This window comes from Nitrospira sp. SG-bin1, from assembly GCA_002083365.1.
Classification (GTDB): domain Bacteria; phylum Nitrospirota; class Nitrospiria; order Nitrospirales; family Nitrospiraceae; genus Nitrospira_D.
In genome coordinates this window covers 1-57671 of record LVWS01000037.1, presented here as the reverse complement: position 1 = coordinate 57671, position 57671 = coordinate 1, and the positions used below count along the sequence as shown (strand labels likewise).

Annotated in this window: 48 protein-coding genes and 3 pseudogenes; 23 read left to right on the top strand and 28 right to left on the bottom strand. The window is 56.8% G+C overall.

The window, feature by feature from the left end; all coding sequences use genetic code 11:
- Positions 1-136: 136 nt before the first annotated feature.
- From A4E19_00255 to A4E19_00245, 3 genes are read left to right on the top strand one after another with little or no spacing between them, the layout of a single operon-like run.
- Positions 137-793, top strand: coding sequence for a DNA repair protein (locus tag A4E19_00255; GenBank protein ID OQW31799.1), 657 nt, complete (start codon positions 137-139; stop codon positions 791-793).
- Positions 794-820: 27 nt separating this feature from the next.
- Positions 821-1693, top strand: a complete 873-nt coding sequence (locus tag A4E19_00250) for a flagellar biosynthesis protein FlgM (GenBank protein OQW31788.1) — start codon at positions 821-823, stop codon at positions 1691-1693.
- Entirely contained in the window at positions 1690-2136 is a 447-nt protein-coding gene (locus A4E19_00245) for a hypothetical protein (protein ID OQW31787.1), read from the top strand. The genes A4E19_00250 and A4E19_00245 overlap by 4 nt, the downstream gene beginning before the upstream one ends.
- A 45-nt stretch (positions 2137-2181) precedes the next feature.
- On the opposite strand, the gene A4E19_00240 is transcribed toward A4E19_00245, so the two are convergent.
- The 4 genes and pseudogenes from A4E19_00240 to rnhA form a co-directional block, all read right to left on the bottom strand.
- Positions 2182-2556, bottom strand: a complete 375-nt coding sequence (locus A4E19_00240; GenBank protein ID OQW31786.1) for a hypothetical protein — start codon at positions 2554-2556, stop codon at positions 2182-2184.
- A gap of 47 nt (positions 2557-2603) precedes the next feature.
- Positions 2604-3503: a hypothetical protein gene (locus A4E19_00235; protein ID OQW31785.1), complete on the bottom strand. Its 900-nt coding sequence runs from the start codon at positions 3501-3503 to the stop codon at positions 2604-2606.
- A gap of 97 nt (positions 3504-3600) precedes the next feature.
- Positions 3601-4374: a molybdenum ABC transporter ATP-binding protein gene (locus tag A4E19_00230; GenBank protein ID OQW31798.1), complete on the bottom strand. Its 774-nt coding sequence runs from the start codon at positions 4372-4374 to the stop codon at positions 3601-3603.
- Between the two features lie 84 nt (positions 4375-4458).
- Positions 4459-4884 (bottom strand): annotated as a pseudogene (rnhA, locus tag A4E19_00225) (ribonuclease HI).
- 217 nt (positions 4885-5101) lie between these two features.
- On the opposite strand from rnhA, the gene A4E19_00220 reads away from it, so the two are divergent.
- Positions 5102-5425, top strand: coding sequence for a hypothetical protein (locus A4E19_00220; protein ID OQW31784.1), 324 nt, complete (start codon positions 5102-5104; stop codon positions 5423-5425).
- A 186-nt stretch (positions 5426-5611) separates the two neighbouring features.
- Here the strand turns inward: A4E19_00220 and A4E19_00215 are convergent, their stop codons facing one another.
- From A4E19_00215 to A4E19_00185, 7 genes and pseudogenes are all read right to left on the bottom strand, one after another.
- Positions 5612-7081 (bottom strand): hypothetical protein, encoded by a 1470-nt coding sequence (locus A4E19_00215; protein ID OQW31783.1) that lies wholly within the window; start codon positions 7079-7081, stop codon positions 5612-5614.
- 56 nt (positions 7082-7137) lie between these two features.
- The gene (locus A4E19_00210; GenBank protein ID OQW31782.1) at positions 7138-8256 is read right to left on the bottom strand and encodes a chorismate synthase; all 1119 of its coding nucleotides are present in this window, start codon (positions 8254-8256) and stop codon (positions 7138-7140) included.
- A 14-nt stretch (positions 8257-8270) separates the two neighbouring features.
- The gene (locus A4E19_00205; protein OQW31781.1) at positions 8271-10034 is read right to left on the bottom strand and encodes an aspartate--tRNA ligase; all 1764 of its coding nucleotides are present in this window, start codon (positions 10032-10034) and stop codon (positions 8271-8273) included.
- 152 nt (positions 10035-10186) lie between these two features.
- Positions 10187-10876, bottom strand: a pseudogene (locus A4E19_00200) (pseudouridine synthase).
- 137 nt (positions 10877-11013) lie between these two features.
- The gene (guaA, locus tag A4E19_00195; GenBank protein ID OQW31780.1) at positions 11014-12570 is read right to left on the bottom strand and encodes a glutamine-hydrolyzing GMP synthase; all 1557 of its coding nucleotides are present in this window, start codon (positions 12568-12570) and stop codon (positions 11014-11016) included.
- A 103-nt stretch (positions 12571-12673) separates the two neighbouring features.
- Complete coding sequence (locus A4E19_00190; protein OQW31779.1) at positions 12674-14140, bottom strand: IMP dehydrogenase; 1467 nt, start codon at positions 14138-14140, stop codon at positions 12674-12676.
- Between the two features lie 10 nt (positions 14141-14150).
- Positions 14151-17117, bottom strand: a complete 2967-nt coding sequence (locus tag A4E19_00185) for a hypothetical protein (protein ID OQW31778.1) — start codon at positions 17115-17117, stop codon at positions 14151-14153.
- A 296-nt stretch (positions 17118-17413) separates the two neighbouring features.
- On the opposite strand from A4E19_00185, the gene A4E19_00180 reads away from it, so the two are divergent.
- Together A4E19_00180 and A4E19_00175 are read left to right on the top strand one after the other, a co-directional pair.
- On the top strand, positions 17414-17623 hold the full coding sequence (locus tag A4E19_00180) for a hypothetical protein (protein OQW31777.1): 210 nt from the start codon (positions 17414-17416) through the stop codon (positions 17621-17623).
- A 370-nt stretch (positions 17624-17993) separates the two neighbouring features.
- Entirely contained in the window at positions 17994-18524 is a 531-nt protein-coding gene (locus tag A4E19_00175) for a cytochrome C (GenBank protein OQW31776.1), read from the top strand.
- Positions 18525-18628: 104 nt separating this feature from the next.
- Here the strand turns inward: A4E19_00175 and A4E19_00170 are convergent, their stop codons facing one another.
- The 9 genes from A4E19_00170 to A4E19_00130 all read right to left on the bottom strand — a co-directional run bounded on the left by A4E19_00170 (position 18629) and on the right by A4E19_00130 (position 30416).
- A complete protein-coding gene (locus tag A4E19_00170) occupies positions 18629-19732 on the bottom strand; it encodes a glycosyl transferase family 1 (GenBank protein OQW31775.1) in 1104 nt (367 codons plus the stop codon).
- Between the two features lie 526 nt (positions 19733-20258).
- Entirely contained in the window at positions 20259-22007 is a 1749-nt protein-coding gene (locus A4E19_00165; protein ID OQW31774.1) for a hypothetical protein, read from the bottom strand.
- 1914 nt (positions 22008-23921) lie between these two features.
- Entirely contained in the window at positions 23922-24917 is a 996-nt protein-coding gene (locus A4E19_00160; GenBank protein ID OQW31773.1) for a hypothetical protein, read from the bottom strand.
- A complete protein-coding gene (locus A4E19_00155) occupies positions 24914-25702 on the bottom strand; it encodes a hypothetical protein (protein OQW31772.1) in 789 nt (262 codons plus the stop codon). Before A4E19_00155 ends, A4E19_00160 begins: the two co-directional genes overlap by 4 nt.
- Positions 25699-26214 (bottom strand): hypothetical protein, encoded by a 516-nt coding sequence (locus A4E19_00150; GenBank protein OQW31771.1) that lies wholly within the window; start codon positions 26212-26214, stop codon positions 25699-25701. The genes A4E19_00155 and A4E19_00150 overlap by 4 nt, the downstream gene beginning before the upstream one ends.
- Before the next feature lie 10 nt (positions 26215-26224).
- Positions 26225-26935: a hypothetical protein gene (locus tag A4E19_00145; GenBank protein ID OQW31770.1), complete on the bottom strand. Its 711-nt coding sequence runs from the start codon at positions 26933-26935 to the stop codon at positions 26225-26227.
- A 29-nt stretch (positions 26936-26964) separates the two neighbouring features.
- Positions 26965-27597 carry a hypothetical protein gene (locus A4E19_00140; protein OQW31769.1) on the bottom strand — a complete coding sequence of 211 codons (633 nt, stop codon included), beginning with the start codon at positions 27595-27597 and terminating at the stop codon, positions 26965-26967.
- 183 nt (positions 27598-27780) lie between these two features.
- A complete protein-coding gene (locus A4E19_00135; protein ID OQW31768.1) occupies positions 27781-29004 on the bottom strand; it encodes a hypothetical protein in 1224 nt (407 codons plus the stop codon).
- Positions 29005-29054: 50 nt separating this feature from the next.
- The gene (locus A4E19_00130) at positions 29055-30416 is read right to left on the bottom strand and encodes a gamma-glutamyl phosphate reductase (GenBank protein ID OQW31797.1); all 1362 of its coding nucleotides are present in this window, start codon (positions 30414-30416) and stop codon (positions 29055-29057) included.
- Positions 30417-30639: 223 nt separating this feature from the next.
- Here A4E19_00130 and A4E19_00125 point away from each other — a divergent pair, with 223 nt between their 5' ends.
- Positions 30640-31479, top strand: coding sequence for a hypothetical protein (locus A4E19_00125; protein OQW31767.1), 840 nt, complete (start codon positions 30640-30642; stop codon positions 31477-31479).
- A 31-nt stretch (positions 31480-31510) separates the two neighbouring features.
- Here A4E19_00125 and A4E19_00120 read toward each other — a convergent pair whose 3' ends face one another.
- A complete protein-coding gene (locus A4E19_00120) occupies positions 31511-32833 on the bottom strand; it encodes a hypothetical protein (protein OQW31766.1) in 1323 nt (440 codons plus the stop codon).
- Positions 32834-32924: 91 nt separating this feature from the next.
- On the opposite strand from A4E19_00120, the gene A4E19_00115 reads away from it, so the two are divergent.
- The 4 genes from A4E19_00115 to A4E19_00100 all read left to right on the top strand — a co-directional run bounded on the left by A4E19_00115 (position 32925) and on the right by A4E19_00100 (position 37575).
- Positions 32925-33956 carry a threonine aldolase gene (locus A4E19_00115; protein ID OQW31765.1) on the top strand — a complete coding sequence of 344 codons (1032 nt, stop codon included), beginning with the start codon at positions 32925-32927 and terminating at the stop codon, positions 33954-33956.
- Positions 33957-34132: 176 nt separating this feature from the next.
- Complete coding sequence (locus A4E19_00110) at positions 34133-34918, top strand: hypothetical protein (protein OQW31764.1); 786 nt, start codon at positions 34133-34135, stop codon at positions 34916-34918.
- A 137-nt stretch (positions 34919-35055) separates the two neighbouring features.
- On the top strand, positions 35056-35949 hold the full coding sequence (locus tag A4E19_00105) for a 6-phosphogluconate dehydrogenase (protein OQW31763.1): 894 nt from the start codon (positions 35056-35058) through the stop codon (positions 35947-35949).
- An 87-nt stretch (positions 35950-36036) separates the two neighbouring features.
- On the top strand, positions 36037-37575 hold the full coding sequence (locus A4E19_00100; protein ID OQW31796.1) for a glucose-6-phosphate dehydrogenase: 1539 nt from the start codon (positions 36037-36039) through the stop codon (positions 37573-37575).
- A 535-nt stretch (positions 37576-38110) separates the two neighbouring features.
- On the opposite strand, the gene A4E19_00095 is transcribed toward A4E19_00100, so the two are convergent.
- Together A4E19_00095 and A4E19_00090 are read right to left on the bottom strand one after the other, a co-directional pair.
- Entirely contained in the window at positions 38111-38434 is a 324-nt protein-coding gene (locus A4E19_00095) for a hypothetical protein (GenBank protein ID OQW31762.1), read from the bottom strand.
- Positions 38435-38439: 5 nt separating this feature from the next.
- On the bottom strand, positions 38440-39078 hold the full coding sequence (locus tag A4E19_00090) for a hypothetical protein (protein ID OQW31761.1): 639 nt from the start codon (positions 39076-39078) through the stop codon (positions 38440-38442).
- Positions 39079-39210: 132 nt separating this feature from the next.
- Here A4E19_00090 and A4E19_00085 point away from each other — a divergent pair, with 132 nt between their 5' ends.
- The 5 genes from A4E19_00085 to A4E19_00065 all read left to right on the top strand — a co-directional run bounded on the left by A4E19_00085 (position 39211) and on the right by A4E19_00065 (position 45926).
- Entirely contained in the window at positions 39211-41019 is a 1809-nt protein-coding gene (locus A4E19_00085; GenBank protein OQW31760.1) for a hypothetical protein, read from the top strand.
- Positions 41016-42572: a hypothetical protein gene (locus A4E19_00080; protein OQW31759.1), complete on the top strand. Its 1557-nt coding sequence runs from the start codon at positions 41016-41018 to the stop codon at positions 42570-42572. The genes A4E19_00085 and A4E19_00080 overlap by 4 nt, the downstream gene beginning before the upstream one ends.
- Before the next feature lie 85 nt (positions 42573-42657).
- Positions 42658-43596 carry a hypothetical protein gene (locus tag A4E19_00075; protein ID OQW31758.1) on the top strand — a complete coding sequence of 313 codons (939 nt, stop codon included), beginning with the start codon at positions 42658-42660 and terminating at the stop codon, positions 43594-43596.
- A complete protein-coding gene (locus tag A4E19_00070; protein OQW31757.1) occupies positions 43593-44441 on the top strand; it encodes a hypothetical protein in 849 nt (282 codons plus the stop codon). The genes A4E19_00075 and A4E19_00070 overlap by 4 nt, the downstream gene beginning before the upstream one ends.
- Before the next feature lie 87 nt (positions 44442-44528).
- The gene (locus A4E19_00065) at positions 44529-45926 is read left to right on the top strand and encodes a hypothetical protein (protein OQW31756.1); all 1398 of its coding nucleotides are present in this window, start codon (positions 44529-44531) and stop codon (positions 45924-45926) included.
- 123 nt (positions 45927-46049) lie between these two features.
- Here the strand turns inward: A4E19_00065 and A4E19_00060 are convergent, their stop codons facing one another.
- From A4E19_00060 to A4E19_00050, 3 genes are all read right to left on the bottom strand, one after another.
- Positions 46050-46697 (bottom strand): hypothetical protein, encoded by a 648-nt coding sequence (locus tag A4E19_00060; GenBank protein ID OQW31755.1) that lies wholly within the window; start codon positions 46695-46697, stop codon positions 46050-46052.
- 93 nt (positions 46698-46790) lie between these two features.
- Entirely contained in the window at positions 46791-47804 is a 1014-nt protein-coding gene (locus A4E19_00055) for a hypothetical protein (GenBank protein OQW31754.1), read from the bottom strand.
- Between the two features lie 117 nt (positions 47805-47921).
- Positions 47922-48335 carry a secondary thiamine-phosphate synthase enzyme gene (locus A4E19_00050; protein OQW31795.1) on the bottom strand — a complete coding sequence of 138 codons (414 nt, stop codon included), beginning with the start codon at positions 48333-48335 and terminating at the stop codon, positions 47922-47924.
- 118 nt (positions 48336-48453) lie between these two features.
- Here A4E19_00050 and A4E19_00045 point away from each other — a divergent pair, with 118 nt between their 5' ends.
- From A4E19_00045 to A4E19_00020, 6 genes are all read left to right on the top strand, one after another.
- Complete coding sequence (locus A4E19_00045) at positions 48454-50184, top strand: hypothetical protein (GenBank protein ID OQW31753.1); 1731 nt, start codon at positions 48454-48456, stop codon at positions 50182-50184.
- Between the two features lie 117 nt (positions 50185-50301).
- Positions 50302-51060, top strand: coding sequence for a hypothetical protein (locus tag A4E19_00040; GenBank protein OQW31752.1), 759 nt, complete (start codon positions 50302-50304; stop codon positions 51058-51060).
- A 128-nt stretch (positions 51061-51188) separates the two neighbouring features.
- Positions 51189-51872, top strand: coding sequence for a hypothetical protein (locus A4E19_00035; GenBank protein ID OQW31751.1), 684 nt, complete (start codon positions 51189-51191; stop codon positions 51870-51872).
- Positions 51873-51876: 4 nt separating this feature from the next.
- Positions 51877-52818, top strand: a complete 942-nt coding sequence (locus A4E19_00030; protein OQW31750.1) for a hypothetical protein — start codon at positions 51877-51879, stop codon at positions 52816-52818.
- Complete coding sequence (locus A4E19_00025) at positions 52815-53675, top strand: squalene synthase HpnD (GenBank protein ID OQW31749.1); 861 nt, start codon at positions 52815-52817, stop codon at positions 53673-53675. The genes A4E19_00030 and A4E19_00025 overlap by 4 nt, the downstream gene beginning before the upstream one ends.
- Positions 53651-54988 (top strand): hypothetical protein, encoded by a 1338-nt coding sequence (locus A4E19_00020; protein OQW31748.1) that lies wholly within the window; start codon positions 53651-53653, stop codon positions 54986-54988. The genes A4E19_00025 and A4E19_00020 overlap by 25 nt, the downstream gene beginning before the upstream one ends.
- A 220-nt stretch (positions 54989-55208) precedes the next feature.
- On the opposite strand, the gene A4E19_00015 is transcribed toward A4E19_00020, so the two are convergent.
- Complete coding sequence (locus tag A4E19_00015; GenBank protein ID OQW31747.1) at positions 55209-55514, bottom strand: hypothetical protein; 306 nt, start codon at positions 55512-55514, stop codon at positions 55209-55211.
- Positions 55515-56234, bottom strand: a complete 720-nt coding sequence (locus tag A4E19_00010; protein OQW31746.1) for a hypothetical protein — start codon at positions 56232-56234, stop codon at positions 55515-55517. It abuts the gene before it with no gap.
- Here A4E19_00010 and A4E19_00005 point away from each other — a divergent pair.
- A pseudogene (locus A4E19_00005) lies at positions 56233-56799 on the top strand (uracil-DNA glycosylase). The gene A4E19_00010 and the pseudogene A4E19_00005 sit on opposite strands and share 2 nt — an antisense overlap.
- Positions 56800-57671: the final 872 nt, after the last annotated feature.

Below are 57671 nucleotides of genomic sequence, written 5' to 3'. Positions count from 1 at the left end.
TTTCTATACCGTCGTTCGTACGCGTGACGAACTGAGGGGCTTTCACCCTCTCCAGGCATCGGTTATGATGCGACATCTCAGGGTGGTGTTTCAGAGGTACCGTCTCTCCACCATACATCCGGTCCAAGAGGTGATCATGTTGAGAGTCCTGCTGACAGTCATGCTGCTGGTCATGCCATTCGGTCTTGTCTCCTGTGATAAAGCCTACTTGGCCACCATGGAGAAAATGGGCTATGCCAAACGCGACATCTTGAGCACCCGCGTCAAATCGGCGCGGGACGCACAGGAAGACGCGAAGAAAGACATTCAGAGCACGCTGGAACAATTCGGCAAGGTCGTCTCCTATGAAGGCGGAGACCTCGAGGCCACCTATAAGAAGTTGAACGGTGAGCTGGAAACCAGCGAGGACAGTGCCGCAGCGGTTCGAAAGAAAATTGCCGACGTCGAAAGCGTGGCCGACGCGCTCTTTTCGGAGTGGGAAGAAGAACTCGGTCAATATTCGAGCGCCGACCTGCGCCGGAAGAGCCAAGCCAAACTCACTCAGACCAAAAGCCGCTACCGCGATATGCTCGCGGCCATGAAACGGGCCGAACAGCGGATTGAACCGGTTCTCAAACCGTTACGCGATCAGGTGCTGTACCTGAAACACAACTTGAACGCGCGGGCGCTCGCCGCCATCAAAGGTGAACTCTTGAAAGTCGACGCACAGGTCGATCAGTTGGTGAAGGACATGAACCGATCCATCGCCGAGGCCGACAAATTCATTCAGTCGATGGAAAAGGAATCGGACTGATCGTGAAGAGCATAAGGGAGCGCGGCTATGCGTATCGAAGACCAACGCGAAAGCGACAACGTTGAAGATCGTCGCGGCATGGGTCCGGCCCGCATCGGAAGGAGAGGCGGCCTCGGTATCGGTACCATCGTGCTGGCACTCGCCGTCAGTTACTTCACGGGCGTCAATCCCGTAACCGTCCTGAATCTCCTCACCGGTGTCCAAAGCATGACCGATACAATGGCTCCGTCGGCCCCATCGGAGCCAGGTTCGGTCGGCGCCCCGAAAGACCAACTCGGCAGGTTCGCCTCCATCGTCTTGGCGGACACTGAAACCACCTGGCGCAATCTCCTCGGTCCGCGGTACCAGGATCCACGGATGGTTCTCTTTTCCGGGGCCGTGCAGTCGGCATGCGGCACCACATCGTCGGCCGTGGGTCCATTCTATTGTCCCGGCGACCATCGGGTCTATTTGGATCTTGCCTTCTTCGATGAAATGGCGCATCGTCTTGGTGCGGCGGGAGACTTCGCACAGGCCTACGTCATCGCTCACGAAGTCGGCCATCACGTGCAAAATCTCCTCGGCGTCGCGGAAAAGGTGCACCGCCTCCAACGACAAGTGTCCGAGGCGGAAGGAAACGCGCTCTCAGTCCGGATGGAACTCCAAGCCGATTGCTACGCCGGCGTCTGGGGTCACCATGCCAAGCATGAGCGAAACTTGATCGAGCCCGGCGATTTCGAGGAAGGCTTGCGCGCGGCGGCCGCCATCGGAGATGATCGCTTGCAGAAGATGTCGCGTGGTCAAGTTCAACCGGAAAGCTGGACCCACGGATCTTCCGAACAGCGGATGACGTGGCTCAAACGTGGCTTCGAGTCCGGTGATCCGTCTGCCTGCAACACGTTCGACACCAATCGACTATGACCAACGTACCCCCTCGACCTCAGACCGGATTTTTGGCAAAGACGCTGGGCACGCTCGCGTCCGATCCGCCTTGGGCCGCCAAATCGTTTCTCGCCGCCAGCGCGACCACCGTCGCCGGAATCGGCGCCTGGCTCACCGATATGATGTCGCCGGCGCTGGCCCGCGGGGGAGCCAGCTTCCTCGGGGGGTTCTTGCTCGGATGGGCGGTCCGGAAAACCGTGAAGCTCGCCGTGTTGGTCGCCGCCTCATTGCTGGTGATTATCGCCGTCCTCAAGACCACCGGTTGGATCCATCTAGATATGACCTTGATTCAGGCGGATGTCACTCGCACGCTCGATTGGGCGCGAGGCAAAGCACAGGGCTTCAAAGATGTGCTGACGGGATACCTGCCGGCGGCCGGCGCCGCCGGCGCCGGAGCATTTTTTGGATTTCGGAAGAAGTAAGTGAATTCCTGATACTCAATCCCGAATCGTCAGAAGACCCCGCACTCAGTGTTTCCTCACCGATCTCACATCCAATGTTCCCAAATAGTGCCCCTCGATTGTGATGCGATCCCCGTCTTGAAGCATGACGGGATTCACTCCACTTCCACAGAGTGTTGCATAACTGGCCTGAATCGTTCCGGTGCCGTCATCAACCATGAAATGCTGGATGCACTTCTCGAGCTTCGTATTGTGACCGATAAAGTGATTCATGTGGTAGTTCCGCACCGTGCCTTCCACCTGCACGACTTTCATCCTGTACACTTCCGGATAAGTGAACAACGAATTGATTGTGACAGGCTCGGCCGGCCAAGCGGTGGACACAAACAAGACGAAAGTCAACATCAGCACCCCTGCCAACTTCATCATCATTTCCGTCATGGTGGGCTCTTTCCTTGAATCGTGATTCTGCACCAGGAACCTCCTGGCTAATTGTGAGGAACTTGACGCAAGACTTGACCAGTCGCGGCGCTGTACGCCTCCGCGAGTGTATGCACTTGAATCACCTGAATGGCTCGCTCGGCTCCGGTGAAATTGAGGTGGCTGTTGTCCGATCCATCCGGCACGATCATGGTGGTTTTTCGAAGGTCCCGACAGGCATTCATCTTGTCCACGAGCCTCCCCACGGCTTGAATCTCCGCGTCCGGCTCGATCGTCCCGGACATGCAGACATCCCGGCGGATCGGATCGCCGAGCAAGGCTGCGGCGATGCCCACCGCAAACATCCCTCCCGCGCTGGGCCCATTCAGTCGAGACGGAACCAGGATGCGCACCGTCAGATATCCAGGATCGTATCCTACCGCCCCCGTAGCCACTGCGACTGCGGTATGAAATGAGTGCAGGGCCGTGGGCAACAGGTTCGAATCGCCAAGGATTTCAGGTCCCTTTCCGTCGGCTTTGTACCCGACTATGAGGTGCGCCACAAATCCGGTCCAGGAACCGGTAATAGAGCCGACCTTGTCTTGGCCAACGCTCAAGAGAGGGATCGGCTGAGAAACCTCGGAAAAGGGCGGTGGTTTCCTCCTTTGGAGCTCCAGCGGACGGTCAGCAGGCGCAATGCCAGGGACCGGTGGCGCAAGAATCGCCGCTTGTGGAGCATGCGGCACCGGGAGAACTTCCAACGGCGAATACGTTCTGGCTTCGCCCAGCGGTCTGCAGCCTGGGCCGCTCCGATCCGTGTACAGGTCCGATTGCCCTGGTCGAGTACAAACCCACGTTTCAGCCCACGCCGAGTTGACAAAGACCTGCGCTATCAAGCACGAGGCTAGTCCGAAACGGAGCGAGGTGAGGGTCCGCCGCCTCTTGGATGTCGAGAGATCCTGATCCATGTTAGGCTCGGAAGAAATAGCAGCAGCTGAAGCCTATCGCTCGAAACGAGGTTCGTCAAAAAAGCGGAGGTTTTGGCCAGATGAAAGAAAACGAAGCCTATCCTGGCAGGGCCTGATACCACCCGTTGGCCTGCACGAGGGAAATCTTACTACCAAAAAGGCTGCTGACCTGCTCGCTGGTCAGCACGGTTGACTTGGGGCCATCCTCAACCATCTTCCCTTCTTTAAGGAAGATCACTCGATCGATCTCCGGTGGGATTTCATGCAGGTGGTGCGTCACCAGCAGCACGGTCTTGCCTTTGCTGATCTGCGTACGCACGAGATCGAGGTATTGAAAGCAGGCTTTGAGGTCGAGACCGCTTGTGGGTTCGTCCAGCACCAGTACCGGCGGATCATGCACGAGCGCTCGCCCAAGGAGAAATCGCCGCTGCTCACCGGTCGACAGATGGCCGAACCGGCGACGAGCCAACGAGGCAATGCCGAGTTCCTGCATCACCTCATGTGCGCGAACAATCTGGGTCTTACTGAACTCTTGATACGCATAGGTGTCGTTGCTCGCATAGAAGCCGGAAAGAATTACGTTCAGCCCCTCGGCACAGATCAAATAGTCCCGTTGAAGATCATGCGACACGATGCCGATCCGCTTCCGCACCTCCCAGACGTTCCATTGGTCTTCACCGAAAAGAGCCAATCGTGTTTCATCTTTCGGCATCGCATGGACTTCACCCGATAACAACTGAAGGAGCGTCGATTTCCCCGCTCCATTGGGGCCGAGAATCACCGCATGTTCCCCAGCATGCAACGCGAAGGAGAAATCCGAGAAGAGGCAGGTATCGCCTCGATAAACGGTGGCATGCTGAATGTCGAGGATCGCAGGAGCGCTGACTGATCGCTGCGTCTCCGTGGGTCGGGCAACCGGTGCGGAAACCGGCGCACTGACTTTCTTCGTGACAGTGCGAGATTGCTCAAGACCGGCTCGAGCAAGCGCATCCGCTCGTTCATTCTCCGGATGCCCGTTGTGCCCTCTGACCCAGTACCACTCCAGTGTATGCTTGGCCGCCAACGCATCGAGTCGCCGCCACAAGTCTTCATTCTTCACCGCGTCTTTCCCAGCCGTCTTCCACCCACGCTGTTTCCAACTGTGGATCCACTCACTGATGCCTTTCTGGACATATTGCGAATCGGTATGGACCCGTGCCTGCATCGGCTGCGTAAATGACTGCAACGCTTCGATGACGGCGAGCAGTTCCATCCGGTTGTTCGTCGTCGAGGGCTCGCCGCCACAAAGCTCCGTTTCAGTGTTTCCCTCTCGCACCAAGACTCCCCACCCGCCGGGTCCGGGGTTCCCGCTGCAAGCGCCATCGGTGTAGATATCGATCATTCGACCATTCGTCCAGTAACCGGCGTCAGGATTGTACTACGACACGTTCCATTTCGACCATCTCTGCCGTGGCAAGCCCCTTCGCCGCGTGACTCGGTGAGACAACTTCAGTACAATAGGCCGGCAAGCGAACCGATCTTTCTGGAGCAGGCCGCATCTGCGTACCATCTTCCTTATCGGCACAGGCGGTTTCATCGGCTCGATCCTTCGTTACCTCATGAGCGGCTATGTTCAACAACTCAGCAAGAACATCCAATTTCCCTTCGGCACCTTGGCGGTCAATATTGTCGGTTGCGCGCTGATCGGCTTTCTTGCCGAGCTCGCCGATCATCGAGGCGTGGTTTCAGCAGAAACCCGAGCCTTTCTCATGGTGGGAATACTCGGTGGATTCACCACGTTCTCGGCATTCGGCAACGACACGATGAACCTGCTGCGGGATGGGGAACTAGGATTGGCCTTCGGGAATGTTGTCGGCCATATCCTGCTGAGCCTCGCGGCCGTGTGGCTCGGATACTTCACCGCCTATCTGCTCTGGAAATGATCGATGCGCGTTGAACAGGGTTGCCGGCTGACGATCTATGTCGGGGAAGCAGATAAACACGACAGGCGGCCGCTCTATGAATGGATTGTCGCGCAGGCTCACGAGCGGCAACTGGCCGGAGCAACCGTTTCCCGCGGACTCATGGGATTCGGACCTCACACCCGTGTGATCCACACAGTGGTTTGTTTATGTTACATATTCGAGTCGGCCGCTCGCGTTGGATTCAAGCCGATAGATATCCCATTCGGCCAACCTGCTGCCATTCACCCGGTCTTCTTCAAGACGATAGGCCATCACGACTCGCTTGCCGTCACTGCGTAGATTGATAGCCCCATACACCGTGATGTTGCGCTTCTTCAGCTCGTCTACCTGGGCGTCGTAGAGCGGCAACAGTTCACGAACTTTCTCGATGCTCGGCGCCTTCGCAAGCTGCTGGCGCAGAACGGCGATTTTCTTAAGGACGGCGGTGCTTTCCCGTTCGCGGCCGCTACGGGAGAGTTCCGTACTAAAAATGAGCGGACGCGGCGGCCTTCCATACAGGCCGATGGTGCCGAGCGTGTCGCTGCGCGGGTGAGCATGGGATTCCTCATCGCCACTGGAGATGACGACTGCCGCGGGCAGAACGGTCTTGAGAAACGTCTCCGTGAAATCGGCACTGCCGTGGTGGCAACACTTGGCGACGTCGCACCCGAAGACTGTTCGCCCCGCTGCCACAAGGGCGGCTTCCTCTCTCGCACCGCCGGCGTACTGGTTGAGCAAGAACATCTCCGCCGGGCTGTTGAGGTCGCCTCCAAAAAGCAGCCGCAGGTGGCCGTATTCGAGCCGAAGCACAACCGAGTGTCCGTTCTTGGTCTTCCCGACATCCCACGATGTTGAGCCAAGTGTCTTCGGGAACCAGCGCAGCCTGGCCCTGCCGGATTTTGGTTCGAGCACCGGACCGAGGATTTTGAGCCTGACGTGCTTGTCGGCGCCGTAGCCGGGCACATAATCATCAGCCGTGGCAAGAGCACGAATGTCGTCCACCCGTCCGCTCGTGAACGCGGTGTGGAGCAGTTTCGGATAGAGTTTCTTACCGCGATTCGCGGCATGGCTCAAGAGTCGATCGAGTTCTTCCTCGGTGCGAATGATCTCGGTGAGATATTTCACTCCACCGTCGGTTTCGGACGGGCCAAGGGTGTCGTCGGCATTCCGCTCCACAATTCCATTGTGATAGAGAGATCGGAAAAAGACGTTCGGCTCCTCGAAGATGTCCTGAAAGCCGCCATAGTGGTCCTGGTCCGGGTGCGTGATGATGGCGGCGTCGAAGGTCCATTTGTTTTTGAACCCGGCATAGCGCCAACGGAGGAACCGCAGCATATTGTCGGAGATGCCCGCGTCGATAAGGACATGCTTGTCATCGGGCGTAATCATCAGACAACCGTCACCCTGTCCGACATCGAGAAAGATGATCTCCAGACAGCGGGCGGTTTGGAGGTCGGCCTGCTTCATCCAGCCTTTGGTGCCACGGACGGAAACGGGCACCCATTCGCCGTCCCGATCGCCGGTCAACTGCACCCAATCGCCCCAGAGGAGTTCACGAATGTTGGACTTGCCGCCTTTGGTCTTGAACACCGGCGCCGTAGGATAACCGGCAAACATGAACTGGGGAGTGGGCATGGTATGCGGCCTCCTACGATGAGGAGCGGGCGCAGCTGAAAGAGTGGTCGCTCAACCTATTCCGACGTTGCTGACCGCTTGATGGAACCGGCGATCTTGGGTGTCACGGTTTTTACGTCGGCGTTTTGCGCCCGATGCAAGAGCGCATGGTCCATGAGGACGAGCGCCAACATGGCTTCGGCGATCGGCGTGGCGCGGATGCCGACGCAAGGATCGTGACGGCCGTTGGTTTCAACCATGACCGGCTCGCCTTGCTTATCGATCGACTTGCGCGGGATACGGATGCTCGACGTGGGCTTGATGCCGATGGTGACGATGATATCCTGTCCGGTGGAAATACCGCCGAGAATGCCGCCGGCGTTATTGGAGAGAAATCCCTCTGGTGTCAGTTCGTCGCCATGTTCGGAGCCACGCTGAGTGACTGAGGCAAACCCCGATCCGATTTCGACCGCCTTCACCGCATTGATGCTCATCATGGCCGCAGCCAGGTCCGAATCTAACTTCGCATAGACCGGCGCACCCCATCCCACCGGCACGTGTTCGGCAACCGCCGTGATTTTGGCGCCGACCGAATCGCCGGCCTTCCGCAGCTCATCCATGAACGATTCCAGCTTGGGAACGATATCCGGATCGGCGGAGAAAAATGGATTCTGCCCTACCGCCTCCCATGTCTTGAACGGCAACTCATGGGGGCCTAGTTGGCTCACATAGCCACGAATCACGATGCCATATTTCTCCCGGAGCCACTTCCTGGCAATGGCCGCGGCGGCGACACGAACCGCCGTTTCCCGTGCCGATGCCCGACCGCCTCCTCGATGATCACGAATCCCATATTTCTGCCAGTAGGTATAGTCCGCATGCCCGGGACGGAAGGTGTCAAGTAGATTGCCATAGTCACGGCTTCGCGCATCTTCATTGCGAATCAACAGCGCGATGGGAGTACCGGTCGTCTGTCCCTCGAAGACCCCGGAAAGGATTTCAACGGTATCCGACTCCTGCCGCTGCGTCACATGGCGGGACGTGCCCGGCTTCCGCCGGTCGAGATCGTGCTGGATATCTTCCGTGGAGAGCGTGAGCCCAGGCGGACATCCATCGACCACGCAACCGATCGCCGGCCCATGGCTCTCGCCGAACGAGGTGACGGTGAAGATGCGGCCAACGGTGTTGCCTGCCATAAGAACAGGAACTCCTACTCCACCAAGTCCAGCTTGATGCGCAGTTCCTTGAGTTGCTCGGCACTGACGGCGGAGGGTGCTTCAGTCAGCGGACATTGCGCCTTCTGGGTCTTCGGGAAGGCGATGACGTCGCGGATCGAATCGGCGTTGCCCAGCAGCATCACCAGACGATCCAGCCCAAAGGCGATCCCACCGTGAGGCGGAGCCCCATACTCCAGCGCCTCGAGCAGAAATCCGAACTTCACGACGGCTTCGTCCTTGCCGATGCCGAGAAGGTCGAACACTTTGCTTTGCACATCGCGCCGATGGATACGAATGCTGCCGCCGCCGATCTCGCTCCCGTTCAACACCATGTCGTAGGCCTTCGCTCTTACTTTCAGCGGATCAGAGTCGAACAACCCCACATCCTCATCGAGCGGCGCCGTGAAGGGATGGTGCATGGCCACGTACCGCTTCTGCTCCTGGTCGTAGTCCAACATGGGAAAATCGATCACCCACAAGGGACGCCATGCGGAGGTGTCGATCAACTTCAACTCTTCACCCAACAGGAGCCTGATCCGTCCCATCACATCGTGGACGACGGTCGGCTTATCAGCGCCGAACAGGACGAGATCGTTGGGTTTCGCTTCCGGCAACGCCGCCGCAAAAGCGTTCGCATCCAAGAACTTCGCAATCACCGATTCAAGTTGTCCGTCCGTCGTGATCTTGAGCCACGCAAGGCCCTTCGCACCGAAACTCTTCGCCGTCTCTCCCAGCGCATCGATCCTGGTTCGCGACAGCGCCGCTCCGCCTTTCACGATCAGCGCCTTGACGATGCCCCCCTTCGTCGCCGCATCCTTGAACACTTTAAACTCGCTCGCCGCGCCGAAGGCCGTGACGTCATGGAGCGGCATCTCGAACCGGAGGTCCGGCTTATCCGAGCCATAGCGCCCCATCGCTTCTGCATAGGTCATCCTCGGGAAAGGCGTCGCCAGCTGCACCCCGCCGACTTTCTGGAAGATGGTGACGATCATCCGCTCCATCAGGCCCATGATCTGCTCGCGATCGACGAACGACATTTCAAGGTCGATCTGGGTGAACTCAGGCTGCCGATCGTTGCGGAGGTCTTCGTCGCGGAAACACCGCGCGATTTGGTAGTAGCGATCCACGCCGCTGACCATGAGCACCTGCTTGAACAGTTGCGGCGACTGCGGCAACGCAAAGAACTGTCCGGCGTTGACGCGGCTCGGCACCAAATAATCTCGGGCGCCTTCCGGTGTGCTCTTCGTCAGAATGGGCGTCTCCACCTCCAAGAAACCCTCTGCATTCACGAATTCCCTGGTGGCCTGCATAATACCGTGCCGCAGGCTCAACAGCCGCTGCATCCTGGGACGGCGTAGATCGAGAAAGCGGTACTTCAAGCGGATCGCTTCCGTCACTTCCGCATCGTCTTCGATCAAGAATGGCGGCGTCTTCGCCTCGTTGAGAATTTCCACGTCGTCGACGAAGACCTCGATCTCTCCGGTGGAGAGATTGGGGTTCTTCGATTCATCCGGCCGCGCCATGACTTGGCCGGTGACCGATACCACGCACTCGCTGCGGAGCGAATGAGCGGCCTGGTGAACTTTGAGATTTCGTTCCGCATTGAATACGACCTGGGTGATACCCATTCGGTCGCGAAGGTCGATGAAGATGACCGTGCCATGGTCGCGCCGACGCTGAACCCAGCCGTTCAGAACGACGGTCCGACCAATCTCTTTCTTACTCAACTCTCCACAGCGGTGGGTTCGGATGTTCATGCAACCTTCGCTTTCTTCCTTGAATACCTTTTCTTTTGCTCGGGCTTGGCCCAGCCCTCTCTTCTGGCCGGCCGCTTCGACCCCGGCACGGGCACCTCACCCCGTTCAACCGACGTCATCCGCTCATCGACCAACTCCCGTAACCCGTTGGCTTCCCGATCCGTCAAGAACCGAAACTCCCCCGGCTCCAAATTTCCCAGCGAGAGCGGGCCCATCCGAATTCGCAGAAGTTTGAGGACCGGATGGCCCACTGCTTCCAACATGCGTTTGACTTGATGTGTGCGTCCCTCGCGAATCGTGATCTCCAACCAGGAGTTCGCCTCGACCTTTCGCACCTTCTTCACCTGGGCCGGACTCGTCATTCCATCCTCGAGTCTCACTCCCCGCTCCAGGCGGGCGATCTCCTCATCGTTCAACACGCCCTTCACCTTGATCAAATAGGTCTTCGGCACATGATAGCGCGGATGCAAGAGAGCCTGGGCAAGCTCGCCGTTATTCGTCAGCAACATCAACCCTTCGCTGTCGAAATCCAACCGACCGACCGGAAACACGCGAACGGAGACACCCCGCAAGAAGTCCTTCACGGTCGTCCGTCCACCCGGATCATCCAACGTGGACATGACGTTCTTGGGTTTGTTCAATATCAAGTACACAAATGGCTGCGCCGAGGTCAGATGTTTCCCGTCGACTTTGACATGGTCTCTATCGGGATCTACCTTCGTCCCGAGTTCGGTGACGACCTTGCCGTTGACCGACACGCGGCCCGCCGCAATCAGCATCTCCGCCTTTCGGCGGGATGACAGCCCCGTGCTGGCAATGAGCTTTTGCAATCTTATTTCCATACAACTATTGATGGGTGACCCGTGTGGGTCCTACTGCGCGCATGCACCGAGCACCGACATTTATCTACAAATCAGATTGGGTCTTGTGTGCGCGGTACGCGAGCACAGGAGCCACCTGGTCGCACGTCAACCCTTCCCTATTCCCACTCTATCGTGCTCGGGGGTTTCGAGCTGATATCGTACACCACCCGGTTGACGCCTTTGACTTCATTGATGATGCGATTCGACATGCGACCCAACACGTCGTTTGGGATCTTGGCCCAGTCGGCCGTCATGCCGTCCACGCTCGTGACGGCTCGGATTGCAATCACGTGCTCATAAGTCCGTTGGTCGCCCATGACTCCGACGGTTCGAATGGGCAACAGGACGGCAAAGGCCTGCCAAATCTTCCGATAGAGCCCAGCCGTTCGGATTTCCTGATCGACGATCGCTTCCGCCGCCCGCAGAATCGCCAATCGTTCCGGCGTCACGGCACCGAGCACGCGGATCGCCAAGCCGGGACCCGGAAAGGGCTGCCGCCAGACGATCTCGTCCGGCAAACCCAGCTCGGTGCCCAACACTCGCACTTCGTCCTTGAAAAGCTCTCGCAGCGGCTCGATCAGTTTGAGCTTCATACGGGCCGGCAACCCACCGACGTTATGATGCGTCTTGATCGTGGCCGAGGGTCCTTTGAAACTGACGCTTTCAATTACGTCGGGATAGAGTGTCCCTTGAACAAGGTACTTGATGCCTTTCAACTTCTTGGATTCCGCTTCAAAATGCTTGATGAATTGCCGGCCGATGATCTTGCGCTTTCGCTCCGGGTCCGTCACGTTCTTCAAACCGGCGAGAAATTGTTTCGTCCCGTCCAGTATGCGCAGGTTCAGATGGAGCTGCGAGGCGAAGGTCTTTTGTACTTGGTCCCGCTCACCGGCCCGCAAGACGCCGTTATCGACGAAGATGCAGGTAAGCTGGTCACCGATCGCCCGATGCGTCAGCGCCGCCGCGACCGACGAATCCACCCCTCCGCTCAACGCGCAGATGACTCGTTCCTTGCCGACCTGGTCCCGAATCTGGCCGACCGCCGTCTCGACATAAGACTGCATGGTCCACGTCGGCTTGCAGCCGCAAATTTCGTAGACGAAGTTACGCAGGATCCTCGTGCCTTCCGGCGTATGAGCCACTTCGGGATGGAACTGCAGGCAATAGATCCGGCGTTTGTGATCGTCCCGCTTCATCGCGGCGACCGGCGAATTGCTCGTGTGAGCGATGGATCGAAATCCCGGCGGCATCCGTTCGATGCGGTCCCCATGGGACATCCAGACGGCCGTCTTCTTGTCGGCTCCGATTCCTTTGAAGAGGTCGGACGCATCGTCGATCGTGAGATCGGCCCGGCCATACTCACGATGGGTCGATTTCGCGACGGTTCCGCCGGAGAGATGCGTGACCAACTGCATGCCGTAACAAATACCGAGGATCGGAATGTGTTGATCAAAGAGCTCGTTTGAAACGACCGGAGCCTTCTTCTCGTAGACGCTGGAAGGACCGCCGGACAGCACAATGCCTTGCGGCCGATACGCGAGAATCGTCGCCAACGGGACCGTGCAGGGAAGAATTTGCGAGTAGACCTGCGCTTCGCGAATGCGGCGAGCGATCAGCTGGGTGTACTGCGACCCGAAGTCGAGGACCAGAATTCTATTGTGCCAAAGTTCCATGGAGGTCAACCGTCAAGCGTCATGCGTACAATGAAGAACTACTGTTGGAAGGGCTCAAGCCGTTAGACCGCTTGACGATTCACGAATGACAAACGACGTGCGTTCACTCCCAATCCATCCGATAATTCGGCGCCTCTTTGGTAATGATCACGTCATGCACATGGCTCTCACGGAGACCGGCCACGGATTGCCTGATGAACGTGGCATTCCGTTGCAATTCAATGATGGTTTTACAGCCGCAGTAGCCCATGCCCGATCGTACACCGCCGACCAACTGATACACCACGGCGGCCAACGGACCTTTATAGGGAACACGGCCTTCGATCCCTTCGGGAACCAGCTTTTGGGCCGGGCGGCCTCCTTGCCCATACCGATCCCCTCCTCCCCGTTCCATCGCCCCGATGGAACCCATGCCCCGGTAGACCTTGTAGGTTCTGGCTTGATAGAGCACCGTCTCACCGGGAGACTCTTCCGTGCCGGCGAACAGACCGCCCAGCATCACGGAAGAGGCCCCGGCGCCCAAGGCCTTCGTGATGTCGCCGGAAAACTTGATGCCTCCGTCCGCAATCACCGGCACGCCGGTGCCATACAGCACCTTTGCGCAATCCGCGATAGCGGTCAGCTGGGGCATGCCGGCGCCGGACACGATGCGTGTCGTGCAAATGGATCCCGGCCCGACCCCAACCTTGACCGCATCGACTCCGACGTTGAGGAGGTCTTTGGCCGCCTCAGGGGTGCCGATGTTGCCCGCGACCAGTTCGAGATCCGGATACACCTTCTTGATCCTCCTGGCCGTATCCAACACCGCTTGCGAGTGGCCATGTGCCGTGTCGACTACCACGAGATCCACGCCGGCTTTTTTGAGCAGGCTCACGCGCTCTTCCGTATCCTGCCCGACGCCGACGGCGGCGCCGACCCGTAAGCGTCCGTGGCCGTCCTTGCACGCGTTGGGATATTTAATCCGTTTTTCGATGTCCTTGATGGTGATGAGCCCCTTGAGTTCGAATTCGTTGTTCACCACCGGTAATTTTTCGATCCGGTGTTCGTGCAGGATCTCTCTCGCCTTCTCCAAACTGGTGCCTTCAGGCGCCGTGATCAAGGGGTCTCGCTTCATCACTTGCGACACCTTCATGTCCATCCTGGTTTCGAACCTCAGATCGCGGTTGGTGAGAATCCCGACCAACTTACGGCCTTTGGTGACGGGGATGCCTGAAATTCGATACTTCGCCATGAGCTGATGCGCATCGCGAATCGTTTCGTCCGGAGAAATCGTCACGGGGTCCAGGATCATCCCGCTCTCGGACTTCTTGACCTTGTCCACCTCGATCGCCTGATCCGCCGGAGACAGCACGCGATGGATGATGCCGATCCCGCCTTCGCGGGCCATCGCGATCGCCAATCGGGACTCCGTGACCGTGTCCATGGCCGCGCTGAGGAGCGGGATATTGATCCGGATATTGCGCGACACGAAGGTGCTGGTATCGACCTCGTTAGGCACGACCTGTGACTTAGCCGGCACAAGGACCACGTCGTCGTACGTCAATCCCAGTCGGGGTTCTTGATCAAGCATCGCTCCCTCTTCACACGTTCTGGGTTCGTTGCGCTTTCTCCAACTCGGCCAGCTCCTCGGCTTCATCCTGCAACCGCTCGCTGCCCTCTTCCGCCGGCATGAACTGCTGCACCCTCGTGTTGCCGCTGTCCACGACGAAGATGCTCCCTTTCGCATCGACGGCGATTCCGTAAGGAAAATTGAATTGTCCGTCGCCGTTGCCGAACCCGCCCCACTGGGTGATGAAAGTGCCCTCACGATCGAACTTCTCGATCCGATGATTCCCCGTATCCGTTACATAGACATCCCCGGCCCCGTCGACGGTGATGCCCCAAGGCGAGCGTAATTGTCCGGCTTCCTGTGCCATGGCACTGCTGGCATGCCCGGCCGCCGGACTGCCTCCCCACTTCGTCAATAGCTGCGGCAAGACGTTAGTGCTGGTGTCGAATTTCTGGATGCGGTGATTCCCCATGTCGACGACGTAGACCGTCCCGTCCTCTTGATCGACCGCCACCCCGCGCGGAAAATAGAACTGCCCGTCCCCGTTGCCGAAGCTTCCCCAGGCCATGATGAACTCACCGGTCATGTCGAATTTCTGCACGCGGAAATTGGCGCTGTCGACGACGTAGACATACCCACGCACGCGGTCGACCGCAATGCCCCAAGGAGCATTGAACTGTCCTTCGCCGTTTCCACGCGAGCCGAATTTCAACATATAGCCGCCGAGCTTCCCGTCGAACTTCTGAACCCGGTGATTGTTGGTATCCACCACCCAGACATCACCTTTGCCGTCGCAGGCGATCCCGGTGGGATTGTGGAAATTCGCGTTGGCCGAGCCGAAACTCCCCCACAGAATGATGAAGTTTCCGGCACTATCGAACTTCTGCACCCGATTGTTGCCGTTGTCGACGACAAACAGCGACCCTTGTTGATCGATGCACAGTCCGTACATCGGTGCCATGAACTCGCCGCCGTGCAGCAACGACGCGCCGCGTCCGGGCTTTCCCCACCTCGCCACGCAGAGATAGCCCGAGGTATTGACCAAAATCGTGGTGCTCGCCGGCGTGGAGACGTTGTTACCGATGTCCTTGAACCACACATACACGGTCTTGTGCCCGTCTCCCGGCGAGAGAATGAAGGGGATCGTGGCTCCGAACTTGATCGCCGGCGTCACATCCACCCATCCCGGCGTTCCGGCCACGGGCGTCAACGGACTTTCGGAAATAAAGTAAGCTCCGACTCCCGTGTCCAAATCGGTCGCCGAGATCGTCACGATGACGTCGGGCGAATTGGTCATGAAAGCCCCATGATTGATCACCGCGTAGGGATTCTGCGGCGCCGTGATATCGATGAGCACGGGCATCGCCGTCACTTCTTCCGACAGTCCGCTCTCCGTCCCGTCTTCGAACGACGCGGTGATGGCATAGAAGTAGGGCGTGTCGTTGGTGAGTCCTTCATGGGTGTAGGGATTCGTCACGCCTTCGATCTTGGTGGCCCCCTGGATCGTGATATGCGGGGCCGTGCTGAAATAGAGATTGTACGACTGTGCGCCCGGCACCTCCATCCAACTCAAAAAGACTTCCGTATCACCGGCTTTGACGGCAAGGCTGCGGGGCGGCTGCACCGCTCCGGCTTCCACCGCCTGGGCCAGCTCGTCCTTTCCGCGATTCATCTCTTCTTCGGTCGGCACATACTTGAGGACACGGTTATTGCCGCTGTCGACCACGAACACGCAGCCTTCCTTGTCCACCGCGATGCCGTAGGGGAAGTTGACCTGTCCCTCCGTTTTCCCGCGGTTCCCGAACGAGCAGAGAAACGTGCCGTTCCCGTCGAATTTTTGAATCCGATGGTTCCCGCTGTCGACGACATAGACGTTCCCCAGCGCATCGCAGGCGATGCCCCACGGCGACTTGAACTGGCCGGGCCCGTTTCCTTCGCGTCCCCACTTCGTCAAGAAACTTCCGCGGGCATCGAACTTTTGGATGCGGTTGTTGCTCTCATCCGCCACATAAATATTGCCGACGAAATCCACCGCCACGCCGCGCGGAAAAAAGAAGGCGCCGTCGAAACTACCGTCACGCCCCCACTTCAGCAGCGGTTGGCCGTCGGCTTGAAACTTTTGGATGCGGGCGTTGCTCGTGTCGGAAACATACACATTGCCGTCTTGGTCCGTCGTGATGCCCCAGGGTACGTCGAAGCGGCCCATGTCGGCGCCGCGCCACGCGAACCCGAACTTGCCCCAGGCTTTTTGCACGTTGCCCTCGAGATCGAACTTCTGCACGCGATTGTTGCCGCTATCGGCCACGTACACGACATCGTCAGGCCCGACGGCCAGACCGCGGGGATAGTAGAACTGGCCCTCCTGCGAACTCGGTTCCCCGCCCCATCGAGCCAGGAACTTTCCCGCCTTATCGAATTTCTGGACCGAATGGTTGTCGGTATCCGCCACATAAATGTTGCCGTCCTTGTCCAACGCGATCCCCGTGGGAGCGCTCAATTCACCGTCGCCCGCGCCTTCACGGCCGATGACCATGGCCAGGAGATAGGGCGACGGGATGGCCATCACTTCCTGTGACTCAAGGCTCTCCCCCTTCGGGGTGACGACCGTCACGACATAGTGGTAACAGGTCCCGTTCGCAAGGTCGTCGTGGACATAGGGACTGGAGGCACCTTCGAGGCAAGTCGCCTTGTCTTTTTTCACGCCGATCACGCTCTTGAAATCTTCGGGCCCCGCGATGGGGCGTGTGAGCTCTGAAAACTTGATTTGTACACCCTTGGTCGTCTGGAAGTAGAGGTTGTAGTACATGGCATCCGGAACGGGATCCCATGTGACGGTGACGCGGCCGTTCCCGGGTTTGGCGCGAACGTTCTGCGGAGACGGCGGCAGTTCTTCTTCCTCCGCCACCGAATCTCCGCCGCCCCACTCCCCTTGGAACCCATCAATATATAGACGGCGAGGATCAAATTGAAATGCGTCGTCGTAGAGCCATGTCTTCATCACGGTGTTGCCTCAGAGTGACGTGTGGGAACGGTTTGGAAACAGTGGAACTTTCAATCGCTTAGACTTGGATTGGTCACTCTAGCAAAGCGGCGGAAATGGAGTCAAGGCAACGGCCACACTGTCGTGAAGACTGACCGGCTGAAAAAGCCCCCTATGGTATCCATGGCCGGATCGATTACAATGCAGCGGGTTGCTCGGAAACCATCCTCGCGAATAGATCACTCTTTCCGAGGATCTGATGACGTAGAGTCGTGCGACATCTCTGAAATGGAAAGGAGCCCGACAGAGTCCCGATGCGAAACTTTATCCTTGGCGTTACAGTAGGCGCTGTTCTCACCACAATGGGAGTCCAGGCGGCAGGCACGAATGGGATTGGGGGCGGCGGACGGCCTCCGCTCCTGAACGACGAGCGGGAGCGGCCATTTCAACTTCAACTCGAGCAGATACGCCGCCAGACTGAACTTGAACAGGCATGGATGCAGGGCAAAAGAAAGCCTTGCTAGCGAGCCACCCTGACCGATTATGGTGTCGTCGTTCTGAAAACCGACTCAACCTTTGTGTATCAACAGCGCATAGAGCGATTTACGCATAGAGCGATTTAAAGGTGAACCATTATGAGAATGTTTCAAGTCAAGCAAACTGTGACCTATGAACTCACCATGGCTGCAGGAACGGAACAGGAAGCCGTTCTGAAAGCCAAGGGCATTCCATTGGCGCAATGGACCGCCGAGGCCGACGAGATCACGGCGGAGATGATCGATGAGACCGATGAAATCGACGAATACTGAGCGACACTCAGGACTGTTCGCACTCCCGGCAAGAACGCCGGCCCGCCCGGCCGGCACGTATCCATAATAATATGGAGAAGGCACCATGCACGTGATTCACACCATCCAAATATCCATGTTGTGTTTGATCCTCATGGCTGCGTTAGCGACCGCTGCCGCCGCGGGAGACAAGGGACGTTCGACGGGACCCGCCATGCCATTGGACAAGAAGACCGAAGACCGGGCACGGTACGTCATTACAATCGCCGGATGTAACGATTGCCATACCACCGGCTACGCGGAAGCCGGCGGCAAGATCCCCGAAAAAGACTGGCTCAAAGGGGATTCGATGGGCTGGCGCGGCCCTTGGGGCACGACCTACGCCAGTAATCTACGTCTCTACATGCACAATCTCTCGGAGGACCAGTGGATCAAGGTTTCGCGCTCCGTTGAGTTTCGCCCGCCCATGCCGTGGTTCGTCCTACGCGTGATGACCGAGCAAGATCTACGCGCCATTTATCGATTTATCAGAAACCTGGGGCCAGCCGGCGAACCGGCACCAGCCTACGTTCCGCCGGATCAGGAACCGAGGGGAGCCTTTATACTGTTCCCCTCAAGCACAGAACCGCCTCAATAGTTGGGTGCTGTCTGAATCCTGCTTGAGTCAACGTTTTCGAATATGCCGGCTCCAAGTTCGAAGAGGCAGGTTAAGAGATGTGGAGCAAGCACGACGTCCTGTCCTTAGGCTGCTCGTGACCTTTCGATTTCTTTGCATCTAGGCTCTCCCAGGATAGTCAGAATGATGTTCTTGAACTCCTTAGCGAATCGTTCTCTCGTGTGCGTGGCTCTTGCATGTTCCCAGGCGTTTCGACTGAGATCGCCTAATATATTGGCAGGCAGATGAGAAATTTCTTGCACCATATGAATGATCGTCATGATGGAATAGTCTTTTAACACAAAGCCACAATTATTCACGTCGACACCTGATTCGTAACTGCTCATCGGAATCAGCGCTGCGTGCATGCACGTCGTCACACATCCCGCCTGTCCTTCAGCGCATGAAGGGTAGACAAGCCCTATGCATCTATTCGCAATTTCAATAAATTTCGAGCTGTTCACATCTACCCAGCCAACAGCATGGATATTCGGCGTTTGAAAGAGCTCTCGGTAATATACCCTGACAAAATCCATTTCCCTTTCCAACGGACCACACACGTACAATTGATATTCCGGCATTTGCGCGAATGCTTCGAGCACCCAATCCAGTCCTTTGTGCACGAAGCCATGGGTGCCGAACCAAAGGAAATGAGTGCGGCAGGTGTCATATTCTTTGTGCTCCGGCCAAGGAACCTGCACACAGCTCGAGATATGAATCGGGAATAGAGGTTTATTCGCGTAACGATATGTGCTCAGCGTAAACTGATTGCCATACGCGACTGCATAGTCCGCGTGTTCAATCGCCAAATTATGCTCGACGAGCCGATGACTTCCCGTAAGAGTGACGCCTTTCCTTTGTTGCAGTTGTAGTTTGCGCAGATAGGTCGCGTGGTTATTAAACACCCAATGAGCCGTATCCAAGAACGCGATCTTGATACACTCACTCTTCAGCAGGGGAGCGATTCGGTCAAAATTAATCCGGTGACCGATAAACAATGCATACGACTTGGTCGGCCGAAAAGTCCGGTTGTGCGAATCAATGACACCCACGGCAAAGCCTAACTCTAAAAATGTTCGAGCTACCTGGGCGCAATCCTGGTATTGAGTGTGAGAGTCGGGCATCGATTCACCAGGTTTCAATACGAATGGGTCAATGACCCAGGACAACAGTACTGTTCCCTGCGACATATGTTCTGGATGAAGCGATACCGTTCGCTCACGTTCGTCTACGTGTAGCCTTGATATTTCCACCCCGAATTTTCAAAAGATGTTCTTGAGTAATGTTTTCACAGGATCCGTCGTCAATTGTGACAATAGACGCCCGGGCCCTCGCCGAAAATGAGTTCTTTTCGGAAGAAGAAGAATATTTCTCCAATCCAACGGCGATAGCATGCGCGTGTCCGATCTTCAGGACGACTAGGGAGTCCCCTATAGATACCTAGTAAGGAATCCCATCGGGCACATTTCTCGAAGTTGGATATGAGGACCTCTTTTTATGGATAAGGGCGAGCACCAGAGGCAAGAGCGTCCAACAAGGAGGCTTCAGAATGCGCAATACCTACATTGCGCGCATTGAGCTCGATGCGCCGACATACAGCGGATTTGATTGGTCACTGCCTGAACTCTCAATGAATCAGATGTTCCCTTGATTAGTCCACACCAGGGAAATTGGCATGTCCAAAACCGACGACTAATTCCTACACTTATCGGAACCTTAATTAGACACCTTTGCCATCGCCCGAAAAACGTCGTTTCGACCGAGAAGCTCTTCGTAGGTCCCCTGATCTGTCACTCTTCCAGATGCAAGCAGATAAATTGTATCGGCATGTTTCACCGTCACCAGGCGGTGGGCGATCATAATGATCGTTTTCTCATGCAATATCGTTCGGATTGCGTCCGTCACCGCATCTTCGGTAATACCATCCAACGCGCTCGTCGCCTCGTCCAGAATCAGTACGTCCGGATCGCTGTATAATGCCCGAGCAATTCCGATGCGTTGTCTCTGGCCACCACTGAGCCTCACACCACGCTCACCAACCAATGTTTCATACCCACCAGGCAACTCTCTCAGAACAAATTCATGCAGATTGGCGATCTGCGCCGCGTGCAAAACGCGCTCCATCTCCACCTGTTCGGGTGGCACACCGAAGGCAATGTTCGCGGCGAGGCTGTCGTCGGCCAAATAGATGTGCTGCGGAACGTACCCCAACCGTTTTTGCCAGGCGGTGACATTCGCAGAAGTGATAGGGATGCCATCCACTAACAGGAAACCGCGTTGGGGTTCAAGTAGTCCCAATATAATGTCCACGATCGTGGTCTTCCCGGCTCCCGTGCTACCGACCAATGCGATGGTCGAGTTTCGCTGTATCTTGAGGGTAAAATCCTCGAGCACAGGGGTGCGTGTCGTGGAGTATGCGAAGTCGATGTGCCTGAGTTCAATCTCTTGCTGAAAGAGGACACGGTCCTTGCTCGCCCGCGGTATCGGCTCGACTTCGCTGACTCGTGGGCTCCCGCGCATCTTCAACCTTTCCTCCACGACCTCCAAGGAGCTCATATTAAATCGTATTTGAGTGATGGCACTGAAGAGCTGCTGGAATGCCGGCAACAAACGATAGGCGGTAAATGCATAGAGAACCAGTAAGGGGATGGCTTCGGTGAAATTCTCGCGCACGGTCAAGAGATAGAGCACCACGAGGATCATGGCCCCAAACGCAATACTTTCAATCGCGTACCGCGGCACTAGGCTCACTGCGGCGCTGATCCATTGATTTTTTGCGTGCACCGCCGACCGATCGGCGACCCGTTGCCGATAGGCCTCATCTTGCCCAAGGATCTTTAGCTCCTTCATTCCATTCAGCAATTCCGTGCCCAGCCGAAATCGTTCTCTGTTGGCGTCTTTACTGGCCTTTCCAAGTCTGGTCACCATTCGACGGACGCTGAAAAACACGCCAGCGTAGATCGTTCCGATCACGATTCCGAACGAGACCGCCAGCCAAGGATCGACCCACAGGACTAGAAGCAGGATACTAACGACGATGACCGATTTGACAATGGCCTGCAAGGCAGGAGTCACGACGCCGTTCACCACGCGAGAGACATCCTCAGTACAATTAAAAACAAGGCTGGAAGTATTGTGTTGCAAGAAATAAGCGTATGGCTGCCGCAAATAATTCGCGAGGATCCGCATTGAAATGTTGTGCCCCAGATTGCTTGAAAACGACAGGATGGCGGTCGAGGTGGCCAGCGACACCACGTTACTGAAGAGCAACAACCCCAGCGCCGCTGCACCCAGGGCAACAAGAAAGCTCTTGGCGGACTCGAACGCCAGCATCGTAAAGACTTTGTGCAACCAGGGATTCGCATGAATAACTTCAGGCTTTGCCACCACCGCCATAAACGGCAAGATCGATGCAATCCCCAACACATCGATTAAGCCGGCAAGGACCATTCCCCCGAGCAGCACATACGAGCGACGCCGTTCTCTGGCGCTCATTAAGTTTTGAAGTCGTTCAATGAGCAGCCACATCAGAGAATACCCAAATCAGAGAATATACAAATGAACGCATTCCATTGTTGAAGCATGACGGCTTGGCTACAGTGAACTCCCGCCGCAATACTAGCATCTTAGGCTTTTCTCAATTAATGAAGTTTCCATTCAAACCTCGTTCTCATCACGCCGTAATGGGAAGGGTCTTGTTGTCCCATAACCATACCATCAAGATCTCGATCGTTATTGTTGTGGCGGAGAACACCATGTCTCACGGCAATTATTGCTGCAGTGCGATCTACTATCTTAAAAGGATTCCACCTACCACTAGTAAATCCCCCCTACCATAGCTTTAGGGGTAATCTGACATGGCAGCCATGACATCTCACATGATGATTGGTTAAACTAGAAGTACGAAGTTTGTCCGTCAAGCCGGCGGCGTTGGTTCATGTGCCGTATTGAACGGCCTGCGGTGTGGGGAGACACATTCTTCATTGAGATCGCGGATGAACCGTTCGAATAGTTTCATTCTGCTTCCCTATAGGCTGCCATGAACTCCAGTGGAGACCGATAGACACAACGAGCTTGTCGAACTGTCTAAAGAGTAGTTAATTGTCGCCACATAACATCACACGCCACACCGAGCGCAAGGAGATTCAATTCCAAAGGTGGGGATAGCGCACTTGAGGCAACAACAATGCTGCTGGATTAATCATCTATATGATCACCGGAAGAAATACCAAGCCTTTGGACACTATGATCATGAAACGTTATCCACCCATGAATAAATGATTGCAGCTAGACCACGTCGCAACAGCCTCTGCGTTCCGGGAAGAGATCTATTGGATTGCGATACACAGACACAACCAGCGCCACCTTAGCGGGAGCGCCATGATGGGGCAAGACAACAATTATTTTAAAGCTCGGTGGCTGGCGAGGATGACATGCTCACGACAACACCTGGCAAGAACAGTCGACATACATCACAATTCTCTCCTCTGTCGAATAGCCATCAAGGACAGGCGACGACTTACAGGCCATCGCCTGTTCCTCGTTCCGTCGCGAGCAACACGTAAACTCGTAAACCCTACCGTCGATTTCTAGAGCAAGTAGCTTACTGGCTCTTCTTGTAGACGACGATCCCGCCAAGAAAAATCGCGAGCATGACGGTTGCGAAAATCAAGAAGGTACTATCCATGGCATAGCTCCTTTCGTTCGCACCATGACCTGGCCAGTGTGACTATGCGCGTATTGCGTTTCGCGAAATATCCCGAACTATCCCAATAGCTGCCAAACGGAATAGAACCGCCATTACCTACTGCATTTTCTCCATTACTTCATCTCGTTTGACAAGACGATCACAGGTGCCCCTCGCACAACCCGAGGGGCACCTGCACGTGGCGCTTAGGGCGCCGACTCGATGTACATAGGTAAAAGTTGCGGACCCGCACGAAGAATGGGCAGGGATCAGTACGCCAGGAAGTATGCTATGCGACCCTGAACGATCGTCTACCTACGTCAGCCTTTGGCTCTCCATGCAGTCAGCCTGCCAGACCATAACCCCTACGCGGGGAAGCGCGACAACTCATGGAGACTGGCTAACATAACTGGCGAGGCGCCCACCCATAGTTCGGCGGGCCGATGTGATCCGGTGGACTTAGGTCTTCCATCTCCACCTCCTCCTGGTAAGGAATGACTCGCACGCAACAAGTCACTGGACTATTCTCTCAATACTCCTATACGAATTTTTTTGTCAACAAAAATATCTAAAAAGAGCTTGGCTGCTAAGATTTTTCTTCAAGCATAACTCATACCACTCTCGTCACAGAAAAGAAGTGACGACAAAGCCCTGTTCTTTAATGCTTCTGGTGAACCAGCTTGAGATAGTCTCTAGCGCTGCACTCGAAGGATGGGGCCGAGCGTGAGCCACTTCGTCGGGCCCAAAACGGCCATGTGTGGCAAGTGGGCGACATACCAGAACACAATGTCTTGTTCTTGCACTCCTTGATTGTCTTCGTCGTACCCCAATTGGCCTCGGGCTCCAAAAGTCCAGGGCACGTCCTCGCTTGCACTGGCACGGCGGATCGCCACATCGAAGTCGGCAAACTTGTCCCGCTCGCCATCATCTTTTAACGGAGCATAGCCGCTGCCGGGCAAGATCCAGACGCCATGGCCATTCACCTGATCACGAACCAACCAGGCCTTGCTGAGCCCCTGAATCTTGGCATCGTTCCGTTCATTCACGTATTTCCGCCATCCCGGTCCCCATCCGCGATCCGGTCCTCCATCTTCATGGACGAAGACCTGATCCATCCCGTTGCCGTTGATGTCGAAGTCGAAGCGCCAATACGGATGGTGATCATGATTGGTATTGCACGACAATCCTCGGCTGTGGAGCACGGGACGAAGTTCGCCCTCTTCCGACAGATGCCAGGCTTGGTACAGGTGATATTCGCCGATCCGAGCGTACGCTCCCACTTCGAGCCACTTTACGTTGTGCTGAGTGGCGTTCTCCATACAAACTTTCTGATCGCCGCAGTTGACGATCGGCACGAGATCCTGCCATCGCAGACGATCCTGAAACGGCCCGCATCGTCCACTATCGGCCCTGGAGCCGAACCACGTAAAGGGATTCCACCAGACCCGCTCTTTGACATACTTCACACGGACGACGGGCATGCTGGCCTTGGCAAGGATGAGCTCATCCGCATACTTCACATTTCGCAGGGCCAGTCCTGTATTGTCTCGAACTTCCCAGTCGAAACTCCAACGCCCCCATTCCACATGCTCGGATTGTGTCTCGGCAAACAACGGCTCGGACCACCAGAACGCACAGAGGATGATCCCTGTGCTCAGCCAGATGCGTTTCATCTCATTCCCTCTCATGAGCGGGGTGGTTCCTCTCCAGCTTCCAGGACTTTGTCCTCGGTCAAATCAACGACCGCCCAATATTTTGGATCTCCATCCTGCCCATGGGAAAATGTGATCCAGATCGTACGGTGAGCGTAGCCTGGATCGTTCCTGAAGAATCCATGGTCTGGTTGCATGAGCAGTCCATGACCTTGGAGTTGTTCAACCTTTCCGGCCAGGCGAGGGTCGGCTCTCGCCAACTCGATTCCCCGTTGCACGTCCTGTCGGCCTTCCGGTGGCTGATAGCCATCCAGGCGAGAGACGCTCAGCACATTCGTCTCCTTCATCTGAACTTCTAGCGCGACGTTTTGGCTGTAACTGTAATACACAAGCCGTGCGAGGTTGGATGTGTGCCGACAACACCCAAAGGATAGTTTCCCCTCGGGCGGTATGCGATCAGCATCGATGAACGCCCATCGGCTGCCCAGGAGTGTCGCGACGCGCCGATCACGTTCCGCGGCGTTTCGTAATGTCGCCACCTCATTAGAGGTCAGCACGGCTGAGATGTTCGTGGTGCGCTTGACGGGGACATCGGGAATGGTCCCGGCCATCCGAGGCTTATGGTGGCCGATAGTTTCTTCGCCGGTGAATTCAAACACATGCGGTGCAGGAGCCTTATGGGGCAGTTTGACCTTCTGCACAGCCGTTTCCGGATCCTCGGGGCCGAACGGGCCGCGGGTTCCGGCATCAAGGCTGCAACCACCGGAGAACACGATGGCCAAACATACAAGGAGATTCCGACGCGTGGCTGGATGAGTCATGTGAGCTTTCCAGCAATACCCAACGCCAGTTTGGAGATTTGCGCGGCGGCCTTGATGACGGCCGCCCGTTTTTTTCGCGAAGCCGCATCGAGCACGGCCTCTTTCATAAGCTCTTTATAGGACCTGATTTCGTCTTTACTGAACGACACGATCTGCGCAATGGTGTCATTATTGAAGGTGTTGGACAGCTGCAAGTATAGATTGGAGATTTCCGCCGCATAAATACCCCGGCGTAACGGGTCATTCTTGTAGGTCTCGAATTTTTTCCGAAGCACGGCAACTGCTTCCAGGAGTGCTTTTTGTCGGACTTTCGTTTCTTCCTGTTTTCCGACGGAGAATTCAACGGCACCTAACTGATCGACCAACGCTTTGGCCTCCTGGCGGGCATGGTCCACGTGAACCGAAAGATCGGCGATCTCCTGATGCGCACTTTCGGCGGTCTCCATTAACTGCTTGATCAGGCTATCGTTGTCTTCCAAAAAACCGACGATCCCCCGGATGCTGGTCTCCATAGATCCTCCTCTATTGCCCGTCGTCTTTCTTCAGCTTGTCCAGAAGATCAACCAAATCCGCCGTAAAGGTATGGGCACGTTGCAGAGCTCCTATCCGGACGATACGAGCGCCCACGACTTCCTCCAACGCGTCATTGACTGTCCGTGAGTGATTCACGATCTCCATGATGCGATCCGACTGTCCCGGAGCCTGCTCAATCAGAGCGGCAACAAATTCCGGATCGACGGATGCCAAACCCGACTTATTCGCGTACTGCTTCAATTGGGCATGGATCGACGCGACCTGTTTCCATGAATCATTCAGCGCATTGGCCGTATCGCGGAGGCCGCAGAAATCTTCCTCGAACTGATCCCACACGGCCTTTTCCAATCCCTGATAGTCGGCCAAATACATCTGGCTCACCAAGTACGCGGCGGCGTAGGCCGCCTCCCCTTTTTTATTGGCAACGTTACGGTACGAGGACAGCACGAATTGATGTTTGGCTTCCTGGGCCTGCATAGCCTTGAAACTTTCATGCAGCGCGCTCCGGGCCTGTTCCAAGAAGGTGATACGCGCTTCCGTTTCTTTCTGAAACACATCGATGTTCGTCTGAGCGGCATCAATCTTCATCCCTTCTTTATGGAGAAGATCACGCACCGCATCACTCCGGATCGAGTTGCACCCTACCAGGCTCATAAGCACGAGCCCCATGCTCAATGCTATCGTTGGTCGTGCGATCATGCTGGTCTCCTACCAATCATGGATGTGTATCATCGGCGTAGCGTCCGGAGCGTTTCTGCGAGCGACTGGACATCCTCCCGGGACAGAGTCACATCGATGTCCAAGTACTGTTTGATAATCGCGTTGATTCGGCGGAGCGCTTCCACGTTGGTCCGGTACTGGTCGAACGGAGTCAAATCCACCGTAGACGCTTGCGAATCCTTTGCCACACGCTGTTCGACTCGACCGATGAGCTCCGGTAGTTTTTGGAGGAGATTGTTCATATCTCCTGTGCCGGCTTGAAAGAGGACTTGTCCGGTCGGCCCCTTGCGCTCCGGCAGATTCTTGAGCCGGACTTCATTGATCAGTGCGATCACGTCGCTCCCCAGCAGATCGACATCGTCTTTCGCCAACTCCGCATCGGCCACGTCAGTGAGTTTCGGATTGATGGTGGCCCATTGCAGCGCCAAATTAAGCTTGAGACGGGTTTGCACGTAGCGATACCAGTGCTGGTGCCGCTGGGTCACATTGCCAACCAGCTCGCGGTATTGCTGCATCAGCCGTTCGTTCTCGGCATAGGCCCGGTCTTTGGTGATCAGCGCCTGTTTGATTTCCGGCGGCGTGGCGCAACCGACACAGAGCAACACACTCAGTGCAACGATCATGGTGCGCGCCGACCTCATTGTGATTCCTCCTTGCGACTCACGACTGGAACGAGCATGGGCGAGAGACGAACTTCCAGTGACCCCTTGAAGCGAGATCCTCCGTCAACCGTACACGCCACAATATGTTCAGTCGTTCTATCGACCCTTATGGACCCAGCCGTGTGTGGCGTCAATGCCGGCCAGTATAAGCCAGTAACTTTCCTAGGGAAGCCCACGTAGAATCTCCTGGTAGTAGGAATCAAGGATGGCCGCACGTCCCCCCTCAACAATGACCAGTTGCCGTTGGTCGAAAGTGTTCGCGCAGTAGAGATACTGCCGTCCGTGAGAGCGTCCACGCTCCACATGCACTTCCCGGCCATCGGCCGCGTGACGGGTGGTTTCTCTGGTAACCGCTCGGTCTTTCAATTGTTCCCACGCCGCTTGTGCCGAAGGCCGATGATTCTCGTAGAGCGGCGCGTTGGGATCGTCCGTTGGAGGAATCTCGTCCGGATCGAACGGGCGACCTTCGTCACGCTCCGGTGATTCATCCCAACTCAGAGCCGCCTCGCCTCCTCGACACAGCACATAAAACGGGCCGTCGTCGACCACTTCTTCGACCGTATGATATCGGATCGGAACTGGGCGCTCAGCCGGCCGGAGCCCTCTGTTCGCCAATGCGCGCTGAAACGGCACTCTTCTGGCCAACTGTCGAGTTTTCTCGCACACGATCATGCGGCCGGGTGAGTCCATGACCTGGCACAGCCGGTCCAATCGAGCCGCAAGCCCTGTCCGCTGTTCGAATGAGGACTGTAACGAAGGATCGTGTCCCCGCTCAAACGTCCGCCAACTTTGACTGGGAATTCCCATGTCCTGCTCTGCCTGCACGAGAGCATGGGTTGCCATCACGAGATCGTATGAACCGGAGAGCGGCTCCAGCTCAACATCCACGCACTCAAAGCGGAGGTTCTGCAGGCCGAGACTCTCGGCTTTTTGCCGCGCAACCAGGATGGACGCACGTGATCGGTCGACACCCAAAAAATGTTTCTCTGGATACAGGTCCGCATACAAGGACGTCAGAATCCCCGGCCCACAACCGAAATCGAAGACGCTTTTCGCCTCGCCCAAACGCGAGATCGTCCGTCGTGCGATTGTTTCATAATACTCATACCGTTGGCTGTACAGAACCGGAAGGATCTCTCGCCGTGCGGCAAGATCATAGAACGCGACTTCATCACAGCGATCGCCGCCGCGCTTTCGTTCGACATGGGCGTGAAGTTGATTCAATTCATCCGCGGAGAGACATAGCCTCTGCCACAAGAAATACTCTCGGTCTGACGTGAAATGCCTGAGCCCCCACCAGGCGAGATGGTCACGAATCGCTTGCTGCAACGACTCATCGGCTATGTTGGCGCGCTTGCTCAAAAAGGTTCCCAGCACGGCCGTCAAGCAGGTTCGAACGACTGAGCATGAAGCGGGGAATCGTTATCGACAAGCACCTACGGCCGTTTCAGCATGATGGCATCGAAGTACGCTTCCGGTACGGGATGCGGCAGCCGGAGCTGTCCCGACCCGAATGCCACGTACTTCTCGCAGGTGAGCTGCTCGAGACCGATCGGCCCCTTCGCATGCAGTTTTCCCACGCTCAGCCCGACATCGCTGCCCATCCCGAAGCTGTCCCCGGCATGGAGTCTCGTGGAGGCGTTGACCAGCACCGCGCTGGCATCGACTTCCCTGGTAAATCGCATGGCGGACGCGTAGCGTGTGGTGGCAATCCCGGCGGTGAGACAAGGTCCGTGCGTTCTAATATGAGCCAGTGCCTCGTCAAGATCTTCCACCATCTTGACGGCCAGGATCGGCCCGGCGAACTGAGTGTGCCAATCCGCCTCCGTTGCCGGGATGATCGCCGTATGTCCCGTCATCGCCATTTGCCCCATGAGCGCGACCGTTTTCGGGCACGCATGCACTTCGATCTTGAATTGGTCCAGCAAACGGTTGATCAACGGCGGCAAGAACTGTCGTCCCACGATCTGCTGGACCAGCAAGGTATCCAACGCATTGGAAGCCCCTGCCTGTTGCACCTTCGAGTTGATCACCAGGTTTTGTGCGACTGAAATATCGGGGTCTTCATCGATGTAAAAATGCGTGAGGCCCCCGTCATCGCAGAGCAACGGAACCTTGGCTTGCTCGGCAACGGCCTTTCGTAAACCGGCTCCGCCACGCACGATGATCGCGTCAAGGTGCTTGCCCGATCGCATCAAATCGAGCGCGACCTCTTTTTCGTGACGTTCGATGAGGACCCAGGCCCCCTTCGGTACGCCATGCTCCATCGCAGCTTCACGGAATCGCGCGTCAAGCGCCTGATGCGTCCACTTCCATTCCGGGGCCCCGCGAAAGATACAGACGTTGCCCGACTTCAAACAGAGAGCAATCGACTCCGCAGTCACGAGCGGGCTGAACTCGGAGACGACACCGATCACTCCGATGGGCACCCGTACCCTGGAAACGAGTAATCCGTCCGGTCGTTCCTGTCTCGACGTCACAACACCGACAGGGTCGGGCAGATCGGCGATAAAATGGATCCGCTCGATGATCTCCTTCATCTGGCTTGCCGTCAGGCGGACACGGGCCACGGCGGCCTTCATCCGATCTTTCGAATCCGCGGTTTCGAAGGACTTGCCCACGGCCTCGACATCCTTGGCGTTTTCCGCGAGAATCGTGTCTTCCCCCACGGCCAGCCGATCGGCAACGGCATGCAGCACTTTTGATTTCACTGGACCTGACAGCAGCGCAAGCGCCGTTGCTACATTCCTGCACTCTTTCAATAATTTATCGAGGTATAATTTGACCGGAATTTCCATTGCCATAGAAGCCATTTTGGGTAGACAGAGGTTCCAATGATCGTTGCAATCGATCCATCTCCCTGAGACAATGTGGCCGATTCAGGGCGACGGACTATACCACGCGTTTTTTTCATGAGTAAATAACCTGAAGCCCTCACAGCTCAACCTGCTACAATTAAACCTGAGGATGACATGAGAAGCGGTGTGCCGGCTCGCGTTGGCGCAAGAGAAAGGAGCATCGATGCGCTCATTAGTACAGGTCAACGGACATGGTCTCAGGATGGCTCTCTGCGTGTTGCTGGCGGCATCATGGGGAGCCTGTGCTCAGCTGAAGCAAAACCGTCCGAGTCCCCCCCCGACTCCTCCGATACAGGCCACGCCTGAACAAGCCGCCGAACGCGACCGAGAAAGCCAGCCGCCCAAAGTGGTACAAGTGCGCCCCAACGGGAGCAGCCAACAACAGTGCCTGGTCAACTTCGATGATGAAGGAGCGCTGACTCACATCTATGCCCAGGCTCGCTCCACTCTCGCGTTCAAGACCGGGAAATCCCCATCCGGCCAATTGCAGATCTGCGACCCGTCCAAGCACAGCGACTGCTGGACCTACCGCCAGCGTTGTCCTCGCAGCGACGTCAATCTCGACACGATCGGCCACACCCATTTCCATTTGAGCATGGAAACGGGAATCGAGTGTTACACCCTGCCGGATCCGGGAGACGGGATGGGCCGCGGGTTCGGTAAACTCGTGGACTTCAAATGCACCGAGGTGGACTGGCCGAAGACTCCCCGCGTCTTGTCCTCGCACGATCAGAATCAATGGGTCAAAATCTGGGTGAGTCATATCGAGAATCGTGCGCCGATGTCTTTCGACATGGATTCGATTGCAGTACTGCCGGATACCTCGATTCAACTTTGGTTTCGGAAACGCGACGGGACCTGGTGGTTCTGGCCGGAACTGAAGGCCGACGGCATGTGGAGTCTCCGAGAGCATGTGCGGGATGTGTCGGAGGTGCGAATCCGAGGGGCCAAATCGGGGCGAACAAGCTCCTATGTGATCGGCTCGCTGGTCATTCGAGACTAGATCGAGCGAGTTCGAAGCAAGCGATACCCATTCATGCGTTAGCCCGAGTACTCTCTGTCGCCGACGCGCATAAGGCAGGCGCCGAACGGCGCTTCTCCTGACGGACCAGCACCGTGGCCAACCAGGCCCATACCCCCATCAGAGGAATCAACGCCCACGCGATGTGCGTCGGCGTCGCACCGAGTGCCTTCACCACGGTGACGACCCAAGCGGTGGACGCATCGCCGCCACGCGAGATCGCCGTATCGATGAAGTTCTTGGCCTTGTATTTTTCCTCCGGACTGACGACCGTGAACAGAACTTCCCGTGCCGGTTTGGCCAGCGCGTATTCTCCCACCCTCCGCAACACGGAAAAGACGACATAGACCGCAAGACTCGGCCACAAGGCGATCCAAAGAAAGCCCACCAGACTGATCGCCGGCAGGAACAGTAACGCCGCTACCAGACCGAATCGGCTGACGAGTCTTCTTGTAATGAACACCTGCGTGAGCCAAGTCAATAGGTTGGTCGTAAAGTCCAACGTGGAAAAGAATCGCGTGCGGACCTCCGGTTGGTCGAGGTACTCCGAGACCAACCGGGTCTGTTCAAAATAGAGAACGGTGGCGGTCATCGTGAGGATCGCCAGATAACTGCAAATCCCCAACAAGTACGGTGACGAGAAGGTCAGACGAACGCCCGCGAGAAAGGTGCCGCGCAGCGGTTCACCTTGCCGTTGTCGAGGATGAATCGTCTGTGTTCGCGCCCAGCGTTCCAATCGATACACGCATCCGATGCACGCTGCCAAAAACACGCTCGATACCATCATCAGCACCGGAATCGGGAAGACAAACGTCAGACCCGTGGTGAAGAGGGGACCAAGCAATGCGCCGCTGCTCCCTCCCGCAGCAATGACGCCGAACAACCGTGCCCCCTGTTCCGGTGTAAACAGATCCGCCATGAAACTCCAGAAGACCGACACGATGAACAGATTGAACACCGACAGCCAGACAAAAAATCCGCGGGCCACCCAGTCCGGATGCAGCTGACTCGTCATCAACAGATAGAAGGCCAATAGATTCGCGATGAAGAACGCATAGACGGTCAACAACAGCCGATAGCGGGAGCAGCGCGCCGAAAGCCACCCGAACAACGGTGTGGCCATGAGCATGGTAAGGAACGTCGCGGTCATCATCCAGGGCAAATGTTTCAACCCGCCTTCGATGGCCATTTCGTCGCGCACCGGACGAAGAATGGAGTAGCCGCACAGGAGACAGAAAAAATAGATGAAGGCCCACGCCAACGGGACCAGTTCTTCCCGCTTCGCGCCGAGGACGTGGGCCCACCGAGTACGTATTGATTGGACCGGTCCACCCATGGACCCGCAGTGTAACAGGTGTGCTTTCACCTGCAAGTGGCTGATCTGTTAAAATGCGCCGACCGTACGGAACTCTCGGGAGACAGAGCCTATGATCGATCTTCGCAGCGACACCGTCACCAAACCGACCGACGATATGCGGAAAGCCATGGCGCGTGCGGAGGTCGGCGATGACGTCTATGGTGAAGATCCCACCGTCAATCGCCTCCAAGACATGGCGGCGACCATGCTCGGCAAACGATTCGCACTCTTCGTTCCTTCCGGAACCATGGCGAATCAGCTGGCGATTCGATCACACACTCAGCCGGGACAGGAAATTATCGTCGAGAGCAAGAGCCATGTCGTTCGGTATGAACAGGGAGCAGCCGGGGCGTTGGCCGGCGTGCAACTTCATTGGGTCATCGGCGAGCGGGGGATCATGACCGCCGAGCAGGTGGAAGCGGCCATCAGGCCGAACGATCCGCACAGCATCACGACGGCCTTGATCTGCATCGAGAACACGCACAATGCCGGAGGCGGCACGATATATCCGCTCTCCACGCTCGAAAAAATTCGAGCCCTTGCCGTAAGACACGGCATCCCCATGCATCTCGACGGGGCCAGACTCTTCAATGCCGTGGCCGCCACCACCTTGCCTCCAACAGCGTACGCTCAACACTTCGAAACTGTCTCCCTTTGTCTTTCGAAAGGACTCGGAGCCCCCGTGGGATCGTTGCTGATCTCCAACGACCGGCACCTCATGGATCGAGCACGCCGCTTTCGCCGCATGTACGGAGGTGCGATGCGCCAAGCCGGCATCCTGGCCGCCGCCGGCATCTATGCCTTGGAACGGCATGTCGCTCGGCTCAAGACCGACCATGATCATGCGAAAAAACTGGCCCGTCTGCTACAGCACATTCCGACGATTCAGGTCGCGCCACAGCACGTGGAAACGAACATCGTCATGTTCGACATCGTCGACGAGCAACGCTCTCCGGCCGAACTGGTGACCGCCTTCAAAGAGCACGGTGTGCTCATCAACGCCGTCGGAGGACAGAGCTATCGGGCTGTGACTCACCTGCAAATCACGGAGAAGCAGATCGAAGAAGCCGCGGCTATCTTCACCAAAGTCCTCGCACGTTGATCGTTCAACGTTGACACCCTATTCTTCCATACATAGAATGCTGAAAAGGCGCTTTTTGTAATTAGTCGTGGCTCCTTGCAACGTGGAAGCGTCGACGAGAACGACAGAGAGGTCTTCCGAGGATCTATTCATTACGCTTCCGAACATGATTTATCGCGCTAAATTTAGAGCACGTCATGGACACACACCTCACGACCAGCACTCCCACTCGTGACGAACTGAACGCCGAGCTGCTCGACGTCCCGGAACCACCGGAGCAGCCAGAATCGCCCCCTCCTCCCGGCTTCGAAGTCAATGTGGAGGTGGCGTTGCGGCATATCAAAGGCCGAAGAGGCGGTGATCTCGTCGGCGTCATTCTCGTCGGATCAGGAGCTCGGCGGGCCCTCACTCCCCACAGCGATATCGATTTGATCGCCCTCGTCAAGGGCGAAGCCGACGGCCACGAAATCCTCCGGGTCGGCGACCGCTTGGCCGATATCCGTTATCATGGCTACCACTCGGTCGAAGAGGATCTCGCGTACTCGCTCCGCCTCCCTTCGCTGCTTCGAAAAGGCAGAATCCTCTACGATCATGACGGCGTCTGCGCAAAACTCATCGAAAAGGTCCACCATCGCTTCCGCCAAGGTCCGCCCCCGACTTCAATCAACGAACAGATCCGCTTGAAGGCGGAGTGTTACCATCTGCTGGGCAAAGCCCAAGACTTCGAGGACAAGCCCGGGACGGCCCACTACCTGTTGATGTTGTTTTACGAAGATTGTATCTCGGCATTCTTTCGTTTGAGAGGGTTTTGGTTGGTGGCCCCGGTGGACGTTCATCGGTTCATGTTTTCACGTGAGCCGGCGCTCGCCGACTTGGGGGGGCAGTTCCTGATGGCCGCGACTCTCGCCGATCGGCTCAACTTTGGTCGTCAATTTGCCGATCTTCTCTTTAAGGATGTGCCGAACCCTGCGCGGATCGACTGACCGTCGGCGAACAACGTCGGCTGCCTTTATGTAGCGAAGGTTGTTTCGAAGACGACTTGTGGGGAGATCCGGCCCGTCACTCGATGGTTGGGTAACACTCTGGTCTTTCATCGGCCTAGCTGCCAAGGAGCTGTCTCATGGAACTGGGATTCATCGGACTCGGCAAAATGGGGATGAACATGGTGACGCGTCTTCGGCGCGATCAGCATCGTGTGGTGGTCTACGATCGATCAAACGATCTGATCAAACAGGCGGAGGGCCAGGGCTGCGTCGGGTCGTCATCCCTCTCTGATCTCGTCGGAAAGCTCACTGCCCCGCGTGTCGTGTGGGTCATGGTTCCTTCCGGAGCTCCGACCGAAGAAACCATCCTGGCGGTGGCGGCGCTCCTCCAACCAGGCGACATCGTCGTGGACGGCGGAAACACCAGATTTCATGATGACGTGCGGCGGGCCGCCGAGCTGAAGAAAAAAGGGATCCGCTATGTGGATGCGGGAACGAGTGGAGGCATCTGGGGGCTCAAAGTCGGCTATTGCCTCATGGTCGGCGGAGAAGATACGGCGGTCAAACGGCTCGAACCCGTGTTTAAAACGCTGGCGCCTGAAAACGGCTGGGCCCACGTCGGCGCAGTCGGGGCCGGGCACTATGTGAAGATGGTGCACAACGGCATCGAGTACAGCATGATGCAAGGCTATGCCGAGGGATTCGAGTTGATGTCGAAAAGCGAATACAAGCTCGATCTGGCCAGGATTGCCGATCTCTGGATGCACGGGAGCGTCGTCCGGTCCTGGTTATTGGAATTGGCCGCGGGCGCGCTCAAAGAGGATCAAAAGCTGGAAAAACTGAAAGGGTACGTCCAAGACTCCGGAGAAGGCCGCTGGATGATCGCCGACGCGATCGAGAAAGATGTCCCGGTTCCCACCCTCACGACAGCGCTCTTCACGCGGTTTCGTTCACGACAAGAAGAATCGTTCGCCGAAAAGATGCTGGCCGCCCTGCGAAATGCCTTCGGTGGGCATGCCGTCCGGCGATGATCACCTGGCGCCATGCGGGTCGTGTGCTAACACCTCGGCGCCAGCGGTCTTTTGCAACATCCCGTTAAGGAGACCTTGATGGCCTCGATGAACAGCCAACGGATCGATATCAGTCCCGCCCAAGAGCCGCTGCCCCCCGTCGAACCTTGTACGCTGGTCATTTTTGGCGGTTCCGGGGATTTGGCCCGCCGTCGACTGATTCCCGCCGTCTACAATCTCCTCCTGGACGGGTTGCTGCCGTCGAACTATGTCGTGCTCGGCTTGGGCCGCACTCCCATGAGCGATGAAGAATTCCGCGCCAGCGTCCGCGATGGCGTCGTCAAACATTCTCGACAGGCCCTCATCGAAGATACGTGGAGCGCCTTTTCCCAGCACCTCTTTTACTTGGCGGGAGGGAACGACGACGCGCAGACCTATGTGCGGCTGAAGGAACGGGCCGAGGAACTGGAGCGTAAATTCCAATTGCCCGGCAATCGCATTTTCTATCTCAGCATTCCTCCCAGCTCCTTTACCGCAGTCTGCGAAGGTTTGTCCCATTCCGGCCTCGTTGGAACACCGGAAGCTCGTTCGCCCTATACACGCATCATCGTGGAAAAACCCGTGGGGCGCGATCTGGCTTCGGCCAAGGCCATCAACGAAGTGACGGGTCGCGTCTTCGACGAGTCACAGATTTTTCGGATCGATCACTATCTGGGCAAAGAGACCGTTCAGAATCTGATGGTCGTGCGATTTGCAAACAGCATTTTCGAGCCCATCTGGAATCACAAATACGTCGATCACGTTCAAATCACCGTGAGCGAGGCCGAAGGCGTGGGGACCAGGGCAACTTACTATGAGGAAGCCGGTGCCTTGCGGGACATGATTCAGAATCATTTGTTGCAATTGCTCTGTCTGGTGGCGATGGAGCCGCCCTACTCGCTCGATCCGGATGTCGTGCGGAACGCCAAGATGGAGGTCCTCCGATGCTTGCGCCCGATTACGGCGAAGGACGTGGAGAAATTCACCGTCCGAGCCCAATACACGGAAGGAACGGTGCACGGCACGCCGGTGCCCGGCTATCGCCGTGAAAAAGGAGTGAAGCCGAACTCCACGACTGAAACCTATGTAGCGGTCAAATGTTTCGTGGAGAATTGGCGTTGGTCGGGCGTCCCATTTTACTTGCGAACAGGGAAAGCCCTACCTCTGCGTGCCAGCGAAGTCGCCGTGCAGTTCAAAGAAATCCCGCAAATCCTGTTCAATGCCGGCGGACAGACGCCTCAAGCTCCGAACGTCTTAGCCTTGAAAATACAACCGGAGGAAGGGCTTTCGCTCCGTATCGTCTCACGTGTGCCTGGCACACGTGCCCAAACCCATCCCGTCGAAATGCACTTCAAGTATGGAGAAGTGTTCGGTCGTCCGTCTCCTGAAGCCTACGAGCGCCTACTGCTCGACGTGATGGCGGGAGACGCCTCTCGTTTCATGCGGCGCGATGCCGTGGAAGCGTCCTGGGCTTGGATCACGCAAATCCTCGAAGCCTGGGAGAAATCTGGGCAGCGGTGGCTGCCCGAATATCAAGCGGGGACCTGGGGACCGGTGGAATCCGACCGCTTGATCCAAAACGACGGGCGTACCTGGCGGATGCTGTAAGACCGTCCCTCGTTTTCTATGAGTGCCAGCCAGATCAGATGGTATTTCCTTCCGCTCTCCACTCCGTCGATTCTTGCTTTTTATCTCCAATGCCCTAGACCTCGTACAAGCATGTGCGAAGTGCATGGGAGTGTTAGAGCAAGCCGTCATCCTACTGTTCTTACGTACACTGAAAAGAAAACCACATAGGTCCGATGTCTTTGTACGTACTAACCTTGGCATGTCCGGCATTCCTCTTGGCAATGCCTACTCGTCTGCAGGGCAAGCCCAAGGTCAAATTGGAAAACCAATGACACATTGCAAATCGGTCGACGGCACGAGATTCCGATGGGACGGCAAGCATGACGGCACCCCTATTAAGTCTCTGAAGCATCACAAAGCAATTCGAGGTGCAACCTTCGATGGAACGGCCTGATTGTGGGATGCGAGGCAGAATTAGCCAACTGTGCATTCAGCTGCGAAGTCTTGCGGAACAACTTGCACAAGCTCTACTGAATCTGGTGACCATATGTATTCAAATCTTCCGTCGGATAAGTCAATGACCCGACACCATCCCAATTTGTTTCGCAATCTCCTCTCGCTTTCCAAGCCCTCCGATAAACCTTACGAATTCGCCGTATCGATAGAGCGCCAGGGCGGGAAGCGACGAGACTTCCAGTTCGGCGGGGATCTGAAACTCCTCATCAACATTCATTGTCAGGATGAGTATCCGATCGCTAAATTCTTCCTGCAACTGTCCCAATTCCTTCATCAAGACGTGGCAATGACCACAGCCCGGTTTCCAGAATTCCACCAAGACAGGAACGGTGCTTGCCTCTACCATCCGATCAAACTCGCGATCAGTGACCGCCTGGAGCATGGAGCTCATGATTGCTGATCTTGCGCCAACAACGGTCTCAGGATATGAGCCACATGCTCGGCAAATAACCTATACCCAGCGGTAGTGAGATGGATTCCATCATTCGAATACATCGCGGCCAGCTGCCCGCTCTCTGGTTCAGCCGTCACAGTAAATAGATCAACGTAAGCCAGACCTTTGGAGCCAGAATACTCTTGAATGAGCTGGTTTAACCGATTTCTCCGGGCAAGATGTTCGGCCACCCATCCCTGTCCCTCTCGGCTAGCCGACGTATCTTCCACGCGAATGGAGGGAACCGTCACAGGGATAGGAAGACCACCCGTAGTCAAGGTCTGGTCGTACATCGTGACCAGATTGTGCATGATATCGGAAGGAGACGCGTTCCACCCGAGATCATTCGTGCCGCCCAGGATCGGCACATAGCCTGGCTGATGATCGAGCACATCGCGCCGAAATCGCATGACCATTCCGCCCGTCAACTCGCCACAGATTCCCGAGATACGGACCTGCGCGGCCTTAGCCAACAACGCTTGCAGGAACTGCCCATAGGGAGTCGCCCGGCCGGAGGGATTGTTCCTGCCCGGCGACTGAAATCCCGCCGTCAGGCTATCTCCGAAACAAATGACGAGTGGAGTGTTCCTCATACGGTGCGGCTCGATTTTACCGAGGCCTCTCGTGACAAACAAGCCGCCGATCCGGCACAGGTCCGGAGGCGGTCCACTGTAAAGAACGGCGCTTTTCTTGACGGATTGGCGATCTGCCGGTAGGTCTTACGTATGACGACGGATCTCAAAACCGCGCAAGAAATGATGGCCGCCGCAGTCGCCGCACGTACTGCCGAAGATCCGGAGATCCTCTCCGTCAAACGAATTCTAAAACTGCTGGACAAAACGGCCAAGTCGAACCGGACGTACGGCTCAACCAATCCTGTCGCCCAAAAATTCACGCAGCAACTGCTCGAGGAATTGACCACTCACCTCGCGGCCTACTCTAAACTGGCCTTCCTCATTCAACGATCCGAGTTGCTGTGCAAAGACCAGGTCGTGTATCAGGCGGAAAATGATGGCGGAAGTGAGAGCCTCGCCTTCAAGTTGTACGCCGACGGCATCCGAGAACTCGTCCTTCATCAAGGCCTTACACAAGAGGATCTGTCGGTGTTCCTCGCTTCCCTATGGAGCGACGCCGACTCGAACGAAGACGACGATGACATCGTCACGCGCCTGTGGTCTCGGAATCTCTCGACGATCACGCTCGTGACGGCCGAAGAACTCTCAAAATCGTCGGCAGCAACCGACAGCTTCAGCCGTCTTGACAGCAGCATGAGTTCCTCCGATTCGACGCTCCGAGAATTACTGGATCGGGAGCGGGAACGCAAGAAGAGAGGCGAAGCGGGGACCGACTCCGACGGCGGCGGTTCCGGAAACGCCAAAAGTCGTTTCCAATCGGGACTAGCGGGCTATGAAGTGACGGACGAAGAACTTGTCGCCCTGGCGCAAGAAGTGGAGGCCGAACGAAAACAAGACAGCCTCATGTACATTCTAGACATGCTGACCGCCATCCTCGCCTCGGAAATGTCTCCGACCTTACTGACAAAACTCTTCAGTCTATGGGGCACCATCGTGGATTCCCTTCTTCGGGAAGGCAAATGGACCGTGCTGGAGAACGTCTTAAGTCTCCTTCACGAAACGGATACCGTACGGCCTGATCTGAGCGAAGATCACAAACAGCAGTTGGCGTCTCTCCTCAATGGACTCGGTCGTTCCGAACGGGTGAAGGCCATCGAAGGCTATCTCAACCGAAACCCCAACGCCGACGTGAAAGGCCTCTCCACGATCTTATTGCTGATGAAAGCCGATGCCGTCCCCTCTCTCTGTTCGCTGCTCGCGAATGTCACGTCACCGGTCCATCAAGCCATTGTATCGGAAGTCCTCTCCGTCTTGGCAAAAGACCATCCGGATCCCTTGTTGCGCGCGTTATCGGACCGCAGGCCCGGCTACGTTCGTCATCTGCTTTCGATCCTCATCAAGTGGAATAATCCCAAGTTTGCAGATCCGGTCGAGAAATTGATTCGGTACCCCGACGCGCAGGTTCGCCGGGAAGTCGTTCGCGCCCTCGGTCTGTTCAAACCCAACGGCAATGGGTCCAAACTCGTCTCCCTGTCCACCGATGAAGACGAGGGCGTTCGCTTCGCCGCGCTCAAACTCCTCATGTCCGGTCAGTACACCGTTTCCTTTTCCCTGTGGTCTCCTCTTCTGTCGGAAGAGGGATTCATGGATCGCCCCGTCAGTGAGCGTCGAGCGGTCTTTCAGGCGGTCCGCGCCACATGCGGCGACGAAGCGGTGCCCTATTGGGAAGGTCTGATGACCGAATGGGCCTGGATGAATCGAAGAAAGAAAGAGGAACTCGCGGTCATCGGAGCGGAAACGCTCGGGAAGCTCGCCACTCCCACCGCCATCACGGCGCTCTCACATGGAGCCAAAAAAGGAAGCGCTGCGGTCCGGCAAGCGTGCGCCACAGCTTTGTCGCAAGTTCAGCGGCTCCAGCGCGGCATCCCCCCCACCGGCACAGCGCAGAAGGACGAGTGATCGTGAAAGAACGCCAATCTCACCCTCTACAAAACCCACCCGCTGAAGACAGCATCCAACCGATTCTGACCCACGAAAAATCACTGGCGCGAAAGATCGGCCAAGGATCAGAAGCCGGAGATATTCTCGACCAACAATTGGTGATGCTGGGATTCCAGCTCATCACACAGTTGAATACGTTGATTAAGACGTCGAAGATCCACGGCCGTGCCAATGCCGCCTTGGACAAACCCGTCGCGACCATGTTGACTCTCATTGAAACCCTGGCCCACGATCAGCCGGTCACCCTGTGGGTACAGGACGATTTCCTCTTCCTCGGCGAGAACCATCTCAAAGTGACGGCGCAACAGATGCTGGTCGTGTCGAGCATCCTTGACGCCTTGAAAAAATGGAAGATCGGCGGGTTGACGTTTTCTTCATCGGTGTCTTCCAAGGACCTGCGAGAGTTTGCCCATCTCTTCGTCAGTCTCGATCCAGCCACGAAATCCATCGAAGACTTCCGGCAAGAGCTGAAGCATCTGGCCGTGGCCGGCATTGACCTTCAGGACCCTCGTCTCCTCAGCCTGAAAGAGGACCTGGGGGAAGACGGCAATTCGACGGCTCGACGCAAGGCACGTTCCAAAGCGGCGTATGGAAAAGCCGCCGAGGCAGTCGGCAATCTGACTCAGTCGTCCCGTGACGGCAAGGCGCTGAGCTTCAAGCAGGCGAAACGTGCCATTCAGAATATCGTCGATTTGATGATGCAGGACGAGCTGACCATGCTGGGCCTCACGACGCTTCGCTGTCACGATCAATACACCCATAATCACTCCGTCAACGTCTCGCTGCTCTCCATCGCGCTCGCCAACAGGGCCGGCTACCCAAAAATCGAGCTCGCCGATCTTGGCTTGGCCGCACTGTTTCATGACATGGGAAAATCAACCATTCCCCTTGAGGTTCTGAATAAACCGGGGGAGTTCACTGAAGATGAATGGACGATGATGCGCAACCACCCCACCGAAGGGGTCCTGAGCCTCACGCAATTACGGGGCATCACCAATCTTCCAGTGCGCATGGCCGCGGCATCGTTCGAACACCACATGAACTTGGACTATTCCGGCTATCCCAAATTAAGAACACCGTGGAAGCTGTCACTGACGGGTCGGATCCTCACGATCGCCGACTGCTACGATGCCATGACATCGTCCCGCATCTACCGCCGGGAACCGATGTCGCCATCGAAAGTCTTGGACATGATGCTTGCCAAATCCGGAAAGAGCTTTGATGCAACCTTGCTCAAACTGTTCGTCAATTGCGTGGGAATCATTCCGATCGGAAGTTTGGTGGTCCTCGACTCGGATGAGTTCGCCGTCGTACTGAAACCGGCCGCCGAGAAGACCGAGAGTGAGCGGCCGCTCGTCAAGGTGATCGCTGACGCCCAGGGAACTCCCGTCGATAACGGCCCGGAGTTGGATCTGACCGAGAAAGACGACGTCGGCGAATACCGCCACAGCATCGTCCGGCTCGTTGACAATACGGAACACAAATTCGACACGAGCCGTTACTTCGTCTAGGCCTCCGCGCCATCACGCTTTTCGCCCCAACCCCATCTCACTTCCCCGCTTGACAGTCTGAAATCCGATCTTCGACAATGCCTTCATGGGGGGACGGATCGTCATCGAGCACTTGGAGTTCCGCGGCCGCTGCGGCGTGACGTCTGAAGAACGTGCTCGTCCGCAACCTCTCGCCGTCGATTTGGAATTGGACTGTCGGCTTGAGACGGCCGGATTGTCCGATGTTCTTGATCACACGATCGACTATGCAAAAGTGGCACAGCGCGTCGTCGATATTGGAACCGTTCAGGAGTCCCAGCTGCTGGAAACGCTGGCGGAACGACTCGTGAGCACTCTCTTCGATGAATTCTCGGTCAGCCGTATCAAGCTGTGGCTGCGGAAACTGCACCCTCCGATCTCCTTCGTCACTCGCTCCGTTGGGATCGAGATTGAGCGTACCAGACTCGCGCAGCAGGTCGTTCGTGCGGACCCTCCACCGGCCCCGTTTCTCATTCAACAGCTTCATCGGCTTCCTAAAGGCACGGTCCTCGATGTGGCTTCCGGCAGCGGGCGTCATGCCTTATTCCTCGCCTCGTTGGGTTACCAGGTCGAAGCCATCGATCATGATGAGCAGGCCCTCGCACAACTTTCTCAGAGCGCCCACACGCGGCACCTCACGGGTCTCAGGTCGCGAGTGCTCGACCTGGAGCAATCGCCGCAGCCACCGGCTCTTGGACATGAAACGTACGATGTCATTCTCACCTTCTTTTACTTGCACAGACCGCTCTTTCCCTCTTTCATCGAAGCACTGAAGCCCGGTGGCGTGTTGCTGTACGAAACTTTTACCGTCGACAACCACATCCAACGCCACCATCCAAAGCGTCGAGAGTTCTGCCTTGCCCCTTGCGAGCTCTTGAACCTCACGCGCGGCCTTCGCATTCTCCATTATGACGAAGGACTCCACGAAGGAGCGAGCGGGGTGGAGTCCGTCTATACGGCCCGACTGCTGGCCCAAAAAACCAAATCTCCGGAATCTTCGCCATGAGCCGCCTGGACCTTCATCTCCATACAACCCACTCGGATGGAAGCTGTTCACCGACCGAGGTGGTGAACATGGCGCAGCGAGCCGGCGTAACGGCCTTGGCGATCACCGATCACGACATCACGACCGGCGTCGCGGAAGCCATGGTGGTTGGAAACCACTGTGGGATCGAAGTGGTACCCGGAGTGGAAATCAGCTCGCTTGCCGGCAACTCCGAATTACATATCCTTGGATACTTTCTTGACTGGCAAAGTTCCGATTTACTCGCTCGCCTCAAAACGCTACGAGACAGTCGTCATCGCCGGAATCCTAAGATTATCGAACGATTACAGGCTCTAGGGGTGGACATCACCTACGACGAAGTCCGTGCGCTCGCCGGCACCGATTCAATCGGCAGGCCCCACATCGCCCGCGTCTTGATGGACAAACAAGTCGTCACATCCGCCAAAGAAGCCTTCGATCGGTTTCTCGCCGAGGGTAAACCGGCTTACGTTCCGCGTGAGCTTCCAAGCCCCGTCGAGGCTATTCGCTGGATCAAGTCGGCTGGCGGGCTGGCCGTGCTGGCCCATCCGACGTGGGTCAAGGTCGCAGAACAGTCGCTGGCCGATCTGGTTCGACAATTGAAAGCTGAAGGACTCGACGGCGTGGAAGTTTACTATAGCACGCATGCAGCGCGACAGACTCGAGCATATCTCAGCCTCGCGAGTCAACTCGGTCTTCTCGTCACCGGCGGAAGCGACTTTCATGGTCTCACGAAACCCGATATCGAAGTCGGGATCGGCAAGGGCACATTGCACATTCCAACCTCATTGCTTCCAAAGATGAAGGCAGCCGCCGGACGGCTCTGATGTGGTCTCCTCCGTATATTTCTCCCAATCCATTGACTCCTCTTCGGGATCCGCTAGACTACTGACTAGCTTCAGATTTCGTCACCCATGGTCAACGCATCGGGTTGGACCCTTCAATATGTGTCGGTCGCACTGATCGCGCTCTTTGCCGGTCCCATTCTGAGCAAACTGCCGGTTGCACAGTCATTTCCTCTCACCCTGTTCGGCCTGACCAGCTTCCAAACCGTCCGACTTCTCATTGAAGGAACAGGGTTGGTCGCCCTCTGCATGCTTTCACTTCGCGCACTCCGACAGATGCCGGATAACGGCCGAGGTTTTTCATTTCTGCGACATCTGGTTCTTCCGGTCACAACGCTGTTCACTGTCATCGTGGTGGATAAGTCCCTCCGGATTACCGGCCTTTCACTCCTCGACCGTGTGGGACACACCCGCTATACGATGGCCTACGCGGCCGCATTGACGCTGATCGGGGTTTGGATCACCGCGGCTTGGCTCCTACATCTTGACGCACTGCGTCGTTTTTTCGCGATACCCGCAGCATCGCCTCGGCATAAAGAACCTGTACCGCCGGCCGAAGATGCCGACGCCATCGACCAGGAACCAGACCGCGGCGAATCCGGGACCGCAACGCGCACCCTCCCCACACAAAACGGTCCGCCCAGCACACTCGGTCGCTACAAGGTTCTCAAGGAGCTGGGACGCGGCTCGATGGGGGTGGTGTATCTGGGGAAAGATCCGACGATTCAGCGATTCGTGGCGATCAAAACCATGCGGCTCGACGAGATCGACGACCGCGAGAAACTGCAGGAGGTGAAAGCTCGGTTCTTTCGGGAAGCCGAATCCACCGGGCGATTGTCTCACCCCAACATCGTCACGATCTTCGACGCCGGGGAGGAAGACGACCTCGGCTATATCGCGATGGAGATGCTTCAGGGCACCACACTCACGCAGTGGTCGCGGAAACCGAATCTCCTCCCGATCGAGAAAGTGATCTCGATACTCGCCACCGTCGCCGACGCCATGGATTATGCGCATCAGCAGGGCGTCGTACACCGCGACATCAAACCGGCCAACATCATGCTCACCGCCGATGATGTCGTGAAGATCATGGACTTTGGCATCGCCAAGATGGCCACGTCCTCGAAAACTCAGACGAATATCGTCTTGGGAACTCCCACGTACATGTCCCCCGAGCAAATCGCCGGGAAAAAGGTGGATGGACGATCCGATATTTTTTCGCTCGCCGTCGTGATGTTCGAACTCCTGACCGGTCGGCCGCCCTTTACAGCGGACAACGTGTCAGCCTTGTTGTTCGCCATCGCGCACACGCCGCATCTCAGCGTAAGAGCGATCAGACCGGATATCCCCCCCGTTATAAAAGATCTCTTGGATCGCGCATTGCAAAAAGATCCGGCCCTGCGCTATCGCCGGGCCGGCGAATTCGCCGCCGAGCTTCGATCCTGCCTCGAAGGGCTGGCCGCGTAACTACCTGGTACCGTCTTTTCGACGAGAGAATTTGCTTTCCGGCGAACCTTCCCCTCATCACTGTCTATGATTCCTCAACATTAACCAATCAAGCAAGGGCGAGGCGATGCGGTGTACAACGCTTCAGTTTCGCAGATGGAGGCGACCTTTGGGTAAGCTTTGGTAGCAACCTTCAGAGAGATCTTGTTCGTGTTCCTGTAAACATTGCAGGATTCGGCCATCACCGGGTTCCACGGTCTGACAGATCCGCTTCACATCTTCGATGCAAGCGAGCCTATACCCTTCCGCCTCCTTCCAACGCACCAACCGTTGCCGTACGATTTGCTGGCAGGACGGAGTTAATCGTTTGAGACCATGCGTCACACAACGCCGCCGGTCTTCACCGTCCAGAGAATCGGGGCAGTACTGTAGGACCTCCGCCTCGCACTTCACTTCCGCGACTTGCCTGGCTCGGTTGTCCCTGGAGAGGGCCAGGCCTTCCAATCCTCTCACAGAGGCCGCGTCGCCGACACCCGCTGAACGGTCGATCGGTCGACTGGATACTCCGGGAATCGTGAGATCGAGTTCGGGTACGCGCTGCGCTTGAGCGACCGGGGTAACCGATTGTGCCGAGAGGAGTTCCTCCTTCGACGGAAAATTGGCCCAGATGATGGTCCAGACCAAGATCAAACCAGCTATCGATATGGAGTTCGTGATGGCTCTTCCGGAACGGTCATCAGGATTGCCGGTCTTCATGACGGTGAGAATAAAATAAAGCCGCGGGAAAATCATCGAAACAGGGGTTTTGAGCAAGCGGTGAATCCGCCGAACAAACTGGATCGAGGGGCACATGAAGGAGGCGAGATGGGACAGGAGCGGGTGAAGCTAGTTATCCGGCGTTTCGACGATGTGATTCTCGAATCTCGTACAGCCTTCCGCCAACAACCGATTGGTCAACATCTCACCCGGCCATTCAATCGGAAGATCGGCGGTAAAGACCCAGACGTCGGGAGAGGTCCAGACAGGGCCATGTTCGTCAGGAAGTTCCGGATCGAACAGATCGGTCCACACGGGCATATAGACACCGTTTCCGCATTGTGTATGGAGATGCACGATCGTGCGGGAGCGCACCAGCGGATCCAGTTCTCTCCACACCGCCGCGGTCTCATCGGCCAGATGATGGAGACGTACCGCATTTTGCGCATCGAACATCGCATACGCGGCGTACACCGGCGCCTCGATCATATCCGGCGCACAGGCCAGCTCCGGACACTGCTTCACCAGTCCTTCGAGAACCTCACGACGCTGACCGTCTTCCCACGCATCCGGCAAACCCGGATCAGGAGCGCCGATCAACTGGAACAGAAGAAACGCGGTGTTTTCGACCGGAGGGAGCACCCGCGCCGCCACGGATTGGGCTCGTCTGGAATCGGCCACCGTCACAAGGTGGTCGTGAAGCAATTGCAGATTCAACATTTCCAGAGTGGCATCGGTCAAGAGACGCGACTCAACGCGAACGACCGTTCCCGCGGGAAGCTGGAGATACTTGTGCAGGAGATCGGCTGTAGCGATCGGATCGACCTTCAGCTTGAGCGGAGCGGTTAAGTTCGCCTGGAGAGGAAGCTCCAAGGCCGCCATCGTGGCGTACGTCGGCTTTTCTTCGTTCAGCCCGTCCAACAGCAACGTGCAACTCGCTTCGGCGACCAGATCGAAGAGCCATTCGGCCATTTCTTCGTCGAGCGCGGCCAGCACGGTCAACAGATCATGTTCGCGTCCCTGCTCCAAAAACGCCTGCAAGGTGTCGATCGCATCATCGGTGTCACCGTGATCGTGACGACGGGCATTGATGAGATGAATGAGATCCCGTGTGAGTGGATCGGGGCGAGACCAGCCTAACATCGAGGCTCCCTACTGCGCGCACCTGCGGTCATGGCTCGACAATACAGACTGCATGTTGCCAAACTTTTCCCACCCATGCAAGCCTCAGAACGAATACTCGCCATTCGTCGCGCATTCCTATTCGCCGATAATCTTCACGAGAACGCGTTTGCGACGACATCCGTCGAACTCACCATAAAAAATTTGTTCCCAGGGGCCGAAGTCGAGCCGGCCCTCGGTAATTGCCACGATGACTTCCCGCCCCATCACCTGTCGTTTCAGATGAGCATCACCGTTGTCTTCACCCGTGTCGTTATGCCGATACACCGCCTTCTGCGGGGCGAGACGCTCTAAGAAATCATCATAATCCTGCACGAGACCCGCCTCATCGTCATTGATGTACACACTGGCGGTGATGTGCATGGCGTTCACCAAGACAAGACCTTCCCGGATCCCGCTCTTCTTGACCACGGTCTCGATGCGGGGTGTGATATTGATGTAGGCTCGTCTCGTCTTGGTCTCCAACCAGAGTTCTTCGCGGTAGGACTTCATGATCGTGGCCAACCGCATTGTGCCTGCCCTCTTGGCGAACATGCAAGAGGCTCCGGACGATACACCTGTCAAACCTGTTCCGCCTCCGGTGAAGAGGCTATAATGGCATCGACTTGATATGAGCGCCCAATTCAGACCCCCGAAACTGTCGCCGAACGCCCTCACGGTCTTGCGCCAACGCTACTTGGTAAAGAACGAACGGGGCACCACCGTTGAATCACCGGCAGGCATGTTCCATCGCGTGGCCGATGACATTGCGTCGGTTGAGCCCCTGCCCCACCGACGCCGTCTCGCCCGCGAATTCTACGAGGCGATGGCGTCGTTGGCTTTCCTCCCGAATTCACCAACTTTAATGAATGCCGGACGGCCGCTTCAACAGCTCTCGGCATGTTTCGTATTGCCGGTGGACGATTCACTGGAATCGATCTTCGAAGCCGTCAAGCATCAAGCACTGATCCATCAGTCGGGAGGCGGAACCGGATTCTCGTTCAGCCATATCCGACCTCACGCCGACCGCGTCGCGACCACCAATGGACTCGCGTCGGGCCCCGTTTCCTTCATGCGCGTCTTCAACCTGTCCACGGATGTCATCAAGCAGGGAGGGACGAGACGGGGCGCCAACATGGGTATTCTGAGAGTGGATCATCCCGACATCTTGGATTTCATCGCGGTGAAGCAACGGCCGAACGAAATGACGAACTTCAACCTGTCGGTGGGTCTGACCGACGGCTTCATGCGGGCGGTCATACGAAACCAGTCGTATCCGCTTATTAATCCACGGACCGCAAAGCTCGTGCGGCGCCTTTCCGCATCCATGGTGTTCGACCGACTCGTGGACGCCGCATGGCAATCCGGGGAACCGGGTGTTCTTTTTCTCGATACCATCAACAAAGCGAATCCCACGCCGCATCTTGGGCAGATCGAGGCCACCAATCCGTGCGGCGAACAACCGCTTCTTGCCTATGAATCTTGTACGCTCGGATCGATCAATGTCGCTCGATTTCTCACTCCGCGCCGGGGGAAGATGACCATCGACTATGAGCGGCTCGCAGCCATCATTCCACTGGCTGTTCGATTTCTCGACAATGTGCTCGATCGAACCCGCTTTCCTTTGACGTCGGTCGAGACGCACACCAAACAGACCAGGAAAATCGGTCTCGGGATCATGGGCTTCGCCGATCTGTTGATCCGGCTTGGCATTCCGTACGACACGGAGGGAGCTCTTCAGGTTGCCGATCAGCTCATGGGATTCATTCGATCGCATGCCCACAACGCATCCCATCAACTCGCACAGGAACGAGGACCCTTTCCCGCCTATACAGGAAGCCGCCTTGAAGCCAAGGGTCTTCGCCGGCGCAATGCCACGGTCACGACCATTGCTCCCACCGGCACCATCAGCATCCTGGCCGACTGCTCCGCGGGAATCGAGCCGTTGTATGGGGTCAGCGTCGTCCACACCATCATGGAAGAGATACGGCTCGAACGGTTGCATCCGGAGTTTATCAAGCAAGCCACAGCCCGCGGACTTCCTCTCGCAACGTTACGGCGGGAAATCGGTCGACAGGAATCGATACAGCATCTTTCACTCGTCCCAGCGGATCTTCGTCGGCTGTTCCTGACCGCACATGATGTCGCGCCGGAACAACATGTCCGGATGCAAGCGGTCTTTCAGCGGCACAGTGACAGCGGCGTATCAAAAACGATCAACTTACCTTCTACGGCCACGACCAAGGACGTCGCCGCCGCTTTCCTGCTCGCTCATGAACTGGGCTGCAAAGGACTGACCGTCTACCGGACCGGCAGTCGAGCGCACCAAGTGCTGTCCTGCTCCCACGTGCAGTCATGTTGAGTCGCCTTCCTTGCCGAGGAAACTCCGTCGAAAACTCGTACAAAATTGACAGGCCCTAGCCTTGGTGATAAGTACCTTTTCAGATACCGCGATGCTGTCCGTTGGAGGGAGGTGCGCATGTCTGCTATAGCCGGGGGTCCGTCGTTCGTCGGCAGTCCTCTGAATTGGAATCTGTTTTTTGCCCGTCAACCGGAACCGGACCTGGAATTCACGGAAGAGGAGCTGGAACAGACCACCACGGTTCGATCACCATCCCCCATGAAACCGCCCAAGAAATCCGGTGGGCGGCCACTGTTGTGGGTTCTTGTGTTGCTCGTGATCGGAGCAGGCGCCTATGTCGCGATGGAGCCTGAGATGATCATGGACTATGTCGGGCCGCTGCTCGGTGAATCGCCGGCCCCGCAACCACAACCGCCTGTCGCCAGAAGACCTGCGCCCCCGAGACCGACTCCTCTTACGCCGAGCGCTCAGCCTCAAGCCACTACGCCGACTCCAGCTCCTGCAGCACCGGTCGAGAATCCTCAGGCCGCAGCACCGACGACGGTACCTCCATCCTCCCCACCGACGCCGACAGATTCGGCTCCGATACCGACTTCTCCGCCACCAACACCGACTGCGCCCCTCACTGCGTCACCGTCCCCGATGTTCAGCGAAGGTCAACGCGTCAGCGTCCTTGCGGATCCTACGAATCCAGGAGCAAAAGTGACCCTCTTTCAGGATGCGGAAGGAACAAGACAGGGACCGGCCATTCCACCGGGAACCGCGTTCACCATCCTCGACGGTGATCTGCAGGCCGATGGGTGGGTCTATTCCGTCCGCAGTGACTACGGCACGAAAGGTTGGTTATCTGAAAAGCAGCTTAAATTGAAACCCTGATCATCGGCTTGCACCATACTTGTCGGACACAGAGGGCGGTGAGACGATCACCGCCCTCTGTGTTATAATGCCGCCCGTTCGCGCCCCGATTATCCATAGACATGAGCCACCACGAGCCTCAGACATCCATGCGCGCCGTCATCTTCGACTTCGACGGTGTCATCGCCGACACCGAACCGCTCCACTTCGACAGTCTCCGCCGGACGCTGGCAGGCGTCGAGATCGTGGTGACCGAACAAGAGTATTACGCCGACTATCTCGGCTTCGATGATCGTGGATGTATCCTGGAGGCACTCCGTGCCCATCGGCGCCCGATCTCTCCCTCGCTGGTCGAAGAATTGATGGCGAAAAAGGCCGCCGCCTATTTGTCCTCGATCAAGGATCACTTGGTGGTGTTTCCAGGGGTCAGAGAATTCGTCGAGACTGCCGCGGTTGCGTACCCCATTGCCATCGCCTCGGGTGCTCTGCGCGTTGAAATCGAATTGGTGTTGGAGCAAATCGGTATCCGACAAGCATTTCGACACGTCATCAGCGCCGAGGATGTGACACATGGAAAACCGAATCCCGAACCGTTCCTGCAGGCTCTGGCTGGATTAAACCGCCAATCTTCCACAATTTCGATTTCGCCGGATTCCTGCTTGGTCATCGAAGACTCGCTCCCCGGCATCCGGGCCGCCCGATCAGCCGGCATGAAGGTCTTGGCGGTCGCCAACACACATACCAGGCAAGACCTCCATGAGGCCGATGCCGTCAGCGATAGCTTGAGTACCACAAGCCTCAAGGAGTTGCGCGACCGCTTGTGGCCGACATAACACCATGAGAATCTGCTCACTCATTCCCGGGGCAACAGAAGTGGTCGCCGCGCTGGGCCTCACTGATCAATTGGTCGGTATCAGCCACGAATGCGACTTTCCTGTCTCGGTTCGACATGTTCCCATTATGATCGAACCCCTGGTCGGAAAGGACGGAGGCTCCGGGGAGGCAATCGACCGGCAGGTCAAAGAACTGGTTGCGGCGGGACAGAGGCTCTATCGACTCAACGAGGACGCGTTTTCCCGAGCCTGTCCGGACCTTGTCCTGACGCAAGATCTGTGTCACGTCTGCTCGGTCACACCGGACCAACTCACACGCGCGATCGACTCACTTCCCCATCGGCCGGAAGTGCTCACGCTGAGCCCCACGACGTTACACGACATGATCCACGATATCGAGCGCATCGCCGAGGCGGCGGGCGCCCTCAACAAGGGACGTGCGCTCGCCCACGAGCTCCGGCGTCGGATCGATCAGGTACGTTCGGAAACCGGCAGGGCACCCGCGCGCCCGCGCGTAGTGTGCCTTGAATGGCTGGATCCTCTCTATGTGGCAGGCCATTGGGTTCCCGAAATGGTTGAGTCGGCGGGTGGTCGCGATGTCCTTGGTTCTCCGGACGCTCCCTCGCATGAAACGACATGGCACGCCGTGAAAGCCGCTCGGCCGGACGTCATCCTTGTAATGCCCTGCGGGTATTCCGTCGAGCGGACGCTGAACGAGCTCCGGTGCGCCGGACGCACCGGTGACGCATGGCGGCTGGCCCACGGACAGGGGCCGGATTTCTACGTCGTCGATGCAGCGTCCTTTTTCAGCCGTCCCGGTCCTCGGCTGGTCGACGGGGTGGAGTTGCTCGCGGCCATTCTACACCCGAGCCCCGATCGGCCGCTGGATCCGGCAAAAGCGATCAAACTTCAAGCCACGACATTCACTGCGAGCTGCGCGCCATGACGGTCTCTGAGGCTCAAGCCTATTGCACGGCGTACACGAAGAAAAGCGGCAGCAACTTTTACTATTCCTTCCTGTTCCTTCCCAAAGCCAAGCGCGACGCCATGTACTCGATCTATGCCTTCTGTAAAGCCGTCGACAGTGCCGTCGACGAACCGGTGGCGGGAAGCAACCCCAAAAACGAATTGCACCGTTGGCGCGAGGAGCTCGATGCGGTGTATTCCGGCACTCCCACGACGCCCATCATGGTGAGTCTCGCTCACCATGTGAAGACCTTGGGCATTCCCAAGGCGTACTTTGAAGAATTGATCAAGGGCGTCGAGATGGATCTGTTCAACAATCGGTACATCACGTTCGATGAGCTGTCGCTCTATTGCTATCGTGTCGCCTCCGTCGTGGGGCTCATCTGCTTGCATGTGTTCGGCGTCACGTCGCCGCGCGCGCAGGACTATGCGGTGGCCCTCGGCATGGCCTTCCAATTGACGAATATCCTGCGCGACGTGGGAACGGATGCCGCCGAACGTCGAATCTATCTGCCGTTGGATGATATGCAAAAATGGAACTATCCCGAAAAAGCCATGCTCAACCGGAGCTATTCCGCTGAATTCCGAGCATTGATGGAGTACGAGGCATCACGAGCGCACCACTACTACAAAAAAGCCGATGCGGCTCTCAAGGAACTGCCGCCTCAGGAGCGTCGTGCACTGACGGTGGCCGAGATCATGCGCGGCATCTACAGTCGGATCCTGGAACGGATCGAACGGTCCGACTATCAAGTCTTCGGGTCCCGTATCACCCTGACGACTACCCAACGGGTTATGATCGCCTTACGAATTTGGCTCCGCTCCCGATTCTCGTGACGGCTCACCCCCCACGTACCGTTCTCATTCTTGGAGCCGGACTCGCCGGCTTGACGACCGCGTACCACCTACACCAGCAGGGCGACCACATTACCCTGTTGGATTATCCTGAGTGGCTCGATGGCTTCGGAACGGGGGCATCCGATCCCGGGCCGATTGTGCTCGGTTGCCACCGGGAGACGATCCGAGTCCTTCGTGCACTTGATCGAGACCGGCCTCTGCCAGCCGACCGCACGATTCCCCTGGAATTTCGATTGCCCGATGGACGAATCGTCCCCTATCAATCCGCGCGCCTCCCCGGAGCGTTTCAGTGGATGATGAGCCTCTTCAGCTTCCAAGGCCTTTCCTGGCAGGACCGGTGGAGACTGTTCTCCCATGTCGAACAAATTTGGGAAGAGGCCCAAACCCTCCCGGCGGATCTAGAAAATCGGACTGCGGAAGAATGGCTCACGTCAACCGGACAAAGTGCCGAAGCCCGAGAACGGATTTGGGATCCACTCGCTCAATGGTTGGCCGGCAACTTGCTGGCCCGTCTCTCCGCTGCAATGTTCGTCCATCTGCTTTCAACCGTGTTTCTGCGTGAGGCGTCGGACGCGAAACTCACAGGCTTGACCGGCTCCGTCGGTCACCGATTCATCGAGCCCATGAAACAAGCGCTCCAACAGAATCAGGTGAAAATCATCTCGCTGAGCCATCGTCCTACCCTTCGGTTTGGACAGACCGGCGTGAGCGAAGTCCGACTTCACGACGAGACCAGACTGCGGGCCGACCGGTACATCGTTGCACTTTCCTATGAGAACCTCCTGCAGCTGCTGCCGGAACGGCTGCTGACACATTACGCCTACTTCGCACAGTTGACTGAACTTCGCAATGTGAGCGGAGTTGTCATTCAATTGAGCTGTTCATCTCCCATACCGCAGCCGCGCCTCCTCCTCCTTCCAGGCCGACCGTTCCACCAGCTCACCAGTGCATCGGGCGATGCCGGCGAGATCGGATATCGGCTCTCTACCCTCGCTGACCAGCATGCCAAGTTAACCGATGAACAGCTGATCGATATGGCGCAAACCGAAATCTGCCGGCTCTTCTCCGGAACGGCCAGGGAAGAGGTGATCGTTCACTCAGTCATTCGTGAGCACCAAGCAGCACTGGTGCTCGCACCGGGTGCTGCTCGGCTTCGGCCGATTCAACAGAGCCCCATCCAAAATATGCTCGTCACCGGGGCGTGGACGGACACCGGATGGCCTGCCAATCTGGAGAGCACGCTCGTCAGTGCCCGTCGCTGTGCCGACATCGTCACGGACTCTGGAGCTTGACGCGGGACTGTGCCGATGATACCTGTGTCCCATGACTCCGCAGGCTCACATCTCCGCTTTCCTTTCACTGATCGTGTAGGGCTGTGCCACCAGTCCTTATGAGCGCGGAGGCCACCCTGTTGGATTCAGCCGCTATGAGGTGGAACGAGACTATCGGGAGTGTGAATTCAAGGCGAGAGTGGCGAACGACCGGCACTTTTACAGCCAGAACTTCCCCTTTTCATTGGGTTCCGGCCCACGGACTCTGGCCGACCATACCCGTGCCCTGCATGGCCTTTCCACGATCAACGCGATGCGGGATACCTGTCTTGCGGCAAAAGGGTATCGAGTCGAGTAGCAGAACGTTGAAAAAGTACGCCAGCGTTGTTCTTGCATTACTCAAGGCCTCAACGTACCGAAAGTCGAAGGCAAGATACCTATCCGCTCGCATATGATCGAGGCGCGGTTCAAGCAAAGCTTGGTATGTACCTCCTCGGCCTTTCGCTCGCTGCGGCCGCGCTGAACGGTCTTTTTGAACGTCTGCCAACTAAGGCGTACGCGTACGTAGGTAACACAGATCCTCGAATCGTTCGCCGCCCCGGTATTTTGCAATGACCATCCACTCCCGTCTGGTATCCGTCAGCCCAATATAGGCTTGATCATCAAGCATGAAGGGCTGAAGAGAAAAGGATGTCCTCAGCACGGGAACGGTGGAGACCTTGTCGATCCTGAGCGCGTTCAGTGGATAGGTTCCGCCGGTTCGTTCAAACTTACTGGCGGTCGCCAACAGCGGACTCAAGTCTTGCCAGGTGGCTTGTTCCAGCACGGTGCTGTCGGCGGGAAACACATAGAAACTGTCGCTCGGTGCGGTCTTCATGCAAAAGGTCGTCTTCACCACGAGATCTTGCCGTCCGTCGTTGTCCAAGTCCAGGAACGTCTTGTCGAGGTTCGAGCAGCGCCGCGTTGGGGGCCCCTGCCCATGCAATACAACCGGCTCCCACCGCACCGGTCGTGAGACCTTCTCATCCAGGGCCAACTGTTCTCCGAACAATGCCGCCACTCGTTCACAGAATGGCTTATCGGCGAAGGCCGCCAGTTCCACGGAAGCCGCGGCGGCCAGCGCCGGCACCATCGTCAACAACATGCTTGTTATTTTCGTGAATTTCATCGCTGCCACTCCTCGTCCTTTGATCTCATGATCTCGGTTGACATCCCGGCTGTCCGTTTTTAAGATACTGCCACCAATTTTTTCACCCTCACGACTCATGACGCTCACTCCGCTCCAAGACCTCGCCCAATCCCTGGTGAACTGCGACCGCTGCAAGCTGGCCAAGCTGGGCCGCAGTCAGGTCGTCTTCGGCGTGGGGAACCCTCACGCCAGTATCATGTTTGTGGGAGAAGCGCCAGGTTTCAATGAAGATCAGAAGGGCGAGCCGTTCGTCGGAGCGGCGGGGAAACTCTTGAACGACCTGCTGGCTTCAGCCGGCCTCTCGCGCGATCACATCTATATTGCAAACGTCATCAAGTGCCGGCCCCCAAACAACCGTGACCCAGAACCAGACGAAGTGGAAACCTGCAAGCCGTTCCTGATGCAGCAGATCCAGTTGATTCGGCCAAAGCTAGTCTGCACCCTGGGAAACTGGGCCACTCAGACGCTTCTGGAACGCAAGGTCGGCATCACCAAAGTGAAGGCACAAGCCTTCTACATGAAGGACTTCGTCATCTTTCCGCTGCTGCACCCCGCCGCCGCCCTGCATCAAGGTAACCTCCTTCCCACGCTGAAAGAGGATTTCAAGAAACTGAAAGACTTTCTCGACCGCCACTCCACACCGGCCGAGCCGACCAGTGCAGCCCCTGCCCCCGCCGCACCAGTGTTGAATATTGAATCACCACAACCGGCACAGATGGATCTGTTCGGCTAGCAGTCTGGTGAAAAAGTCCGCCAGCTTTGTTCTCGCGTCGCTCAGAGGCTCAACGTACAGAAGGTCGAAGGCAAGATACCTATCCGCTCGCATATGATCGGGGCGAGAGGTTCAAGCAAAGCTTGGTATGTACCTCCTAGCCCTTCGCTCACTGCGGCCTCGTCCGCGGAACGGCGCGTCATGGCGCGCCGGGGTTGGGAGGGTGAGAATGTCGCCATTTTGGCCAGCCTGTAGATGAAGCCAAACGATGCCTGCGTGGCAACAATCCTTTAGTCTCTAGTGATATCTCCTAAAAAGTCCTCTCCACTTAGCATGATCGCAGTGAAGAATTGGAATTGAATCGTTTGGACACCGATGCGCAAATACCACCACGAATCCACAGTTTCCATATCCTTTAGGTGAATGTTTATCTGCCTTTTTGCAATACTCTAATAGAGTCTGCTTTTCACATTCATCAAAATGCGTACAAGCATCATTGAAGACCCCATCGGAATCGTCTAACTCAAATGATGCGGCTACCGTCAAACCTGTCGCCTTGGAAATTGCCTGGCGAGCACTAGCACTTGCGCCGACAAGTACAAGGTAGGTCTTTGGACCACCAGGAAGAAGCTCGGTAACTTCTTCCGACCAACTGCCACATACCTGATCTCCCGTTCCAGCAAAATCGTCCACGAACACAACGCTGTCATCAGGTCCCAAATCTTGCTGCATCAAGTCCCGCATATGGATGAACATATCATCATATCTATTAAGGAACGTCTGATTAATTCATGTTTACACGA

What these genes read in the sequence shown, in the direction of transcription:
- A4E19_00255 (OQW31799.1), top strand. Translation starts at nt 137, where the DNA reads ATGTTGAGAGTCCTGCTGACAGTCATGCTGCTGGTCATGCCATTCGGT.
- A4E19_00250 (OQW31788.1), top strand. Translation starts at nt 821, where the DNA reads ATGCGTATCGAAGACCAACGCGAAAGCGACAACGTTGAAGATCGTCGC.
- A4E19_00245 (OQW31787.1), top strand. Translation starts at nt 1,690, where the DNA reads ATGACCAACGTACCCCCTCGACCTCAGACCGGATTTTTGGCAAAGACG.
- A4E19_00240 (OQW31786.1), bottom strand. Translation starts at nt 2,556, where the DNA reads ATGACGGAAATGATGATGAAGTTGGCAGGGGTGCTGATGTTGACTTTC.
- A4E19_00235 (OQW31785.1), bottom strand. Translation starts at nt 3,503, where the DNA reads ATGGATCAGGATCTCTCGACATCCAAGAGGCGGCGGACCCTCACCTCG.
- A4E19_00220 (OQW31784.1), top strand. Translation starts at nt 5,102, where the DNA reads ATGAGCGGCTATGTTCAACAACTCAGCAAGAACATCCAATTTCCCTTC.
- A4E19_00215 (OQW31783.1), bottom strand. Translation starts at nt 7,081, where the DNA reads ATGCCCACTCCCCAGTTCATGTTTGCCGGTTATCCTACGGCGCCGGTG.
- A4E19_00210 (OQW31782.1), bottom strand. Translation starts at nt 8,256, where the DNA reads ATGGCAGGCAACACCGTTGGCCGCATCTTCACCGTCACCTCGTTCGGC.
- A4E19_00205 (OQW31781.1), bottom strand. Translation starts at nt 10,034, where the DNA reads ATGAACATCCGAACCCACCGCTGTGGAGAGTTGAGTAAGAAAGAGATT.
- guaA (OQW31780.1), bottom strand. Translation starts at nt 12,570, where the DNA reads ATGGAACTTTGGCACAATAGAATTCTGGTCCTCGACTTCGGGTCGCAG.
- A4E19_00190 (OQW31779.1), bottom strand. Translation starts at nt 14,140, where the DNA reads ATGCTTGATCAAGAACCCCGACTGGGATTGACGTACGACGACGTGGTC.
- A4E19_00185 (OQW31778.1), bottom strand. Translation starts at nt 17,117, where the DNA reads ATGAAGACATGGCTCTACGACGACGCATTTCAATTTGATCCTCGCCGT.
- A4E19_00180 (OQW31777.1), top strand. Translation starts at nt 17,414, where the DNA reads ATGCGAAACTTTATCCTTGGCGTTACAGTAGGCGCTGTTCTCACCACA.
- A4E19_00175 (OQW31776.1), top strand. Translation starts at nt 17,994, where the DNA reads ATGCACGTGATTCACACCATCCAAATATCCATGTTGTGTTTGATCCTC.
- A4E19_00170 (OQW31775.1), bottom strand. Translation starts at nt 19,732, where the DNA reads ATGTCGCAGGGAACAGTACTGTTGTCCTGGGTCATTGACCCATTCGTA.
- A4E19_00160 (OQW31773.1), bottom strand. Translation starts at nt 24,917, where the DNA reads ATGAGAGGGAATGAGATGAAACGCATCTGGCTGAGCACAGGGATCATC.
- A4E19_00155 (OQW31772.1), bottom strand. Translation starts at nt 25,702, where the DNA reads ATGACTCATCCAGCCACGCGTCGGAATCTCCTTGTATGTTTGGCCATC.
- A4E19_00150 (OQW31771.1), bottom strand. Translation starts at nt 26,214, where the DNA reads ATGGAGACCAGCATCCGGGGGATCGTCGGTTTTTTGGAAGACAACGAT.
- A4E19_00145 (OQW31770.1), bottom strand. Translation starts at nt 26,935, where the DNA reads ATGATCGCACGACCAACGATAGCATTGAGCATGGGGCTCGTGCTTATG.
- A4E19_00140 (OQW31769.1), bottom strand. Translation starts at nt 27,597, where the DNA reads ATGAGGTCGGCGCGCACCATGATCGTTGCACTGAGTGTGTTGCTCTGT.
- A4E19_00130 (OQW31797.1), bottom strand. Translation starts at nt 30,416, where the DNA reads ATGGAAATTCCGGTCAAATTATACCTCGATAAATTATTGAAAGAGTGC.
- A4E19_00125 (OQW31767.1), top strand. Translation starts at nt 30,640, where the DNA reads ATGCGCTCATTAGTACAGGTCAACGGACATGGTCTCAGGATGGCTCTC.
- A4E19_00120 (OQW31766.1), bottom strand. Translation starts at nt 32,833, where the DNA reads ATGGGTGGACCGGTCCAATCAATACGTACTCGGTGGGCCCACGTCCTC.
- A4E19_00115 (OQW31765.1), top strand. Translation starts at nt 32,925, where the DNA reads ATGATCGATCTTCGCAGCGACACCGTCACCAAACCGACCGACGATATG.
- A4E19_00110 (OQW31764.1), top strand. Translation starts at nt 34,133, where the DNA reads ATGGACACACACCTCACGACCAGCACTCCCACTCGTGACGAACTGAAC.
- A4E19_00105 (OQW31763.1), top strand. Translation starts at nt 35,056, where the DNA reads ATGGAACTGGGATTCATCGGACTCGGCAAAATGGGGATGAACATGGTG.
- A4E19_00100 (OQW31796.1), top strand. Translation starts at nt 36,037, where the DNA reads ATGAACAGCCAACGGATCGATATCAGTCCCGCCCAAGAGCCGCTGCCC.
- A4E19_00095 (OQW31762.1), bottom strand. Translation starts at nt 38,434, where the DNA reads ATGCTCCAGGCGGTCACTGATCGCGAGTTTGATCGGATGGTAGAGGCA.
- A4E19_00090 (OQW31761.1), bottom strand. Translation starts at nt 39,078, where the DNA reads ATGAGGAACACTCCACTCGTCATTTGTTTCGGAGATAGCCTGACGGCG.
- A4E19_00085 (OQW31760.1), top strand. Translation starts at nt 39,211, where the DNA reads ATGACGACGGATCTCAAAACCGCGCAAGAAATGATGGCCGCCGCAGTC.
- A4E19_00075 (OQW31758.1), top strand. Translation starts at nt 42,658, where the DNA reads ATGGGGGGACGGATCGTCATCGAGCACTTGGAGTTCCGCGGCCGCTGC.
- A4E19_00070 (OQW31757.1), top strand. Translation starts at nt 43,593, where the DNA reads ATGAGCCGCCTGGACCTTCATCTCCATACAACCCACTCGGATGGAAGC.
- A4E19_00065 (OQW31756.1), top strand. Translation starts at nt 44,529, where the DNA reads ATGGTCAACGCATCGGGTTGGACCCTTCAATATGTGTCGGTCGCACTG.
- A4E19_00060 (OQW31755.1), bottom strand. Translation starts at nt 46,697, where the DNA reads ATGATTTTCCCGCGGCTTTATTTTATTCTCACCGTCATGAAGACCGGC.
- A4E19_00055 (OQW31754.1), bottom strand. Translation starts at nt 47,804, where the DNA reads ATGTTAGGCTGGTCTCGCCCCGATCCACTCACACGGGATCTCATTCAT.
- A4E19_00050 (OQW31795.1), bottom strand. Translation starts at nt 48,335, where the DNA reads ATGAAGTCCTACCGCGAAGAACTCTGGTTGGAGACCAAGACGAGACGA.
- A4E19_00045 (OQW31753.1), top strand. Translation starts at nt 48,454, where the DNA reads ATGAGCGCCCAATTCAGACCCCCGAAACTGTCGCCGAACGCCCTCACG.
- A4E19_00040 (OQW31752.1), top strand. Translation starts at nt 50,302, where the DNA reads ATGTCTGCTATAGCCGGGGGTCCGTCGTTCGTCGGCAGTCCTCTGAAT.
- A4E19_00035 (OQW31751.1), top strand. Translation starts at nt 51,189, where the DNA reads ATGCGCGCCGTCATCTTCGACTTCGACGGTGTCATCGCCGACACCGAA.
- A4E19_00030 (OQW31750.1), top strand. Translation starts at nt 51,877, where the DNA reads ATGAGAATCTGCTCACTCATTCCCGGGGCAACAGAAGTGGTCGCCGCG.
- A4E19_00025 (OQW31749.1), top strand. Translation starts at nt 52,815, where the DNA reads ATGACGGTCTCTGAGGCTCAAGCCTATTGCACGGCGTACACGAAGAAA.
- A4E19_00010 (OQW31746.1), bottom strand. Translation starts at nt 56,234, where the DNA reads ATGAGTCGTGAGGGTGAAAAAATTGGTGGCAGTATCTTAAAAACGGAC.